The sequence below is a fragment of the Dactylosporangium sp. NPDC049742 genome (genome assembly GCF_040674675.1).
Classification (GTDB): Bacteria; Actinomycetota; Actinomycetes; order Mycobacteriales; family Micromonosporaceae; genus Dactylosporangium; species Dactylosporangium maewongense.
In genome coordinates this window covers 196,978-252,263 of the sequence record NZ_JBFANF010000005.1, presented here as the reverse complement: position 1 = coordinate 252,263, position 55,286 = coordinate 196,978, and the positions used below count along the sequence as shown (strand labels likewise).

Genomic DNA, 55,286 nt, shown 5'->3' with positions numbered 1-55,286 from the left:
AGGGAGAGCGCCGCGCCGTCGACGAAGGCCTGGACGGCGGTGGGGTCGGTCAGGTCGCCGGAGACGATCACGTGGCCGTCGCCGGGCAGCGCCGCCCGGACCTTCTCGGCGAGTTCCGCCGAGTCGCGGTGGTGCACCGCGACCGTGTCGCCCGCCGCGGCGAACGCGTGCGCGACCGCCTCACCGATGCCGCGGGATGCCCCTGTCACCAACACCTTGCGTCCAGCCATGGCAGCACCGTACAAGAGCCGCAGGACACATACGATGCGACTGTGACTGATGACTGCCTGTTCTGCCGCATCGTCGCGGGCGAGATCCCGGCGACCGTGGTCCACGAGACCGACGACACCCTGGCGTTCCGCGACATCGACCCGAAGGCGCCCACGCACGTGCTGGTGATCCCGAGGGCGCATCACGCCGACGTCGCCGCGCTCGCCGCCGCCGACCCGGCGCTCGCCGGGAAGGTGCTCGCCGCCTGCGCGGCGGTGGCGGAGCAGGAGGGGCTGACCGGCGACGGGTACCGGATCATCTTCAACACCGGCCGGTTCAGCGGCCAGGAGGTCTTCCACGTGCACGGGCATGTGCTCGGCGGCCGCCCGCTGGGCCGGATGCTGGCGGCATGACGGCGCTCGAGAAGTACGAGCGGCTCGCCCGCCAGGTCCAGGCCGAGGCCCGCGTCCCGGCGCTGAGCGTCGCGATCCACCGGGCGGACCGGCCGCTGTGGACGTTCACCGTCGGCGCGGACGTCGACGAGCGCAGCCAGCTGCGGATCGGCTCGGTCACCAAGACGTTCACGGCGGTGCTGGTCATGCAGTGCCGCGACGAGGGGCTCCTCGACCTCGACGACCCGATCTCCCGGCACCTTCCGGTGAAGGCGCACGGCGACCTGACCGTCGGCAGGATGCTGTCGCACCTGTCGGGGCTGCAGCGCGAGCCGTTCGGCGACGTCTGGGACACGATGCAGGCGCCCGACGTGGACACGCTGCTCGACCAGCTCGACCGGGCCGAGCGGGTGCTGCCGGCCGGCCGCCGGTTCCACTACTCCAACCTCGCGATCGCGCTGCTCGGGCACCTCGCCGGGCGGCTGCGCGGCGGCACCTGGGAGGAGGTGCTGCGGGAGCGGATCCTCGACCCGCTCGGCCTGGACGACGTCGTCGTCACGCCGGCCCGGCCGGTCGTCGGCTACCAGGTCGACGCCTGGTCCGACTACGCGCACCCGGAGCCCCCGGACGACTTCGGCGCGGTCGGCCCGGCGGCGCAGCTGTGGAGCACCGCCGCGGACCTGGCGAAGTGGGCGGCGTTCCTGGCCGACCCGCGCGCGGTCGACCCTTCCGGGGGCGTCCTGGCGGCGGAGACGGTCGAGGAGATGCGGGCGCCGCGGGCCGTGACCGAGGACGTGCTGTGGGCGCGGGGGATCGGCCTGGGTCTGATCCTGCAGCCGCAGCCCGGCGGCGACCGGGTCGTGCACGTCGGGCACGACGGGGCGATGCCGGGGTTCCTCGCCGGCGCCTACGGCCGGGTCGGCGGCGCCGGCACCCCCGCGGCGTTCGGGGCGGCGGCGCTCGGCTCGTCCGGCACCGCCGGCGAGGTCATCGACCTGACGCACCGGCTGCTCGCCGCGGCGGTCGAGAGCGACCCGGCCGACATCACGCCGTGGCAGCCGGCCGAGCCGCCGCCGCAGCGGTACCGCTCGCTGCTGGGCCGCTGGTGGGGTGAGGGCTTCGAGTACGTCTTCAGCTGGCGCTCCGGCGCCCTGCAGGCACGGCAGGCGGACCAGCCGGCGAACCGGCCGCCGGCGGTCTTCGCGCCGGTCGACGGCCAGCCGGACGTGTTCCGCACGGTGTCCGGGCGGGAGGCGGGCGAGCTGCTGCGGCTGACCCGCGCCGAGGACGGCACGGTCGAGCGGCTGCACTGGGCGACGTACCGCTTCACGCGCGGCCAGGAGACGTTCGACAAGTACCGCTTCTGACCGTCGCGGGTCGCCACGGGCCGCCCTGTGCCCGGCCGTGCCTCGCGGCCGGGCGCGGTCAGCGGGAGATGATCGTGAAGACGGCGCCGTTGGGGTCCACGACGACCGCGATGCGGCCGTGCGGGGAGTCGAACGGCCCGTGCTGCACCTGGCCGCCCGCCGACCGGACCAGGTCGGCGGCGCGGTCGGTGTCGGCGGCGGCGAAGTAGACCATCCAGTGCGGCGGGATGCCCTCCCACGCGTCGGTCATCGTGAGCCGCCCGGCGACGGGGTCGGCGTTGCCGAGGCTCCACGCCGTGTAGTCGAACTGCTCGTCGGCCTCGACCCGGGTCTGCCGGTAGCCGAAGAGGCCCTGGTAGAAGGCGTCGACGGGGTCGGGTTCGCGGGTGTTGACCTCCGCCCAGCACAGCGCGCCGTCCTCGTCGAACAGCTGCGAGCCGGTGTGCTGGCCCGGCTCCCATGCGCCGAACGCGGCGCCGGACGGGTCGAGGGCGAAGAGCATCCGGCCGTTGCCCGGGATGTCCATCGGCGCGACGATGATCTTGCCGCCGCCGGCGTCGACCCGGCGGGCGGTGTCCTCCAGGTCGTGTGACATGAGGTACAGGCTCCAGGCGGCGGGCGTCTGCTCCGCGCCGGGCATCGGCGGGCTCATCCCCGCCACGACCTTGCCTTCCTTGAGGCACATGACGTAGTGCCCGAAGTCGGCGCCGGTGTCCAGGAACGTCCATCCGAACAGCGCCGAGTAGAACCGCTGGGCGGCGGCGAGGTCGGGGGCGACCAGGTCGGCCCAGCAGGGTTCACCGTCGACGTATCCGCTGCGCTCGACCATCAGGCCTCCCTGTCGATGTGGTCCTCTGCCTCAGTACCACCGGGCGAAGGGGCCTGTCCGGACTTTCGGCGCAAAGGACATGATCGAGCGACAACCAACCGGATATAACGTCTATAAGGCATGAACTGGGCATCGGCAAGAAATGGGAACGGCTTCCGGGGCGGTCAGCCGATACCATGAAGAGCCTGGACAACCCCAGCAGGAGCGAGCCCCGGAAGCAGGTGCTTGAGGCCCTACGCGGCCGACGTATGACCGAGACCCCAACCCCCGCACCGGCTGTGTCGTCGGAGCCGCCCGTGCGGGCCATCAGCAAGATCACGGTCCCCGACCCGCACACGATGGTCAGGTTGCTCGGCGCCGGAGACGAGATCCTCAAGCTCGTCGAGCGGGCCGTCAACAGCGACGTGCACGTGCGGGGCAACGAGATCACCATCACCGGCACGGCCGCCGACAACGCCCTGGCCGAGCGCATCTTCAGCGAGCTCATCGAGCTGGTGCGCAAGGGGGAGACGCTCACCCAGGACACCGTCCGGCGCACCGTCGGGATGCTCCAGCAGAACACGACGGAGCGACCCGCCGATGTGCTGACCCTCAACATCCTCTCCCGGCGCGGCCGCACCATCCGGCCGAAGACGCTCGGGCAGAAGCGGTATGTCGACTCGATCGACCAGCACACGATCGTGTTCGGCATCGGCCCGGCCGGCACCGGCAAGACCTACCTCGCCATGGCGAAGGCGGTCCAGGCGTTGCAGGCCAAGCAGGTCAACCGGATCATCCTGACCCGGCCGGCGGTCGAGGCCGGCGAGCGGCTGGGCTTCCTGCCCGGCACGCTCTACGACAAGATCGACCCGTACCTGCGCCCGCTGTACGACGCGCTGCACGACATGCTCGACCCGGAGTCCATCCCGAAGCTGATGGCCGCCGGGACGATCGAGGTCGCGCCGCTGGCGTACATGCGCGGCCGCACGCTGAACGACGCCTTCATCATCCTTGACGAGGCGCAGAACACGACGCCCGAGCAGATGAAGATGTTCCTCACCCGGCTCGGCTTCGGCTCGCGCATCGTGGTCACCGGCGACGTGACGCAGATCGACCTACCCGGGGGCACCCGCAGCGGCCTCAGGGTGGTTCGTGAGATCCTCGGTGCCGTCGAAGACGTGCACTTCGCCCAGCTCGGCAGCGCCGATGTCGTGCGCCACCGGCTGGTCAGTGAGATCGTCGACGCCTACGCCAAGTGGGACGAGGCGCAGGAGGCACAGGAGGCCCAGAAGCCGCCGGTGCGTGCTGTGCCCGACCGCGGGCGCCGCAGGTAACCCCGGCTAACAGGAGCAGTTGTTGTCCATCGAGATCGCCAATGAGTCCGGCGTCGACGTCAACTCCGACACCATTCTCGCGGTGGCGCGGCACGCGCTCGACGAGATGGGGGTCAACCCGCTCGCCGAGCTGTCGATCCTGCTCGTCGACGTCGAGTACATGACGGAGCTCAACCACCGCTGGATGGACGGCGACGGCCCGACCGACGTGCTGGCCTTCCCGATGGACGAGGGCAGCGTCGACCACGGCCCCGGCGAGGGCGGCGGCGAGCCCGCACTGCTCGGCGACATCGTGCTGTGCCCGGAGGTGGCGGCGAAGCAGGCCGCCGCCGCCGGGCACGCCACCATCGACGAGCTGGCGCTGCTCACCGTCCACGGCACCCTGCACCTGCTGGGCTACGACCACGCCGAGCCCGAGGAGGAGGCCGAGATGTTCGGCCTGCAGGCGCGGCTACTGGAGAGCTGGCGCAAGTGAGTGACGTGACCTTGCTGACGACCGCCGCGGGGCTGGTGGTGGTGGCAGGGTTGTTCGCGATGTCCGACGCCGCGCTCAACGTGGTGTCGCCGGCCCGTGCCCACGAGCTGGCCCGGGAGGGCAAGCCCGGCGCCAACGCCCTGCAGGTCATCGCGGCCGACCCGGCCCGCTACATCAACCTGCTGCTGCTGCTGCGGCTGCTGTGCGAGCTGACCGCGACCACGCTCGTCGCGCTCGTCACCGCCGCCGCCGTCGGCGGCGACCGCGACTGGCTCGCCGCGCTCATCACCGCCGGCTCGATGACGGTGGTGAGCTTCGTCGTCGTCGGTGTCGGCCCGCGCACCCTCGGCCGCCAGCACGCCTACGCGGTCGCCCGGATCGCCGCGCCCCCGGTCCGGTGGCTCGGCACCGCCCTGGGCCCCCTGGCCCGGCTGCTGATCCTCATCGGCAACGCCGTGACCCCCGGCAAGGGCTACCGCGAGGGGCCCTTCGCCACCACCATCGAGCTCCGCGAGCTCGTCGACCTCGCCGAGCAGCGCGGCGTCGTCGAGCACGGCGAGCGCGACATGATCCACTCGGTGTTCGCCCTCGGCACGACGATCGCCCGCGAGGTCATGGTCCCGCGCACCGAGATGGTCTGGATCGAGACGCACAAGACCGTCCGCCAGGCGCTCATGCTCGCGATGCGCAGCGGGTTCTCCCGCATCCCCGTCGTCGGGGAGAACGTCGACGACGTCCTCGGCATCGCCTACCTCAAGGACCTCGTCCGCCGCACCTCCGGCGACGCGGCCGCCGGCGACATCCCCGTCGCCCAGATCATGCGCGACGCCACGTTCGTCCCCGAGTCGAAGCCCGTCGACGACCTGCTCCGCGAGATGCAGGCCGCCCGCACCCACATGGCGATCATCATCGACGAGTACGGCGGCACCGCCGGCCTCGTCACGATCGAGGACATCCTCGAGGAGATCGTCGGCGAGATCACCGACGAGTACGACGTCGCCGAGCGCCCCCCGGTCGAGGAGCTCCCCGACGGCGCGTACCGGATCACCAGCCGCCTGCCGGTCGAGGACCTCGGCGAGCTGTTCGGCGTGGAGCTGCCCGCCGACGAGGTCGAGACCGTCGCCGGCCTCCTCGCGCAGGCCCTCGGCCGCGTCCCGATCCCCGGCGCCGCCGCCGTCGTCGGCGGCCTGCACCTGCTCGCCGAGGGCACCGCCGGCCGCCGCAACCGCATCGACACCCTGCTCGTCCGCCGGGCCGACCCCGACGACGAGGAGCAGGCCAGCCACGACAGCGAAAGGCAGCACGCCGATGCCTGAGTCAGCGCCCGCGCAACTCTCCGCGGAGGACGCGAAGCTGGTGACCCTGGCCCGGGCCGCCCGCGCCCGGATCGGCGCCGCGGAGGGCGCCGCCGTCCGCGACGGCGACGGCCGCACCTACAACGCCGCCTCCGTCGCCCTGCCGTCCCTGTCGGTCACCGCGCTGCAGCTGGCGGTGGCGATGGCGGTCGCGTCCGGCGCCGGCAAGATCGAGGCCGCCGCCGTCGTCACCGAGGCGTCGTCGCTGGACACCCTGGGCCGCGCCGCCGTCCGCGACGTGTCGCCGTCCGCCCCCATCCACCTGGCCGCCCCCGACGCAGTCGTCTTCGCCACCATCGCGGACTGACGTCGGGGATCCCGGAGGTGCGCAGAGACCGGGTCGACGACGTCGTCGACGAGTGGCGGGTGCAGCTGCCCGACACGGTCGGGCCCGCGATGGAGCTCGGCAAGCGGATCCACCGGCTCGCCGGCCGGCTGCAGGAGGTCGTCCGCGCCGAGACGGCGGCGGTCGGGCTGACGCCGGCCGAGTTCGACGTGCTGTCCGCGCTGCGGCGGGCGGGTGCGCCGTACGCGCTGAAACCCTCCGACCTGGCCGGCAGCCTGCTGCTCACGTCCGGCGGGATCAGCAACGTGCTGCGCCGGCTGCAGCAGGACGGCGTGATCGAGCGGGCCGCCGACGCCGCCGACGCCCGCGTCGCCTGGGTCAGGCTGACGCCGAAGGGGGTCACGGTCGCCGAGCGGGTCGTGCGGGCCGTGACGAAGGCGCAGGCGCGGCTCTTCGCCCCCGTGCCGGACGAGCTGCTGCTCACCGCGGCCGGCCACCTGCGGGAGCTGCTGGTGGAGCTGGGCGACGAGGCCGTCGAGGCCGTATCCGAAGGAGCTTGAGCACGTGCTGCAGCAGTACGACCCCCGCAACGCCGACATCCGCTACTGGGTCGACGGCGTGCTGCGGCACCGCGACGAGCCGGGGATCTCACCGTTCGACTCGGTGGTGCAGGGCGGCGACGCCGTCTGGGAGGGGCTGCGGGTCTACGACGGCGGCGTCTACAGCCTCCGCGAGCACCTGGCGCGGCTGCGGCGCTCGGCCCTGGCGCTCGGCTTCGCGCGGATCCCCGCCGACGAGGAGATCGTGGCCGCGGTCCGGGCGACGCTGGACGCCAACGCCATGCGCGACGGCGTCCACGTGCGGCTCACCCTGACCCGGGGCGTCAAGGTCACCAGCGGCATGGACCCGCGGCTCAACACGTCCGGCTGCACGCTGATCGTGCTCGCCGAGCACAAGCCGCCGGTGTACGACACGGGCGGCCTCTCCCTGGTGACCTCCAGCGTGCGGCGACCCGGCCCGGACGTGCTCGACCCGAAGATCCACCACAACAACCTGATCAACTCGATCCTCGCGAAGATGGAGGCGAACCTCGCCGGCGCCGACGACGCGATGATGCTCGACGGCCGCGGGTTCGTCGCGGAGACCAACGCCACGCACCTGTTCGCGGTCGTCGACGGCGGCCTCGTCACACCACGGGCGGTCGCCTGCCCGGAGGGCATCACCCGCGACACCGTCATCCGGCTCGCGCCCGGCGAAGGCCTGGACGTGGCCGTCCGCGACGTGTCGCAGGTCGAGATGTACACCGCCGACGAGGTCTTCTGCACCGGCACGATGGGCGAGATCGCCGGCGTCGTGCGGATCGACGGCCGCCCCATCGGCGACGGCACCGTCGGCCCCGTCACGACCCGCCTCGCCGGCACGTACCGCGAGCATGCCCGCAAGCACGCCCAGCGGCTGTAGCGGCTCAGAGGCGGTGTGCGGACAGCTCCGCGTAGAGCGGGGCGGCCGCGTCGACGAGCCACCGCAGGCGCTCCGGGACGTCGGCGGGGCGCGGGTCGTAGGCGGCGAAGCCCGTCGAGGACTCGACCGCCGCGTACCAGTGCGGCGCCCACACCCCGTCGGTGTCGCGCCGCCCGGCCGGCCACGCCAGCATCGCCGGGTCCCACGGGACGCCGAGCGCCGCGCAGAGCCGCGACAGCGTGCCCGCCGGGTCGCGCAGCACGTCCGCGGCGTCGACGACCGGGCCGCCGTACGCGCGGAAGATCTCCACCTGCTGCTCGTAGCCGAGGTCGGCGAGGGTCGGCTCGCCACGGACCTTCGCGTAGGAGGCGACCACGTACGCCGGGTCCCGGACGAGGAACGCGTTGCGGACCGCGCCCAGCCAGTCCCGGCCGATGTCCGGCAGCAGGTGGTGGGTCATGTGCTTCTGGTAGTGCACCGCCGCCGGCACGTCCGCGACCAGCGCCGACACGGCCTCCCGCCAGTCGACGGGCTGGGACGCCAGGATCTCCTCCCGGCCCGGGTGCTCGATGCCGGTCGCGGCCAGATAGTGCGCGTACAGCGGCTCGTCGACCACCACCGTGTCCGCCCGCGCGCCGAAGCTGCGCATCATCGCGGTGGAGATGTTGCGGGGGCCGGACCACATCGCCACTCGTACCGTCATGGCTGACGAGGGTAACCGACGCGGCTTTCCGCCAGTTTTACTGCTGTATGTGACGGAATCCTGGTGCGCGTCGATGCGATCCACTCGGCCTTCCGGCGCTTACTGTCGGATGCGGAGCCCTGCAGTGCGCCCGCCCCGCCACCAGGCCTACTGGACAACGCCGACAGGTAGCCGACGGACGCACTGCGCGGGAAGGAAGGGGCCGGTCCATGGACCTGCTGATCGACGTGCGAGTGGCGCGACGGGACGGCACGACGCCGTCGTCGCTGTCAACCGGACGGGACCGCACGGTCCGCCTCCGGGCCGACCACGGCGGCACCGTCACCGACCTCATCACCGCGCTCCTGAGCGACCTCGACCCCGCCGACCGGCCGCAGCAGGCGACCTGGGCGTGGAACCTGCGCACCGGCCGCCGCCTCGACCCGGCCCGCCCGCTCGGCGCGCAGGGGCTGCGGTGCGGCGACACGATCGTGCTCGGCCCGCCCGAGCAGGCACCCGAGGCACCGGTCGCGCCGGCCGAGCACCGCTTCGAGCTGCTCGTGGTCGCCGGACCCGACGCCGGACGGTGGCTGCCGCTGCCGGCGGGGGAGTTCGTCATCGGCGCCGACCCCTCCGGTGACCTGGTCCTCGCCGACCCGGCCGCCGGCCGCCGCCACCTGCACCTGGGCATCGGCAGCCACGAGGTCGCCGCGACCGACCTGCGCTCGCGGGCCGGCACCACCATCGACGGCGAGCCGCTGACCGGCACCGTCACCCTCGCCCCCGGGCAGCTGCTGCGCCTCGCCGGCACCCTCGTCACCGTCGAGGAGACACCCGCCCTCGACGTGCCCGCCGGCCCGGCGCCGGCCGTGTGGCTGCCGGCGGTGCCGCAGCCGCCGAAGAAGCGGCGCCTGGCGTTCCGGCGCTCGACCCTCGACCCGGTCGCCGAGTTCGCCGCCGCCGTCGAACGCGCCGAGGCCGACGCCGCCGTCAAGCACCGGGCGGTGCTGCGGATGCGCCGCGCCGCGACACCGAGCCTGGCGCATCTCGCCCGCGCCGCCGACCGGTACGCCGGCAGCATCGACAACCCGGAGCCCGCCACGGTGCGGGCCGGTGGCCTCTGGACCCGCCGCCCCGACGACCGCGACTTCCTCACGCTGCGGCTGCGGACCGCCGACCTGCCGGGCCGGCTCCGCTTCGAACAGCCGCCGCCCGGCCCCGACGCCGACCCGGCCCACGTCGAGCGGACCGAGGCGCTGCGGGCCCGGCACGCCGTCGACCGGGACGTGCCCGTCGAGGCCGACCTGCGGGTCCTCGGCGCGCTCGGCGTCGCCGGCCCCACCGACGTCACCGACGGCGTGCTGCGCTCCTGGCTGACCCAGCTGGCGACCCTCGCCAACCCCACCGACCTCGCCGTCGTCGTGCTCAGCGACGCGCCGGAGTGGACCTGGACCGGCTGGCTGCCGCACACCCGGACGCTGACCGCCGCGATCGCCCCCGGCGCCCGCACGATCGCCGCCGGCGAGGAGGACCGGCTGCAGGTCCTGGCGCTCGTCGAGGCGCTGCTGCGCCAGCGGCGCCGCGGCCGGCACGCGATCGCCGAGTCGTTCGTGCCGCACGTCGTCTTCGTGCTGCCGGACCCGTCGCTGGTGCCACCGGCGTCCCTGACCCGCCTCGTCGAGGAAGGCCCGCGCTGCGGGATCAGCCTGCTGGTCGGCGCGCCGACCCGCGACGAGCTACCCCCGGGCGTCTCCGTCCAGGACGGCGAGCCGCTGCCGGCCGACGTCGCGACACGGGTCGCGCACGCGCTCGCCGCCACACCCGACGCCGCCGGCAGCGCCGCGCCGCGGGTCGCGCCCCTCGCCGAGGTGCTGAACCTGACCGACCTGAGCCCGAGCGCGATCGTGAAGCGCTGGGTGCCGTCGACCCGCGACCGTGGGCTGGCCGCGCCGATCGGGCTCGGCGGCATGGCACCCGGCGGGGTCGGACCGGTCAGCGTCGACCTGCGCCGGGACGGGCCGCACGGGCTCGTCGCGGGCGTGGGCGGCTCCGGCCGCTCGTGGCTGCTGCGGTCGTACCTGGCCGCGCTGGCCGCCACCTACCCGGCGAACCGTCTCACGTTCGTCCTCATGGACTTCCCGCCCGCCTCCGGTGTCGCTTCCGCGCCGGATCCGGCCGCCGACGCCGACCCGGGTTCCGCGCCCGCCGGCACCTTCGCCGAATGCGTCTCGCTGCCGCACACCGTCGGCCTCTTCACCGACACCGACCCGCACCAGGCCCGCCGGGTCCTCGTGTCGCTCAACGCGGAGCTGCGCCGCCGCGAGGCCGTCCTGCGCCGGCACTCGGTCAAGGACATCGTCGAGATGGAACGCAAGTTCCCGGCCGCGGCCCCGGCGAACCTGCTCGTCGTCGTCGCCGAGTTCGTCGACGCCCCCGCCGACTTCGTGCCCGCCCTGCGGGAGCTCGCCCGCCGCGGCCGGCACGCCGGCGTCCACCTGCTGCTGGCGACCGCGAAACCGCACGGCGCCGTTGACGACGGCCTGCGCGCCGAGGCCGACCTACGCATCGCGCTGCGCGTCGAGGAGGAGGCCGACAGCCTCGAGGTGCTCGAACGCCCCGACGCGGCGCACCTGTCGCCGCTGCTCGCCGGCCGGGCGTTCGTGCGGACCGCCGAGGGCGGCTTCCAGGCCGTCCAGGTCGCCTACGGCGGGTTCCGGTCCCCGGCCGGCCGCCGCGCCACCCCCACGACGATCACCGAGGTCCGCTTCGAGTCCGGGCTCATCGACCGCGAGGCGCTCGACGCGCCCGTCGGCGGCGACGACAACGCGCCCACGGACCTGCAGCGGCTCGTGGAGGCGATCACCGCCGCGCACCGCGAGGCCCGCGTCCCCGACCAGCCGCGCCCCTGGCAGCCGCCGCTCGCCCAGTCGTACACGCTCGACGAGCTGACCCAGCCGGAGACGGCCACGTTCGCCGCCGCGATCGGCATGGTCGACCTGCCCAACTCGCAGGCCCGCCAGGTCTGGCAGCTCGACCTCGACGAGCTCGGCCACCTGCTCGTCTTCGGACCCACCGGCGGCGGCAAGAGCAGCCTGCTCGACACGGTCGCCGCCTCGTTCTCGGCCCGGTTCGACGGCACCCGGCTGCGCGTCTACCGCGTCGACGGCACCGCCGTCGAGCAGGCCGAGGCGCTGCTCGCCACGATCGACAAGCTGGTCGTGGAGCGGGCCGCGCTCGCCGAACACGCCGGCGCCCGCGTCCTCGTCCTCGTCGACGGCCACGACGTACGGCTCAACGACGCCCTCATCCGGCTCGCCGGCGACGGCAAGGCGGTCGGCGTGCACCTGGTCCTCGCGACCGAGCAGCGCAGCGCCGTGCCGACCGCCCTGTCCCGGCTCATGCCCGGCCGGATCGTGCTCCGATCCGCCGGCCGGGGCCTCGTCGAGGGCACGATCGAGCTGCAGACGGCCCTCGCCACACCACCCGACGCACGCACCGTCACAACACCTGCACAACGCCCCCGCCAGTTGCAGCTCGAGGTCTGAGTACGCTGAACCACCGTGCAGCACAACTACCACGCAGGCTTCGCGTGCTTCGTCGGCCGGCCCAACGCGGGCAAGTCGACGCTCACCAACGCGATCGTCGGCCAGAAGATCGCGATCACGTCGGCGAAGCCGCAGACCACCAGGCACACCGTCCGCGGTGTCGTACACCGGCCGGACTCGCAGCTCGTGCTCGTGGACACCCCCGGGCTGCACCGGCCGCGGACCCTGCTGGGGGAGCGGCTCAACGACCTCGTCCGGGCCACCTGGAGCGAGGTCGACGTGATCGGCCTCTGCCTGCCCGCCGACGAGGAGATCGGCCGCGGTGACCGCTTCATCACCGGCGAGATCGCCGAGCTGAAGGCCACCCTCGTCGCGGTCGTCACCAAGACCGACCTCGTCGACCGCGGCAAGCTCGCCGAGCGGCTCCTCGCCGTGCAGGAGCTCGGCGACTTCGCCGACATCGTGCCGGTCAGCGCCGTCTCCGGCGCGCAGGTCCAGACCCTCGTCGACGTCATGATCAAACACCTGCCGGAGTCGCCGCAGCTGTACCCGGACGGCATGCTCACCGACGAGCCCGAGCACGTCCTCATGGCCGAGCTCATCCGTGAGGCGGCCCTCGAAGGCGTACGCGACGAGCTCCCGCACTCGATCGCCGTCCTGGTCGAGGAGGTGCTCGTCGAGGAGGGCGGCCTGACCAGGGTCTTCGCCGACGTCTACGTGGAGCGGTCCAGCCAGAAGGCGATCGTCATCGGCCACCAGGCGAGCCGCCTCAAGGACGTCGGCACCCGCGCCCGCCGGGCGATCGAGGACCTCGTCGGCGGCCGCGTCTACCTCGACCTGCACGTCCGGGTCGCCAAGGACTGGCAGCGGGACCCGAAGCAGCTGCGCCGCCTGGGCTTCTGAGGTTCGTCGTGTCCGGGGCCGGGTTCAAGGGGAAGCTGTACCGCGACGACGCGGTCATCCTGCGGGTGCAGAAACTGGGCGAGTCCGACCGGATCATCACCCTCTTCACCCGCCGGCACGGCCGCATCCGCGCCGTCGCGAAAGGCGTCCGGAAGACCATGTCGAAGTTCGGCGGCCGGCTCGAACCCTTCGGCCACGTCGACGTGCAGCTCCTCGAAGGCCGCAGCCTCGACGTGATCAGCCAGGTGGAGGGCGTCGACCTGTACGGCCGCCGCATCATGGACGACTACCCCAGGTACACGGTCGCCTCCGCGATCGCCGAGACCGCCGAACGGCTCACCCCCGTCGAGCAGGAGCCGGCGCTGCGCCTGTTCCAGCTGACCCTCGGCGCCATCAAGGCCCTCGCCGCCGGCGAGCACGGCAGCAGCCTCGTCCTGGACGCCTACCTGCTGCGCGCGATGGGCATCGCCGGCTGGGCACCCGCGCTGCGGGAGTGCGCCGTCTGCGGCACCGCCGGCCCGCACCGCGGGTTCTCCGTGCCCGCCGGCGGCGCCGTGTGTCCCGACTGCCGCCCGCCCGGCGCGTCACACCCGGCGCCTGCGACGATCGAACTGATGGCGGCGCTCGCTTCGTCGGACTGGCTGGTCGCCGACGCCAGCGAGCCCAACCATCGGCGCGAGGCCAGCGGGCTGGTCGCGGCGCATCTGCAGTGGCACCTGGAGCGGGCGCTACGCTCGCTCCCGCTGGTAGACCGGGACGACACCACCCGTGGCCGCGCCCGGGATCGAAAGGACAGTTCGTGAGCAGATTTCGTCCGCCGTCGCAGCACCCCACCGGCGCCCGCCCGCCGGCGCTGCCGAAAGAGGCCGTGCCGCAGCACGTGGCGATCATCATGGACGGCAACGGCCGCTGGGCGAAGCAACGCGGCCTGCCCCGCACCGCCGGCCACACCGCCGGCGAGGCCGCCCTCTTCGACGTCATCGAGGGCGCGCTCGAGCTCGGCGTCAAGTACGTCAGCGCCTACGCCTTCTCGACCGAGAACTGGAAGCGGTCCCCCGACGAGGTCCGCTTCCTCATGAACTTCAACCGCGACACCATCCACCGCCGTCGCGACGAGTTCCACGAGATGGGCATCCGCGTCCGCTGGGCGGGCCGCCGCCCCAAGCTGTGGCGCAGCGTCATCAACGAGCTCGAGTACGCCGAAGAACTCACGAAGCGCAACGACAAGCTCACCTTCACCATGTGCGTCAACTACGGCGGCCGGGCCGAGGTCGCCGACGCGGCGGCGCGCATCGCTCTCGACGTCCAGGCCGGCCGCCTGAAGCCCGACCGCATCACGGAGAAGACCTTCGCCCGCTACCTCGACGAGCCCGACCTCCCCGACGTCGACCTGCTGGTGCGCAGCTCCGGCGAGATGCGCACCAGCAACTTCATGATCTGGCAGGCGGCGTACGCGGAGTTCGTCTCCGTCGACACCCTCTGGCCCGACTTCGACCGCCGCCACCTCTGGTACGCCTGCGAGGTCTACGCAAAGCGCGACCGCCGCTTCGGCGGCGCCATCCCCAACCCCGTCATACCAACCTTGACCAGCTGAAACTGCCCTGCGTCGCTGACTCGTCACCGGATTGAAGATCAATTAGGTGAGCTGCGGTACGGTGTGAGAAGCAGCCGGCCGTCACCGGGGCCCGTCTCGTCCCGCTGCCGTGAGTCGCTGGCATCGGCTCGCTGCCACGGATCGCTGCCACGGATCGCTGCCACGGATCGCTGCCACGGATCGCTGCCACGGATCGCTGCGGGGTCGCATCGCTCGCCCGCGCGCGTAGATCGCCCACCGCCGGCGACGCTGCCTGCAGCGGGCACGCGGCGTCCGACGGACATCTGCGGCGGGGACGCGGCGTCCGACGGACATCTGCGGCGGGCATGTGGTGTTCGGCGGACATGCGGCCTCCGGGCATGCGGCGCGTGTGGCCTTTGAGCATGTGTGGGCGGCGGGTGCGGCTTCTGGCGGGCACGGCCACTGGTGGGAGCGGCCTCTGGGCATGCGCCGCATGCGGCCTCAGACATGGCCTCTGGCGGGCGGCCTCTGGCGGGCGTCGCATGCGGGCTCAGGCATGTGGCCGAACTCTGCCACCGGCTGGCGCGGGCGGCGGTCCTGGCAGCCCGCTGGCCGACGAGGTTCAGCGGCCCCTGGCGGCTGGGCGCTGGCGGGCGGTGGTCCTGGAGGTCCTTGGCGGCAGGGGGGCTGGCCGGCGATGGTCCTGATTGGCCCGCCGGACGACGGTGGTCAATGATCCCCGCAGCCCCGCAGCCCCGCAGCCCCGCAGCCCCGCAGCCCCGCAGCCCCGCAGCCCCGCAGCCCCGCAGCCCCGCAGCCCCGCAGCCCCGCAGCCCGGCGGGTGGTCTGTGCCTGGCAGCAGCGGCGCCGGCTGGTGGTGCGCTGGCAGCAGCGGCGCTCGCCGGCGGTGGTCCCCGGTAGGTCCGGAGACGGCACCGCCGGCGGTGCGATCAGTGGTCCTGGCAGCAGGGGTGCTGGGAGGCGGACTCGAACGGGACGAGGACGCCGCCGCGGGCGAACTGGGTCACCAGGGTCAGCACGCCGTCGCGCCAGATGGGGCGGACGAAGTCGCCGGTGTCGATCAGCATCTCCGGGACGGCGGTCATGCCGCCGAGGATGACGACGCGGTCGATGGCGGAGTCCGCCAGCACCGTCGAGACCGGAAGGACGCCGGTGAGCTTCTCCCAGCCGGGGAAGAGGACGGCGCGGGCGCCCTCCGGCGGGGTGCCCGTGCCGACCTGGACCTTGCCGCCCTCGAAGTACGTGAACGCGGGGCGGCCGCCCACCACGATGTGGTGGTCGGCCGCCGTGACGTCGGGAAATCCCATTACCGGGGGTAGACCCAGATCGGGTTCGCGTAGAACCAGAGGTCCTTCCACGGGTCGGCGTCGCCGACGACGTCGATCGCGGGGCCGGCCGGGTCGACCGCCGGGCCGTGGTAGCCGGGGGCGGTGCGGTTGCCGTCGGTGCCGCGCAGCCGGACGTAGAAGGGCTGGTCGACGGGGCCGAGGTCGTACGTGAACGCGACCGTGCCCGTGGACTTGTTGACCTCGAAGGACTTCACGACCTTCGTGTCGGGGGCCTTGAACGTGTCCTTGTCGGAGACAGCACCCGTGACGGCGCCGCGGATCACGTCCACGCGGGCGAGGGTCGGCACGAAGTTCGCCCAGTTCGGCGTGTTCGCCAGCTTGATGCGGATGGTGAGCTCGGCGCGCTGGCCGCGGCGGACCACCAGCGAGTCGCCCAGGGTGACGCCGGAGCCGCCCGCGCGGACCTGGACGTCGAGGGCGCTGATCAGGCCGCCGTGGTCGACCCAGACGCGGCCGGCCCGCAGGGCCTCCATGACGGCGGCGTAGCCGAAGTTGCGCGCGCCGACGTGGGTACGGCTGTAGTAGCCGGGCCAGAAGTCACCGGGGGTGAGGCTGGCCGGCTGACCGTACACCGGGTCGAAGTGGTAGCCGTTGGCGTTGAAGTCGGTGTTGTCGGGGCGCTTCGCGGTCTCCTCGTAGACGACGTGGGAGTCCGAGTTCGCGGTGATCCACCACGCCTTGCCCTCGGCGAGGAGGCTGTCCCAGAGGCCGCCGACGGTGGAGGTCATCCAGTCGAAGCCGCCCCAGGTGCGGTAGCTCTCCAGCGGGTAGCCGGGGAACGAGGCGGCGCCGGGCGCGTTGCCGTAGAAGCCGCGGGCGGAGCCGCCGCCGGTCGGCTTGGCGATGCCGGCGGCCTGGTGGCCGGGGGCGCCCTCGAAGCCGATCGCGATGCGCGGGTTGGCGTCGCGCCAGCCGCGGATCTCGTGCGGCGAGTCGATGCCGTTACGGGCGGGGTGGTTGGCCAGGAACAGCGCGTCCTGCACCCGCCGCTTCGTGACCTGCTCGCCGAGGAACTTCACGCCGGCGATGGCGAGGGCCTCGGTGACCAGGGACGGGTCGACGGCGCCGACGACGGAGCCGTCGAACGTGTTCTCGAACTCCTTCAGGACCGCGACCTCGTTGGCACCGGGGTGCACGAAGACGGTGCCGTGCTCGGCGGCCGGGATGTTCCACTCCAGGCCCTGGAAGACGAGGACGTCCTTGTAGTCGTCGCGGGCCGCCCGGATGTCCGGGTTGACCTTGTCGACGCCGATCTTCACGTGGCCGGTGCTGCCGTGGTCGGTGATGACCATCCAGTCCAGCCCGTACGCGGAGGCGTGCCGCACGTGGTCGGAGACCCGGTACATGCCGTCGCTGGAGAACTGGGTGTGGATGTGGTGGTCGCCGGCGAGCCACTTGTAGCCGTTGCCCAGCGGGCGGCCGTGCCCGTGCCGGTCGTAGCCGTCGAAGCCGGCGTGGTCGTCGTCGTCGCCGTGGGCGTGCGCGGTCCCGGCGCCGGCGAGGGCACCGCCGGCCGCGGCCGCGGCACCGAGCAGGCCGGCGCGGCGCAGGAAGCCGCGGCGGGAGACGTCGCCGGGGGAGAGTTCGCTGTCGGGGATCGAGGCGTCGAGCACCGCGGGGACGTCGCCGGCAGCCTGCGGCATGTCCTCGTGGTGATGGTGGTGGCCGTGGCCCATGTTGGGGGCTCCGTTCAGTGTCGATGGTCCTCACCGGGGAATCTCGACCGCCTGAACGAACATCAGGTAGCGACGTGGCTATGTATGCACGAACTTCAGCAAGATCAATGCCGCCGCGAGGGTCGCGCCGGCGAGCACGACCGACCCGTCGGACCAGCCGAAACGGGTCTCACGGGCGCTGGTGCGGGGCTGCCCCCGGTCGAAACCGCGGGCCTCCATCGCGGTGGCGAGCCGGATACCGCGCCGGATCGCGCCGACGAGCAACCCGAACGTCGCCGACGCCGCGAGCCGCAGGTGCGCGACCGGGTTCCAACCGGCGTCGATGCCGCGGGCCCGCCGGGCGAGGCGGATCAGCCGGTACTCGTCGGTGAGCAGCGGCACGAGCCGGAACGCGGCGAGCGCGCCGATCGCGAACCGGGGCGGCACCTTCACGTGCGCGATGAGCGAGTCGGCGAGGTCGGTGGGGTCGATCGTCGCGAACATCACGAACCCGGGCAGTCCGATCGCGATGAGCCGCAGCGCGTAGCCGAGCGCCGGCTCGTGTACCTCGAAACCGGCGACGGTGCCGACGACCGGTCCCGTACGGGCGCCGAGCAGCACCGTGAAGACGAGCACGACGGTCGCGGACAGCAGCAGCGGCCACCCGCGCCGCCACAGCTGCGCCGCGCTCAGTCCGGTGAGCGGCAGCAGCGCCAGCTCCACGCCGATCGCGACCGCGGTGACGAACGGGTCGACGGTCGACAGCACGGCGGCGGTGAGCAGCGCCGCCGCGAGCAGTTTCGCGGTCGCGTCGCGACGGCGCAGCCAGGCGGTCATGCGCGGTCCAGCCGCAGCCGGCGGTCGCCGAGCGCCCGTACGAGGTCACGGTCGTGGGTGACGATCACCAGGCCGCGGCCCTCGTCCCGCAGGTCCGCGAGGAGGTCGACCAGCTCCCGCCACGTCCGCGGGTCCTGCCCGAACGTCGGTTCGTCGAGGATCAGCAGGTCCGGGGCGGCAGCGAGGGCCGTGGCGACGCTGAGCCTGCGCTGTTCGCCGCCGCTCAGGGTGTACGGGTTGGCGAGGGCGAGCCTGTCGAGACGCAGCCGGCTCAGCAGGTCGTCGACGACCTTCGGGTCGCGGCCGCCGAGGAGCAGCTCGTCGCGGACGGTCGAGGTGACGAACTGGTGCTCCGGGTTCTGGAAGACCGAGCCGATCCGGCCGGCGAGCTTCGAGGCCCGCCAGCGGTGCGGCGGCCGCCGCTCGCCGGGGGCGTGCACCCGGCCGGGCTTCGCCGGCTTCGTCAACCCGCCCAGCAGCAGCGCCAGGGTCGACTTCCCGGCGCCGTTGGGGCCTTCGACGGCAAGGGCCTCGCCGGCGCGGACGACCTCGTCGACGACGTTGCCGGTGTGCCGCAGCGCCAGCCGCTCCGCGGTCAGCAGGACCGGGCCGGGACCGGAGCCGGGCCGGTGCGGCACGACGACCGGCTCCTGCTCCTCGCCCAGCGTGACCACCCGGTCGACCAGGGTCAACGCGTTCTCGAGGCGGTGTTCGACCAGGATCATGGTGGCGTCGACGTCGTGCAGAGCTTTCGCGAGCGCTGCCCGTACCAGCTGCGCACCCGCCGGATCGAGGTTGGCGGTCGGCTCGTCGAGCAGGAGCAGCCGCGGCTGCGACACGAGCACGCCGGCGATCGCGAGCCGCTGCTGCTCACCGCCGGACAGCTGGGCCGTGTCGCGTTCGCGGTCGTACGGGAAGCCGACGGAGGCGAGGGCGGCGTCGACCCGCGGCCAGATCTCGTCGCGGGCCACCCCCCGGTTCTCCAGGCCGAACGCGACGTCGTCGCCGCAGCGGCTCATGACGAGCTGGGTCTGCGGGTCCTGGAAGACGATGCCGGTGCCCGCCCTGCGCTGCCGGGCCGGCGCGCCGTCGACGAGCACCTCGCCCTCCTGCTCGCCGGAGTCCTCGGCGAGCAGGCCGGCGAGCGCGGCGAGCAGGGTGCTCTTGCCGGCGCCGGAGGCACCCGCCAGGAGGACCCGCTCGCCGTGCTCGATCCGCAGGTCGAAGTGGCGGACCGCCCAGGCCTTGCGCCCGGCGTGCCGCCACCCGAATCCCTTGAACTCGACGGTGCTCACTGTTGCTGAGATGTGCCTAGACGGCGGCCCGCTCGCGCCCCGAGGGGAAGCGGTCCAGGACGCCGGTGGTGGCGAGCGAGCGCTGCAGCGCCCACGAGCCGGCGCCGGCGATGACCGCGCCGCTGGCCATGACGATCGCCGCGTACAGGGCCTTGTCGGTGTTGCTGAACGCGCCGTAGTAGATGTTGAGGTCCAGCAGGGCCGCGCCGCCCCCGGCGAGGGCGCCGGCGACGAGCGCGTTGCCGAGCTTGAAGCTGCGGTAGCCGGTGAACGCGAAGCCGAACTCGCCGCCGACGCCCTGCACGAGGCCGGACAGCAGCACGCCGAGGCCCCAGGTCGAGCCGAACAGGGCCGAGACCAGCGCCGCGACGAACTCGGTGTAGAGCCCGGCGCCCGGCTTGCGGATGACCAGCGGGCCGAGCACGCCCGGGATCAGCCACACGCCGTAGATGAACGCGCGCCACGGCAGGGCGACGCTCTCCATGGCGTTCCACAGGTTGTTCCACGCGTAGAACACGGCGGCGAACGCCACCGCGATGACCGACGCGACGATGATGTCGACGGTCCGCCAACGGGTTTCCATTTCGGTGCCTCCTGGTCCGGGGGTGAGCCAGAAGGAGACGCGACGCCACGCCGCGGGTGCGGACGTGGCGCGTGGCCTGAGGTGACCGAGCTTCCTGCGCTGGCATTACCCAGATCAGGTTCGAGGGTCTGCGGCTTGCTCGCCGCACTCTCAGCGCTGTGCGCTCCCCTGTCGGATGTGAAGTTGTTTCCCGACGGTAACAGTGAACGTTTCCCGCTCGTAGGTCCGCGTCATGAAAATCACGGCGCTTGATCCTCGTTGGCGAGGCATGGCCTTCGCTACTGGCGGGTAATAGCCTGGTCGGTACTGGACTGACACCTGGGGGTGCCGCAATGACGCAGGTCGCTTCCTCGCCCACCGCTAGCAGCACGCACACGGAGAAACAGGCGCGCAAGGTCATCGAGGCCAGCCGCGAGCAGGAATGGCGCAAGCCGAGCTTCGGCAAGGAGCTGTTCCTCGGCCGCTTCCGCCTCGACCTGATCGACCCACCGCCGGCCGACAAGCAGGCCGTCGAAGGCCAGGAGTTCCTGGCGAAGCTCCACTCGTACATCAGCAGCGTCGACGGACAGCAGATCGAACGCGACGCGCGCATCCCCGACGAGGTGCTCCGCGACCTGGGCTCGCTCGGCGCCTTCGGGATGAAGATCGACACCAAGTACGGCGGGCTGGGGCTGTCGAACCTCGACTACTGCCGCGCCCTCGCGCTGGTCGGGTCGGTCAACCCGTCGATCGGCGCGCTGCTGTCGGCGCACCAGTCGATCGGCGTGCCGCAGCCGCTGAAGCTGGTCGGCACCGACGAACAGAAGTCCCGCTTCCTGCCCCGCCTCGCGGGCGGTGAGGTGTCGGCGTTCCTGCTGACCGAGCCAGAGGTCGGCTCCTACCCGGCGAACATGCGCACCTCCGCGGTGCCGACCGGGGACGGCGACTACCTGCTCAACGGGGTCAAGCTGTGGGCCACCAACGGCACCCTCGCCACCCTGTTCGTGGTGATGGCGCTGGTACCCCGTTCCGAGGGGCACCGGGGCGGCATCACGGCGTTCGTGGTCGAGGGCGACGCACCCGGGATCACGATCGAGCGGCACAACGCGTTCATGGGCCTGCGCGGCCTGGAGAACAGCGTGACACGCTTCCACGACGTGCGGGTGCCCGCCGCCAACGTCATCGGGGGTGAGGGGCAGGGCCTGCGGATCGCGCTCAGCACCCTGAACACCGGCCGGCTGTCGCTGCCCGCCATGTGCGTCGGCGCCGGCAAGTGGTGCCTCAACGTCGCCCGCGAGTGGGCCGCCGAACGGGTCCAGATGGGCCGCCCGATCGGCTCGTACGAGGCGATCGCGAAGAAGATCGCGTTCATCGCCGGCTCCACGTACGGCATGGAGGCGATGCTGGAGCTGTCCTGCCGCCTCGCGGACGACGACCAGAACGACATCCGCATCGAGGCCGCGCTGGTCAAGCTGTACGCGAGCGAGCTGGCCTGGAAGGTCGCCGACGAGCTGGTCCAGATCCGCGGCGGCCGCGGCTACGAGACCGCCGACTCCCTGGCCGCCCGCGGCGAACGCCCCATCCCCGCCGAGCAGATCCTCCGCGACGTGCGGATCAACCGCATCTTCGAGGGCTCGACGGAGATCATGCACCTGGCGATCGCCCGCGAGGCCGTCGACGCCCACCTCTCCGTCGCCGGCGACATCATCGACCCCGACGCCGGCCTGGGCGCGAAGGCCAAGGCCGCGGGCCGGGCCGGCGGCTTCTACGCCAGGTGGCTGCCGACCCTGGTCGCCGGCAAGGGCCAGCTGCCGTCCGGCTACAGCGAGTTCGGCCCGCTCGCCCAGCACCTGCGCTACGTCGAGCGCTCCTCCCGCCGCCTGGCCCGCGAGACCTTCTACGGCATGGCCCGCTGGCAGGGAAAACTCGAACACAAGCAGGGCTTCCTCGGCCGCGTCGTGGACATCGGCGCCGAGCTCTTCGCGATGTCCGCGGCGTGCGTGAAGGCCCGCAGCGAACGCGCGACCCGGCCCGAAGGGGTCGAGCTCGCCGACCTGTTCTGCCGCCAGGCCACCCTGCGCGCCGAGGCCCTCTTCCGCGAGCTGTGGGACAACGCCGACGCCATCGAGTCCACCGCCGCGAAGCGGGTCATCGCGGGCCGCTACCTGTCCCTGGAGGAGGGGATCATCCCGCCCGCGGCCGCAGGCCCGTGGCTCGCGGACTGGGAGCCGGGCGCGTCGACCGCGGAGGACGTCCGCCGCCGCTTCTGACCTCCTCGCGTAGGGGCCGTCCGCACACCCGGGCGGTCAGCCGGAGACCCGGCTGGCCGCCCGGGCCCGTGCCTGTGCCCGTCCATGCGAGACACGGGCGGCCAGTGTCTCGCGTGCGCGGGCGGGCGGCCAGTGTCTCGCGTGCGCGGGCGGGCTGCCTGCGATCAGGCCGCGCCGGGGCGGGCGGCCACCCACACCCGTGCATCGCGTGCGTGGCCGCCACCCACGCCCGCGTCTCGCGTGTGCGGCCGGGGCTGCTTACCGATCACGCCGCGCACGAGGCGGGCCGCCACACCCGTTGTCCCGCGCGCGGGCGGGCTGCTTGCGAGCAGGCCGTCGTCGCTCCACCTGGGCCGGGCTCAGGACGACCCGAGGCCGGCATCGAGCCGGGCGGCGCGTCGGCGTTCCGCTTCACCAACACGCTACTCCACCGCGCCTAATTGATCTACAAATGGGTAACAGGGCGCTCACTGAGCGATATAACCGCAGGCCGTAGGCCGAGGCTGCGGAGTTCCAGGCTGGCCAGGGCCTCGACCGCCTGCTTGTCGCCCCTGCGCCACAGGGCGGCGATCTCCGGGTCGATCTTCACCAGTTTGCCCAGCGGCTGGGTGGCCAGGGCGCGCAGGGCCAGCAGGTCGCGGCCGGCGGTGGCGTTGCGCAGTCGGGCCGCCGAGCCGGCCCGGCGGATCCAGCGGATCCGCAGCGGCAGCCACACCAGGACCAGCATCGTGACCGGCACCGCGATCAGCAGGACCGACAGGATCCAGGCCAGGTCGTTGACGATCTCCTGCTGCTGGTGGCCGGCGTCGGCGAGGGAGCGGGCGGCGTTCGCGGCGCTCGTGAAGGGGGCGGCGACCGAGTCGGGCACGCCGGGCACGCCGTTGATCTTGTCGCCGGCGCCCTTGAGGTTGTCGGCCAGCCCGGTTCCGGCGCTCTCGAGCTTCTGCCCGGGCACCGCCAGCTTCTGGATGAGGTCGAACAGCGTCATCCCCAGCCTGACCCAGACATAGACCCACACGACCACGAACACGTCGGTGAGGAACTGCCGCAGGGCGGTGGGGGCACGGTCGGCATAGAGCTTCACCGTTCCAGCCTGACGGACAGGCGCTGTGACCGCACTGTGTGGCGGTCAGGGGCCGATCGACGTGCGGCGGTCAGGAACCGGTCGACCTGCGGCGGTGAGGAACAGGTCGACGTGCGGCGGTCAGGAGCCGGTCGACTCCCGGGCGTGGGAGACGGCGTCGGCGACGATGTGGGCGATGTGGTCGTCGGTCAGCGCGTACGCGATCTCGCGCCCCCGGCGGGAGCCCCGCACCACGCCCGCGCCGCGCAGGACGCGCAGGTGCTGCGAGACGAGCGGCTGCGGCGCCCCGAGGGTGTCGACGAGCTCGTGGACGCAGCGGGGGCCGCCGGCGAGCTCGGTCACGATGCGGATGCGCAGCGGGGCGGCGAGGGCACGCAACAGCTCGCCGGCCGCTTCGTAACCCTCAATGCTCGACATGTGCGCAACGGTAACCGTTGTCAGTAACCACGGTCGAGCACCACCTCAGGCGTGGAGCGCTCCTCGGTGGCGTTTCCGGCTGTTGTACGACGGCGCGCCGCCCTCCATGCCGCGGCCCCGACCGTCACGACGAAGAAGCCGGCGATGGCGAGCAGGACGACGGTGGCGCCAGGGCCGGTGTCGGCCTCGGTGGAGATCCAGATGCCGCCGCCGGAGACGGTCAGGCCGAGCAGCACCGCGAGGAGCATCGTCGCCTTGAAGCCGCGGGTGATCTGCTGCGCGGTCGCCACCGGCACGACCATGAGGGCGCTGACCAGCAGGAGCCCGACGGCCCGCATGGCCACGGTGACGGTGACGGCGGTCGTGACGGCGAGGACCAGGTTGAGGGCGCGGACCGGCAGGCCGGACACCCGCGCGTACTCCTCGTCGTGGCAGACGGCGAAGAGCCACGGGCGGAGCAGGACGGCGACGGCGAGCACCGCGCAGCCCAGGACGAGCATCACCGACAGGTCCTGCCGGCTCGTCGTCAGCGGTGAGCCGAAGAGGTACGTGACGAGGCTGCGACTGCCCTGCTCGTCGGACAGGTTGACCAGGACGACGCCGCCGGAGATGCCGCCGTAGAACAGCATGGCGAGGGCGACGTCGCCGGAGGTCTTGCCGCGCTCGCGGACGAGCTCGATGACGACGGCGCCGAGGGCCGCCGCGACGACCGCCATCAGCACCGGCGACTGGTGCAGCAGCAGGCCGAACCCGACGCCGGTGAGCGCCACGTGGCCGAGGCCGTCGCCGATCAGCGACAGCCGCCGCTGGACGAGGTAGATGCCGATGGCGGGCGCCGACGCACCCGTGATCAGCGCGCCGACGAGGGCGCGGATCATGAAGTCGTACGTGAAGAGACTCATGCGCTGCCCAGGAGGCCGGGCGCCTCGACGGCGGCGTGGGGGTGGACGTGGTCGTGGCCGGGTTCGGCGTGGTGGCCGGCGGGCTCCGGAGGTGCCCCGTCGTGGATGATCTCGCCGTGGTGCACGACGACCGCGCGGGTGATCAGCGGCCGCAGCGGGCCGAGCTCGTGCGCCACGAAGACGACGGTGCCGCCCTGGTCGGCGAAGCGGTGCAGGCAGGCGGCGAACGCCTCCTGACTGCCGGCGTCCACGCCGGCCGTCGGCTCGTCGAGGACCAGCAGCTCGGGGGCGCCGGCGAGGGCGCGGGCGATGAGCACCCGCTGCTGCTGCCCGCCGGACAGCACCGACACGGGCTCGCGGGCGCGGTCGGCGAGCCCGACCGCGGTGAGCGCCTCCTCGACCGCGCGCCGGTCGGCGCGGGACGGGAAGCGCAGGAACCCCCGCCGTGCGAGCCGCCCCTCCGCGACGACCTCACCGACCGTGGCCGGGACGCCGCTGCCGGCGCCGACGCGCTGCGGGACGTAGCCGAGACGGTGCCAGGACCGGAACCGCTTCAGGGGAGTGCCGAAGAGGCGGACCTCGCCCTTCGCGAGCGGTACCAGACCCAGTGCCGTCTTCACGAGGGTGGACTTGCCGGAGCCGTTGGCACCGAGGATCGCCACGACCTCGCCGGCGGCGACGCTCAGCGTCACCCCGTCGAGCACTGGTCGGCCGTCGTAGGCGACGACGGCCCGGTCCACCTCAAGTACCACGCCGCCGAGCGTGCCTGATAATGGGAATCGTTGTCAACTTCAGGTGAGCTTCACGACGGCCACGGCCACCACGAGCCCGAGGACCACCAGCCGCATCACCCGTGCGCGGGACGGGTGCAGGTGCCACGTCCGGGCGAGCAGCCATCCGGCGCCGGCGGCCAGGGCGAGCAGCACCACGGCACCGAGCGCGCCCGGCAGGACCAGCCCCAGGAACGTGAGCGCACCGACGCCGAGGAACGCCGCGGTCGGGCCGATCCGGCCCAGCCGGGACAGAACACGCTGGGTCATCTCGGGCAGCTCCTCAGGGTCCGAATGCGCGTCCGTATGCTCGCGTCATGCTGGTGGTGACAAGGTTCGTGCTGGACGGCGACGACGAAGGCTTCGTCGAGCGGGCCCACGCCGCGCTCGGTGCGCTCGCGGCCTGCCCAGGGTATCTCCGCGGACGCCTGGCCCGCGCGTTCGACGACCCGGCGCACTGGAGCATCGTCACGGAGTGGCAGTCGGTCGGCGCGTACCGGCGGGCATTGTCCAACTTCGACGTGAAGATGCACGCGACGCCGCTGCTCGCGCAGTCGCTCGACGAGCCCTCGGCGTTCGAGGAGCTCGCCGAGGTCGCCCCCGGCGGCGCGCTCACGGTCACCGCGAGCGACCGCGCGTAGGCGATGGGGTAGTTGGCTACTGTTGGGGGCATGATGCCCTCGCCGACCGAGGTGCCGGCGCCGCCACCCGGCCCCGGTGTGGTGACGCCGTTCGCGGCGCCGCCCCGTGACCGGGACCTGCGCGGCCTGTGGATCGGCCTCGGCGTGGGCGGGCTCGTGCTCGTCCTGTGCTGCGTCGGCGGCGTCCTCGGCGGCGGGTTCCTGCTCTCCGGCCTGGAGGGCGTCGCCCGCTCGCAGCTGGTCAGCGTCGTCGACGACTACCTGGGCGCCGTGCAGGCGACCGAGTACGAGACCGCCCGCGGGCACCTGTGCCCCGAGCTGCAGCGCAGTCACAGCGTCGCCTGGTACGAGGACCACTACAAGGGCTCCGAGATCATCGCCTACGCCGTGCACGAGGACCGGGTCGACGTGAACCTCGTGCAGGTCCCGGCGACCGTCAAGCGCCGCGGGCTGCCCGAGACCCTGATGACCTTCACCATGGAGCAGCAGACGACCCGGTGGGTGATCTGCGGAGGGGTCGACTGATCCCGGCGCGTGGCCCTGCGGTTAATCTGGTGCGGCTCGCCCGGGCGTAACCGTACCGTCGACGTGGACGTTGACGGTTTACCCGTCTTGACCAACTTTCTGCATGCCTTGCCGACAGCCAGTCGCCGTGAGGCCGAGGAGGAACCATGGCCGCCGATCGCATCGATTCCGTCGTCAGCCTCGCGAAGCGCCGCGGCTTTGTCTTCCCGTCCAGCGAGATCTACGGGGGCACCCGGTCCGCCTGGGACTACGGCCCACTCGGTGTCGAGCTCAAGGACAACGTCCGCCGGCAGTGGTGGCGCACCATGGTCCAGCAGCGCGACGACATCGTCGGCCTGGACTCCGCCGTCATCCTGTCCCGCGACGTGTGGGTCGCCTCCGGCCACGTCGAAGCGTTCGTCGACCCGCTGACCGAGTGCGCGTCGTGCCACAAGCGCTTCCGCGCCGACCACCTCGAAGAGGCGTTCGTCGAGAAGCACGGCGAGGGCAAGCCGTTCGTCCTCAGCGAGATCAACTGCCCGAACTGCGGCAACAAGGGCACCTTCAGCGAGCCGCGCATGTTCAACGGCCTGATGAAGACCTACCTCGGCGCCGTCGAGAACGACGAGGGCCTGCACTACCTGCGCCCCGAGACCGCCCAGGGCATCTTCGTCAACTACAAGAACATCGAGGGCGCCGCGCGCAAGAAGCCGCCGTTCGGCATCGCGCAGGTCGGCAAGAGCTTCCGCAACGAGATCACCCCCGGCAACTTCATCTTCCGCACGCGCGAGTTCGAGCAGATGGAGATGGAGTACTTCGTCGAGCCGGGCAAGGACGAGGAGGCGCACGAGTACTGGCTCCAGGAGCGCTGGAACTGGTACATCGACCTCGGCCTCTCCGCCGACAATCTGCGCTTCTACGAGCACCCGAAGGAGAAGCTGTCGCACTACTCGAAGCGCACCGTCGACATCGAGTACCGCTTCCGCTTCGGTGGCCAGGAGTTCTCCGAGCTCGAAGGCATCGCCAACCGCACCGACTTCGACCTGACCACGCACTCCAAGCACTCCGGCGTCGACCTGTCCTACTTCGACCAGGAGAAGAAGGAGCGCTGGGTCCCCTACGTCATCGAGCCCGCCGCCGGCCTCACCCGGGCCGTCCTCGCGTTCCTGCTCGAGGCGTACGACGAGGACGAGGCGCCCAACACCAGCGGCACCGTCGACAAGCGCACGGTCATGCGCTTCGACCGGCGGCTCGCCCCGGTCAAGGCGGCCGTGCTGCCGCTGTCGCGCAACGCGGACCTGTCGCCGAAGGCGCGCGACCTCGCCGCCCAGCTGCGCAAGCGCTGGACCGTGGACTTCGACGACGCGCAGGGCATCGGTCGCCGGTACCGGCGGCAGGACGAGATCGGCACGCCGTTCTGCCTGACCGTGGACTTCGAGACGCTCAACGACAACGCCGTCACCGTCCGCGACCGCGACACGATGACGCAGGAGCGGGTGTCGTTGGACCAGGTCGAGACCTACCTGATCGAGCGCCTGCCCGGCTGCTAGCGCTTATTGGAAGTCGGTTCCGCCCGGTCGGCCGTTACGGTCGGCGACGAGCCCGGCGAGGGTCGCGAGCGCGATCTCCGGCGGCGTCCTCGAGCCGATGTTCAGGCCGATCGGGCGGTGCACCCTGGCGATCTCGTCGTCGGGGACACCGAGGCCGCGCAGGGCTTCGACGTGCGGTCCGGGGTGCCTCGGGTTGCCCATCACGCCGATCCAGCGGGCCGGCGAGGCGAGGGCGTCGCGCAGTACGGCACCCAGCTCCGGCCGGTCGTGATCGGTGACGACCACGTCGGTGTCGGCGTCGACGACCACGCTCTCGAGGTCCGGGTCGGCCAGGGCGACCCGGAAGCCGAGCGTCGTCGCGAAGTCCAGCAGGTGCGCGGCGACCGGGGTGTCGAACACCGCCACCAGTGCCCGTGTTGTGTTCATGCGGTTCGCCGAAGTGTCATACCTGGACGGTAGCCTCCAGGCGTGACGATGACACAGGAGCCGTCTTCTCCGGCTGCCGCCGCTCGACCGCGGCGGCGGAGGGTCGGTTCGGTCGAGATCCTCGCCGCGCTGCTCGTGCTGGTCGTCCTGTTCCGCGACCCGCTCACCGAGTCGCTGTCGGCGCCGGCGCTGCAGACCTGGCTGACCGTGTTCGTGTCCGTGATGACCCAGGCGATCCCGTTCCTCGTCTTCGGGGTCGTGCTGTCGGGCGTCATCGCCGTCTTCGTGCCGCCGTCGTTCTTCGCGAAGGCGCTGCCGAAGCACCCCGCCCTCGCCGTGCCGACCGCGAGCGTCGCCGGTGTCGTCCTGCCCGGCTGCGAGTGCGCGTCCGTGCCGGTCGCCGGCGCCCTGGTCCGCCGCGGCGTGACCCCGGCGGCCGCGTTCGCGTTCCTGCTCGCCTCGCCCGCGGTCAACCCGATCGTCCTCGTCTCGACCGCCGTCGCGTTCCCGGGCCAGCCGCGGGTCGTCGTCGCCCGCGCCCTCGCCAGCCTCGTCGTGGCGTGCCTGATGGGCTGGCTGTGGCAGGCGTTCGGCAAGGGCAGCTGGCTGCGCATGCCCTCCCGGGCGCACCTCGACGGGATGCGGAAGTGGCCGGCGTTCTGGGCCAGCGTCCGCCACGACGTCCTGCACGCCGGGGGTTTCCTGGTCATCGGCGCCGCCGCGGCCGCCGTCATCGCCGTCGCCGTGCCCAAGTCGTGGCTCGCCGGCCTCGCCGCCGACCCGTTCGTCGCGATCCTGGTGCTCGGCCTGCTCGCCGTCCTGCTGTCGATCTGCTCGGAGGCCGACGCCTTCGTCGCCGCCTCGCTGACCCAGTTCTCGCTGACGGCCCGCCTCGCCTTCATGGTCGTCGGCCCGATGATCGACCTGAAGCTGTTCGCCATGCAGGCCGGCATCTTCGGCCGCGGCTTCGCCATCCGCTTCGCCCCGGCCACGTTCGTCCTCGCGGTCGCCGTGTCCGCCCTGGTCGGGACAGTCCTGCTATGACCACGCCCGCCCGCTCCACCACTCCACCTTCGCCGCCGCCCGCCGCGCCGCCCACGCTGCTGCCCGCGGACGGTGGCCGTGGCGGTCGTGGTTGGGGCGGCGCTGTCGCGACCAGGTCGTCGAGGTCTGCCGTGATGTCCGCGTCGGTGCCCGCTGTGCCGCCCGTGGTGGTGTCTGCGGATGAGGGTCGCGGCGTTCGTGTCCGTCTTGGTCGGGGCGGCGCTGTTGGGACCAGCCCGTCGAGGTCTGCCGTGACGTCCGCGGCGGCGCCCGCTGTACCGCCCGCGGTAAGGGTTGTGGTCGGCGGGTCCGCTCTAGCCGGGGCGGTGCCGCTGTGACCACGTCGTCGAGGTCTGCTGTGACGTCCGCGGCTGGTGCCGCCGTGACGGTCACGGTGGTGCCTGCGGGCGGGGCTTGTGGTGGTCGTGTCCGCCTTGGTCGCGACGGTGCTGGCGTGACTGGCCAGTCGAGGGCTGCCGTGCCGCCCGTGTCGCCGTCCGCGTCGGCGCCTGCTGTGCCGCTCGCGGTGGTGCCCGGAGTGGCGCGCTGGTCCGGAGGTCGCGGTTGCTGGGTCCGCGCTGGTCGGGGCGGTGCTGCTGACGACTCTGCCGCGCTCCGCTGTGACGCCTGCGGTGGCGTTCGCTGTGATGCTCGCGGTGGGGTTGTGGTCGGCGGGTCCGCGCTGGTCGGGGCGGTGCCGCTGTGACCACGTCGTCGAGGTCTGCTGTGACGTCCGCGGCTGGTGCCGCCGTGACGGTCACGGTGGTGGCTGCGGGCGGGGCTTGTGGTGGTCGTGTCGACCTTGGTCGCGGCGGTGCTGCCGACCACGCCGGCGGTGCTCGCTGTGCCGCCCGCGCCGGCGCTCGCTGTGCCGCTCGCAGTGGTGCCCGCTGTGCCGCTCGCAGTGCCGTTCGTGGTGGTGCCCGGCGTGACGCTCGGGTCCTAGGGTGTGGTCGCTGGGGCCACTCCGTTTGGGGCGGTGTTGTCCTGAACACGTCGTCGAGGTCGGCCGTGCCGCCTGCGTCGGGGGTCGCCGTGACGCCCGGTGTGACACTCGCGTTTGGGGTCGCGGCTGAGTCTGCTCTGGTTGGGACGGTGCTGCTGTGACCACATCGTCGAGGTCCGCAGTGGTGTCTGCGTCGGCGCCCGCTGTGCGGCTCGCGGTGGCGCCTGTCGTGACGCTCGTGTCCGGGGTTGAGGTCGCTGGGTCTGCTCTGGTCGGGGCGGTGCCGTTGACCCACGCTGCCGCGATCCGTGGTGGCGTCCGTGCCGGCGCTCGCTGTGCGGCTCGCGGTGGTGCCTGGCGTGTTGCTCGTGTCTGGGGTGGCGGTCGCCGTGTCCGCTTCGGTCGGGGTGGTGCCGCCGACGACTCTGCCGCGCTCCGGTGTGATGCCTGCGGTGGCGTTCGCTGTGATGGTCGCGGTGGGGGTTGTGGCCGACGGGTCCGTGTTGGGCGGGGTGGTGCTGCTGGGAGCGCGCCCTTCAAGGCTGCTGTCGTGGGTGCGGTGGGGCTTGCGGGTGGGACTGGTGTGATGGCTGCGGTGGGAGGGTGGGCGGTCGGCAGTGGGCGGGTCATGGGGCGGCGGTCCGTAAGGACGGTCATGAATGCGGAGAGAATGTCGGCGACGGGCGGGACGGTGCTGGTGTGAACAGGCAGGCGCAGGCGGTCATTCTGCTGCTCGTCGGTGGTGCGGTGCTGCGGGCCAGCCTCACCGACCAGTACCTGAACTATGTGAAGCCGGGGTTGCAGCCGTACCTGATCCTGTCGGGGGCGATCCTGGTGCTCGCCGGGGGCTTCTCGCTCTGGTACGAGCTGCGCCCCGCCAGGGCCGCCGTCGCGGGGAGTGCAGCCGGCGTGTCGGGGGGTTCCGTCGGTGTTCCGGAGGGTGCGGCCGGCGTCTCGGCGCACGACGGGCACGAGCACGACAGCCACGGGCACGAGGGCCACGGGCACGGGCAGGATGACGACGGGCATGGGCATGGCAGCGGTGGGCCGAAGGTCGCGTGGCTGTTGCTGCTTCCGGTGTTCGGGCTGTTGCTGGTCGCGCCGCCTGCGCTCGGGTCGTATGCGGCCGGTCGGTCGGGGGCGGCGTTGGTGGCGAAGTCCGACTTCGCGCCGTTGCCGGCCGGTGACCCGGTCAAGCTGACCATGCTCGACTATGCGTCCAGGGCCGTGTTCGACCGGGGTACGTCGCTGGGGGACCGGCGGGTCGAGCTGACCGGCTTCGCGATGCGTGGGCCCGGTGGCACCTGGCTTCTGGCCCGGATGATGGTCAGCTGCTGCGCCGCCGACGCACGTCCCGTCAAGGTTGCCATGGCGGGCCAGTTGCCCGACGGGCTGCGCGACGAGCAGTGGCTGCGGCTCACCGGCACGTACACCGACCGTCAGCTGAAGGACACCGTCAACGGCGAGACCATCCCGTTCATCGAGGTGTCGGGCTCGACCGTGATCCAGGCCCCCGCCGAGCAGTACGAGTCCTGACCGAGCCGACGTCCAGAGAAGAGGCATCCGGAGATGGAAGCGAAACGGCCGGCGTTGCTGGTGCTCGTGCGGCATGCCGAATCGGCGCGTAACCAGGCGAAGAAGGGCAGCGTCTACTTCGCCGACGACGCGGCGCGGCAGGTGGTGCGGGGTGTGCCGGATCACCTGATCGAGCTGACGGCCGACGGGCGCAAGCAGGCGGAGCAGACGGGGCACGCGATCCGGGAGCGGTTCGGGGTGTTCGACTACGTGTACACCAGCGGGTACGCGCGGACGGTGCAGACCGCTGAGGGACTGCTCGCGGCGTATCCGGCGGCGGAGCGGGAGCGGATGCGGGTCCGGACCAACATCTTCGTGCGGGAGCGGGACCCGGGCTTCGCCTACGACATGACGACGGCGGAGGCGGAAGCGGCGTTCCCGTGGCTGAACGAGTACTGGCAGACGTTCGGCGGGTTCATGGCGCGGCCGCCGGGCGGGGAGAGCCTCGCGGACGTGACGGGGCGGGTGCACACGTTCCTGGACACGCTGTTCCGCGACCGGGCGGGGCAGAAGGTCATGGTGGTCACGCACGGCGGGACGCTGCGGTGCTTCCGGTTCCTGCTGGAGCGGTGGGGCTACCAGGAGGCGCAGCGCTGGCCGGAGGGTCAGACGCCGGCGAACTGCGGTGTCACGACCTACCGGGTGGCGGAGTCCGGCGACCGGCTGGAGCTGGAGGACTACAACCGGGTCTACTGGACGGTCGGCTCCGCCGCCGACGGGATGTGAGGCCCACAGCGCCGATCGTGCCGGTGTACCGTGTGCGCGTCGATGGGGGAGAGATGCGAATCAGCTTCACGGTCGAGCCGGATCCGGGTCGGGCGCGTCGAGCCATCAGGGCCACCATGGGCGGCAAGCTGCTGCGCATGTACGTCCTCGGGGCGGTCCTCGCCGCTGTCGGGATCGTCATGTTCGCCAATGACGTCGCGTCGGGTGCCGCGCCGGCCGCGATCGGCGCGGGGGTGTTCTGCTTCCCGTGGCTCGTCTCGCGTGCTGCGGCGCAGGCGAAGACCGGCCTGCTCGGCGAGACGGTGACGTACGACCTGACCGACGTCGACGTGCAGGCGCACACCAAGAGCCTCAACGTCGGGTACACCTGGGAGTCGGTCCAGGCGGTCAAGGAGACCCCCGAGTTCTGGATCCTGACCGTCGCCAAGATCAACCCGCTGGTCCTGCCTTGGACGGAGCTGCCGCCGGCCGCCGCCGCCGAGGCCAGGGCGTTCCTGGTGGCGCGTGGCCTCCTCGCCGCCAACCACATCTCCACCCCGTGACGCGGCCGTCCGCCCGCCGGCACTGACCGGGCGGCGGGGCAGCGTCAGGAGCCGCCCTCGCCGTCGGACGGCTTGCGTACGCGCAGGGGGAGGCGGTCGGCCAGGGCGAGGAAGTGGTCGGCGGCGTCGTCGTAGGTGGTGAGATGCCAGCCGGACAGGGTGGCCGTCGCGGCCAAGGGGGCTTCGGCGAGAGGGTCGTCGGGGCGGAGGACGCGGCCGTGGCGGGCGGCGAGGGCGGCGCGGCCCGTTGGGTGGAAGAGCACGAGGCGGCCGCCGGGCTTGGTGACCCGGGCGAGTTCGCGCAGGCCGTCGACGGGGTCCGGCAGGTGCATGACGAGACCCGCGGCGAACACGGCGTCGATGCTTCCGTCGGCGAAGGGCAGCCGGCCGGCGTCGGCGAGGACCAGTCCGGTGTTGCCCTTCTCCCAGGCCTTGGCGAGCATCTGCGGCGTGTGGTCCAGGCCGACGACCGTGCCGGACGGGCCGACCGCGGTGCGCAGGGCAGGCAGGGCGCGGCCGGTGCCGCAGCCGGCGTCGACGACGACCCCGCCCGGTGGCAGGCCGGCGGCCTCGACGGCGGCGGCGTACGCGGGCAGGTCGTCGCCGAACTTCGCGTCCCACGTGCCGGCGCGCACGCCGAAGAACGCGCGGGACTCCACGAGGTGCCAGCGGCGCCGGTCGAGCAGTCGCGGGTCGACGTGCCGGATCACGGGCCACGCGGGGTCGTGCAGGTCGACGACGACGTCCGCCGTGTCGCCCCGCGCGCCGTCGGCGGCGTGCTCGCGCCGCGAGGTGCGCAACCAGACCACCACATCCCACCCGCCCGGCGCCCCCGCCCGAGCCTCAGCCCCGTCGGCGACGAACACCTCGCCGCCGGCGCCCACCGAGCCGGTGGTGGCCGCTGAATCGGTGGCGCCCGCCGAGCCGGTGGCGCCCGCCGAGCCGGTGGCGCCCGCCGAGCCGGTGGCGCCCGCCAAGCCGGTGGCGGCCAGCGGACCAGCGGCGGCCAGCGGACCAGCGGCGGCCAGCGGACCAGTGGCGGTCGGTGAACCAGTGGCGGCCGGTAAGCGGGTGGTGGGGCGGCCGGCGGCGCGGAGGGCGGCGGCGAGGCGGTCGGCCACCGGGCCGGTCGTGGCGTCCGTGCCGTCGACGACCACCGTCACGCGGCCGGCGGGGACGGACTCCACGAGGAGGGTCATGACCTCGTCCCAGCGGTCCTGTGTCATCGGTCCATCATGCAGAGGGGCGGGCGGGGCCTGACATCATGGGGCGGTGCGGAAGGTACTGATCATCGGAATCGGCGCGGGCGACCCGGAACACGTGACCGTGCAGGCAATCAATGCCATGAACGCGGTCGATGTGTTCTTCGTGCTGGACAAGGGGGACACGACCGCCGACCTGACCGGGGCGCGGCGGGAGATCTGCGACCGGTTCGCGACGGAGCGGGAGTTCCGGACGGTGGTCATCGCCGATCCGCCCAGGGACAGGACCGCGGCCGACTACGAGGGTGCGGTGCGGGACTGGCGGGACGAGCGGGCCAGGCTGATCGAGGAGGCGCTGCTCGCCGAGCTCGGTGAGGACGGGGTCGGCGGGATCCTCGCCTGGGGTGACCCGGCGCTGTACGACGGCACGATCCGCATCCTGGACACGATCGCCGCACGGGGCAACGTGGCGGTCGGCTACGACGTCATCCCGGGCATCACCAGCGTGCAGGCGCTCACCGCCCGGCACAGGATCATGCTGAACCGGGTCGCCGGGGCGGTGCACATCACCACCGGGCGACGGCTCGGCGCGGGCTGGCCGGAGGGCTGCGACGACGTCGTCGTCATGCTGGACGCGGACCTCGCCTGCCGGGCGTACCGGGACGAGGACGTCGACATCTACTGGGGCGCGTACCTCGGCACGCCGGACGAGCTGCTCGTCGCCGGGCGGCTCGGGAAGGTGATCGACGAGATCGAGACGGTCCGGCGGGAGGCCCGCGCCCGCAAGGGCTGGATCATGGACACGTACCTGCTGCGACGGGTCTAGGCGGCCCGGTCCCCGAAAGCGGCGGGCCGGTCCCCGGAAGCGGCGGGCCGGTCCCAGGAAGGGGCGGCCCGGCCGAGGCGGGAGGCAGGCCCAGGCACGAGGCGCAGCGGCGCCGGCGCGGAAGCGGGCGGCGGCGGGACCTCGTCGAGCGCGGGCGGGCGGCCCCAGCGGCGCGGCGGGCGCCGGCGCTCCGACGGCGGGCCGGCCGGGTCGAGGGCGGGCCGGGACAGGGCGAGCACGATGGCGTAGCCGGCGAGGACGAACCCGTGACTCACCAGCCGCGTCGTCTCGACCGCGCCGGCGAGCAGGTCGTTGGCCGACAGCAGCGCGAGCAGGGCCACGAACGCCGTCAACATCGGCAGCGCGCCCGCCGGGGTGGCCCGCCGGGTCGCGATCCAGGCGAAGCCGGCGCCGATCGCCACGTTCCAGGCCGCCGACTCGTGGAACACGTGGCCGGCCTGGTGCGCGTGCGCGGTCGCGGCGTTCGCGGCCTGGGCGATGCCGAGCAGGAACTGCGCCGCGCCGAAGGCACCGAGCAGCACCCGCAACGCGTACACCAGCCGCGACCGCCTGAAGAAGGACCGTCCGCGAACAGCCGCCGGGACAAGGGACCGCGCCCCGGAAGGATGGTCGGAGAAGCCCGCCAGCAGGCGCTCCGCCGGGATCGGCGCGGCGTGCAGGGGTTGCAGCCGGACCAGCCGCGTCGCCGCGACCGCGTCCCGCTGAAACTGCCGGCACCCGCCGCAGTGCGACAGGTGCGCGTCGACCAGCGCCGGCGCGACCGGCTCTTCCTCACCGTCCATCCGTGCGGACAGCGCTTCCCGGAACCGCATGCACTCCACGGACGGGTAGTCGCCGCCGGCGTCCGGAAAGTTCCCGGTGCCGGCGGCGACCGTGGGCGCCACCAGGATCAGTGCACGATCCACTTCTGGGCGTCGGTGCCGTTGCAGGTGTAGATCTGCAGGCGGGTGCCGTCGGCCGTGGCCGAGCCGGGCACGTCCAGGCACTTGCCGGACTGCGGGTTGATCAGGGAGAAGTTCGGGCCGATCCGCCACTGCTGCGCCGGCCCCTTGTTGCACGAGTACAGCTGCACCAGCGTGTTGTTGGCGGTGCCGCTGCCGGTGACGTCGAGGCACATCGCGGCGATCTGGATCTGCCCGTCGCCCAGCACGGTCCACGCCTGGGAGGTGTACCCGCCGTTGCAGCCCCAGAGCTGGACCGGGTTGCCGTTGGTGAACAGGCCGCGGTTGTTGTCGAGGCACTTGCCGGCGAACGCGGACCGGATCGGGCCGGTGTCGCTCGCGTCCAGCGTCCAGGACTGGTTGGCGGTGCCGTTGCAGTCCCAGATCCGCAGCGCCGAGGCGTTCGCCACGGTGCCGACGTCCAGGCAGCGGCCGGACTGCGGGTTGACCAGCGCGTTGCCGGTCCCCGGCTGCCACTTCTGCGCGCCGGAGCTGTTGCAGGTGTAGAGCTGGACGGCGGTGCCGTTGGCGGTGCCGCTGCTCTTGACGTCGAGGCACATCGTGCCGAGGCGCAGCGCGCCGTCGCTGGTCAGCGTCCACCACTGCGACAGCGGCCCGCCGTTGCAGCTGTACAGCTGGATCGGGTTGCCGGCGGTGGTGGCGCTGCCCTTGTTGTCCACGCAGTAGCCGGCGTATGCCGACTTCAGCAGGCCCTGGTTGCCGAGCTGGTTGGTGACCGCCGCGGCGAGGGCGTTGGCGCCGGTGTTGAGGCGGGCGTCGAGCGCGGTGCCGCGCGAGTCGGCCCAGAGGTCGGGCCTGCCGTCGGTGTTGATGTCGGCGCCGGTGACGGCCGGGACCGTGTTGGCGTCGAACCCGCTGGCGGCGTAGACGACCGGGGTGTCCGTGCCGGCCGGGGTGCCGGTCGCGGCGTCACCGGTGTAGAGCTCCAGCTTGCCGGTCGCGTCGGTGCGGGCGAACAGCGCCGGGTTCGTGCCGTTGACGGTCGCGGCGATGGTGCGGCCGGTCCACCCGGAGGAGATCAGGATCGGCGCCTCGAAGTTGCCCGGCGGGAAGCCCGGCGGGTAGAGGTACAGGTTGTCGCCGACGATCGCGTACAGGTCGGGCAGCGGTGATCCGGTCACGCTGGGCAGCGGCGAGACCACCACCTGGTCGACGGTCTGGTTGCCCTCGCTGCCGTCGACGGTCGGCAGCATCACCCTGATCCGGTCCAGCGCGTCGAAGGGCGCGCCGTCGCCGTTGCCGGGCAGCACCGTCACGTTGCCGTCGGCGTCGCTGACGGGCAGCTTGATCAGCAGGTCCTGCACCCCGTCGCCGGTGAACTCGGTCGCGGTGGCCGTCGCGCCGGTCCAGTCGCGGACGCTCGCGGTGCTGCCGGCGCCGCCGATGCCGTCCGCGCCGACCTGGACCGGGGTGCCGAGGTGGCCGGCCTTGTCGGTGCCCGGGTGCAGCCAGGCGCCCGGCCGGAACACGGTGCCGACCGCGATCTGGTCCGGGATGCCGTCGCCGGTGAAGTCGCCCCAGACGGCGGGCTGGGCCGGGGCGTCGGTGGTGAACCGGTAGGCCGTGACGGCGCTGGGGTTGCCGGCGCCGTTGATGCCGTAGACGTAGAGGATGTTCGGCCCGAAGTACCGCGGCGTGAGCGTGACGCTGGTCGGGCCGGAGGCCGCCGCCTGGACCAGGGTGCCGCCCTTGAACGGGCCGTACTGGCCGGGGATCGTGGCCGGCGGCGCGGCGTTCAGGCTGTACACGTAGCTGATCGGCAGATCGCTGCCGGCCTGGGGGGTGAAAGTGAAGGCCGCGGCCGTGCCGATCGGCGGCCCGGTCGAGTCCTCCGGGTAGGTGGCGGACGCGACCACCGGCGCCGCCGGCTGCTGCTTGTTCACCTTGAACTGGCAGGTGGCCGTGGCCGCGCTGGTGTCCTTGCCGTCGTAGGCCTTCACGTACCACTGGTAGGTGTGCCCGTCGGTGAACTGGCTGGCCGCGATGGACACGTTGGCGGTCGCGACCCGATCAACCGGGCGGATCCGGCCGGCACCGACTACTACGACTCGCAGACCCCGTGCGCGAAGTACGACTGCGGCCCCGGCAACTACGACCGGTCCGAGAACGCTTCCCCGAACGCGACGAACAAGCCCGAGAACGGCTGGCGGCCGCCGCCGCGCAAGCCCGCGGAGCCGGAGTCGCCGGCCCCGAAGCCCAAGAAGAAGAGCCGCTGCGGCTGGCTGTCGGCGGTGTGCCACGCGGCGAAGAAGGGCTTCGACGAGAGCGTCAAGTGGGCCCAGAACCACTCCGACGTGGTCGGCCTGGCCGCCGGCATCGGCGTCGGCGTCGGCTGCGCCGCGCTGACCGGCGGTGGCGGGGCGATCGTCTGCGGCGCGCTGGGCGGCATGGTGCAGGCCGCTGTGGTGGGCGGGCTGGAGATGAGCAAGCCCGGCTCCAACTACGGCTGGGGTGACCTCGCCAAGGACGTCGTCGTCGGCGGGCTCATGGGCGCCGCCACCGGCGCGATCATGCCGGTGGGTGGTGCCCTCGGCAAGGGGCTCGGCGGAGGGGTGCTGGAGCAGGGCTCCAAGGTGTTCACCAAGAGCGTCGTCAGCGGCACCCGTACCGCGCTCGGCGAGGTCGGCAAGGACAGCCTGAAGGCGCTCAAGAACCTGGGCCCCAAGAACGTCGGCAACTTCGTGAAGGGATCGGGCCACGCCATCAAGGCCGAGTTCAACGCCCTGCGGGCGAAGGCCGGCGGTTCGGCGGTGAAGGGGCTCGGCAAGCAGGCCCTGGCGATCGGCAAGGACTACGGCAAGGGCCTGTTCACCGACGGTGCGATCGTCCCCGCGCTGCTGTCCGGCATCATCCCCCAGGCCAGCGGCGACTTCGGCGACGGCAAGTCCTTCCGCTGGCAGAACGCGCTCCCGCAGTGGCTGGGCGGACCGTTCACGTGATCTGAGAAGTACCGTTCACGTGATCTGAGAAAGTCGGGAACCGTCTCTCGGCTGTCGGGCAAGTACCAGGTGTACTGACCGACAGCCGAGAGGCCTGATGTCCGATGACCAGACCAACCGAGACGGCGGTGGCCACCGAACCGGTGGGCGACGCCGTGATCATCGCGCGGTCCAAGGATGAGCCCGAGCTCTTCGCACTGATCTTCCGCCGGCACGCGCCGGTGATCCAGCGGTACGTGACCCGCCGCCTCGGCCCGTCCGTCGCCGAGGACGTCTGCGCCGACGTGTTCCTCGCGGCGTTCCGGCAGCGGCACCGCTACGCCGTGGATCGGCTCGACGCCCGGCCGTGGCTGTTCGGCATCGCCACCAACCTGGTGGGCCGGCACCGGCGCGCCGAGATCCGGGCGCTCAAGGCCCTCGAACGCACCGGCGTCGACCCGGTGACGGAGGCGTTCGAGGCGTCCAGCGACGCGCGGCTGGGGGCGGGGGCCGTCAACCGGCGGCTCGCGGCGGCACTGGCGGCGCTGCGTCCGGTGTACCGCGACGCGCTGCTGCTGGTCGCGTGGGGCGACCTCACGTACGAGGAGATCGCGGTCGCGCTCGGCGTGCCCGTGGGAACGGTGCGGTCCCGGGTGAACCGGGCTCGAAGCAGGATGCGCGCGGCACTCGGCGGGGCGGACCCGACATCCATTCAGGAGGACCTGTGAACGACCTGCAACCACTGCGCGACTTCCGCAGCGAGGTGCCCGAGATGGCCGACGTGACGGGTGCCGAGCGGGCGTTCGTGACGGCGATGCGCACGGCGGCGCCGCGGCCCCGGTCGCACCGGCCGCTCATCTTCGCCGCCGGGCTCGCCACCGCGGCGGCCGCCGTCGCCGTGGCCGTCATGATGACCTCGGCCCCCACGCCCGCGCCGCGGGTGGCCGGCGGGTCGCCGGCGACGCCGGCCACCGGCTCGTCCGCCCCGCAGGCCGTGAAGATCAAGCCCGTCTCGGTCGCGGAGCTGCTCGACCTGGCGGCCGCGGCACCCGGCGCGATCAACCCGGGACCGGGCCAGTTCGTCGTCACCGAGTCGCTGATGTCCGACATGGCGGAGCTCGGCGAGGGCGGGCGCTTCCTGTACGCGATGAAGGTCACGACCTGGGTCGCGTCCGACAACTCGAAGCCGGGCGTGTCCAGGACCGAGCAGCTGGAGCCCCGCCCGTACCCGGGGCAGCCGCTCCCGGCGAACCTTCCCAAGGCCGGCAGCGTCGACGTGCGCGTCCTGTGCCCCGTGAAGGGCGACGTGACCCGGCAGGACTACGCGTACTACGCCACCCTGCCCACCGACGCCCAGGGCATGCTGAAGGTCTTCGCCCGGTTCCCCGGCGGCGGCGCCGACAAGAACCACTACCTGTGGAAGGCCGGCATCGAGCTGGCCGCGGCCCCGATGCCCGCGGCGCAGCATGCGGCGGTGTTCCAGGCGCTGAAGCTCATCCCGGGCGCCGTGCTCGTCGGCGACGCGCAGGACACCGCGGGCCGCACCGGCACCGCCGTCGGCCGCGTCGGCCCCGACGGGTGGCGCCGTGACCTGATCTTCGACCCGGTCACGTTCGCGTTCCTCGGCTCGCGGACCGTCAACGAGACCGGCGCCCAGGTCGGCGGCACCGCGCAGCTGTCCGTGACCGTGGCCGACGCGGCACCGCCCGCGCAGCCGGGGCCGAAGCAGGAGGGCTGCTGACAGTTGAACGGGGGGCGGGCACGGGTGCGGCACGAATCGACTAATCTCGGCGGCATCGACGCTTCGACGTCGCTCACGGTGAGGGGGTCGGTCGTGACCGGACAGGACCGGATCGACACGACGGTGCCGCACCCTGCCCGCCGCTACAACTACTGGCTCGGCGGCAAGGACCACTTCGCCGCCGACCGCGCCTCCGGCGACGAGATCGCCGCCGCGTTCCCGACCGTGCGGACCGCCGTCCTGGCCAACCGGGCGTTCCTGCGCGGCGCCGTGCGGTTCCTGGCGCAGGAGGCCGGTGTCCGGCAGTTCCTCGACATCGGCACCGGCCTGCCCGTCCCGGACAACACGCACGAGATCGCGCAGCGCGCCGACCCCGCGTCCCGCGTCCTCTACGTCGACAACGACCCGATCGTGCTGACCCACGCGAGGGCGCTGCTCACCGGTACACCCGAGGGAAAAACCGCCTATCTGGAGGCGGACCTGCGCGATCCCGCCGCGATCCTGGCCCACCCGGACCTGCGCTCCACCCTCGACCTGGACCAGCCGGTCGGCCTGCTCCTCGTGGCGATCCTGCACTTCATCCACACCGACGCCGAGGCGCTGCCGATCGTGCGGACCCTGCTGTCGGCGCTGCCCTCCGGCAGCTACCTGGTCGCCACGAACGCGACCGTGGACTTCGCCGACGAGGCGGGCGCAGCCGCGTACCGGGCGATGTTCGCCGCGGGCCGCACCGACGGCTACGCCCGCACCGCGGCGGAGTTCGGCGCCTTCTTCGAGGGCCTGGACCTCGTGCCGCCGGGGATCGTCGCGGTCAGCGACTGGCGCGACGCCTACCCCGACGCCGCCCCCGCGGACGTCGCCATGTACGCGGCGGTGGGCCGCAAGCCGTGACCCCCGCCCGGGGCCGGGTCGCCGTGCTGTCCGACGTGCACGCCAACGTGCCGGCCCTGGAAGCGGTGCTCGCCGAGCCCGACGTGGCCACCGCCGACCTCGTCGTCTTCTGCGGCGACCTCACCTGGGGCCCGGAACCGGCCGCCACCCTCGACCTGGTCCGCGCCCTCGGCCCGCGGGCGCTGTGCATCCGCGGCAACGCCGACCGCGCCGTCCTCGAGCTCGCCGCCGGGACCCGCACCCCGTCCACGCCCCGCGAGGCGTGGATGCTCACCCGCCATCCACCCGAAGCGGTCTCGTGGCTCGCCGGCTTCCACTTCACGGCCGTCGTCGACGTCACCGGCCTCGGCCCGGTCCGCTGCTGCCACGGCTCCCCGCGCGCCGACACCGAGCTGGTCACCCCCGCCACCCCCGCGACCCGGATGGCCGCCCTCAGCGCCGGCGTCCCCGAGCGCGTCCTCGTCGGCGGCCACACCCACCTGCAGTTCGACCGCACCGTCGGCGCCCTGCGCAGCGTCAACCCGGGCAGCGTCGGCCTGCCGTACCACGACGGCACCCCCGGCACCGCCTACTGGGCCCTGCTCGGCCCCGACGTCTCGCTGCGCCGCACCCCGTTCGACGTGGACAGGGCGGTCGCCGCCACGTTCGCGTCCGGCGACCCGAAGGCCGAGACGATCGCGGACCTGCTGACCAACCCTCCCGGCGTCGCCGAGTTGACGGCCCACGCCGAGGCCCTGGAGTTCTCCGACTGAGTCTCTGGGGTTTGGGGTTCTCCGCCTGGCCGCGGTCACACCCCGGCGCCGGCAACGGCGACGGCGTCGCGGACGGCGGTGGACGGGCGGCCGAGGATCGCCTCGACGTCGTGGGTCAGCCGGTCGTACCGGCCTTCGCGGTGCAGCTTCGCCATGGTGACCAGGTGGTCGCGCAGATGCTCCGGCACCCCGAGCGGCGTCAGCGTCTCGTCGATCCACTGCCGCATCGGCACGTCGACGTAGGCGACCGGCCGCCCCACCGCGGCCGCGATCTCCGCCGCCATCGCGGTCATGTCCTGCGACCGCGGGCCCGTCAGCTCGTACACCTTCCCCACGTGCGGCCCGGGCCCGCCCAGGATCGCGGCGACGACCTCCGCGACGTCACGCGCCGCGACCGGCGAGGTCCGCGCCTGCCCGAACGGCAGCCGCAGCTCCCCACCGGTGACCCTGAAGAGCGGGTTCTCGAGGAACACGGTCGGCCGCACGTGCACGACCGGCAGCCCCGACCAGTCCAGCACCCGCTCACCCAGCAGGTGCATCCGATGTTGCGCCGATTCCCCGGTACTGGTGAGCGTCATCTCCGACACCGTCATCTGCGACATGTTGACCAGCACCTCGAGCCGCCCCACCTCCCGCGCCGCGGCCGCGACGGTGACGGTCGCCTGCAGGTAACCCGCCGACACGCTCATCCCGAAGTACACCCGCCCACACCCGTCGAGCGCCCGCACGACGTCCCCCGCGTCCGTGAGGTCCCCGGCCACGACCTCGGCCCCGGTCGCCCGCAGCGCCTCGGCCCGCCCGTCCTCCCGGTGCACCATCGCCCTGACCGGCACACCACGCTCCCGCAGCAGCTCCACAACCCCCCGCCCGACGGACCCGACCCCACCCGCCGCCCCGGTGACCAACACCGTCTCCCGCGCCATGCCCCCATGCTCGTCCCCGCCCACACCCCCACCGCCACCCCCGGCGAATGGTCCCTCAGCCGCCGGAGTCGTCGAGTTCGGCGCCTTCGGGGATGGTGTCGTCGTCGGGGGTGGCGAGCCAGTTCTGGGGGAGGATGACCTTGGCGGGGGTGCCGGTGCGGCCTCTGGGTTGGCCGAGGATCTCGCGGGGGAAGGGGATGTCGGGGTCCAGTTGGGACAGGAGGGCGCCGAGTTCGTCCAATGTGGATGAGGTGGCCATGGCGGAGCGGAGTTCGCCGCCTACCGGGAAGCCCTTCAGGTACCAGGCGACGTGCTTGCGGAAGTCCGTCACGCCTTCCTTTTCCTTGCCCCACCACTCGACGAGCAGTGTTGCGTGGCGGTGCATGAGGGCGGCGACCTCGCCCTGGGTGGGGAGCTTCCGGTCGGAGCGGCCGGCGAAGGCGGCGGCGAGGTCGGCGAAGAGCCAGGGGCGGCCGAGGCAGCCGCGGCCGATCACGACGCCGTCGCAGCCGGTCATGGCCATCATGCGCAGGGCGTCCTCGGCTTCCCAGATGTCGCCGTTGCCGAGGACCGGGATGTCCAAAGTGGACTTGAGTGAGGCGATGGCGTCCCAGTCGGCTGTTCCGGAGTAGCGCTGGGCCGCGGTGCGGGCGTGCAAGGCGACCCACGCCACGCCGGCGTCCTGGGCGATGCGCCCTGCGTCGAGCATGGTGACGTGGTCGTCGTCGATGCCGATGCGCATCTTGATGGTCACCGGTAGGCCCTGAGCGCCTTCGACGGCCGACGTCACGATGTCGCGGAACAAGCGCCGCTTCCAAGGAAGCGCCGAGCCGCCGCCGCGGCGGGTCACCTTGGGCACCGAGCAGCCGAAGTTCATGTCGATGTGGTCGGCGAGGTCCTGCTCGACGACCATCTCGACGGCCTTGCGGATGGTGGCGGGGTCCACGCCGTACAGCTGCAGGCTCCGCGGCTTCTCCAGGGCGCCGAACTGGATCATGCTCAGGGTCTTGGGGTTGCGCTCGACCAGGGCGCGGGTGGTGATCATCTCGCAGACGTAGAGGCCGGCGCCCTGCTCGCGGCAGAGTTGCCGGAAGGCGACGTTGGTGATGCCCGCCATGGGGGCGAGCACCACGGGCGGGTCGACGACATAGGGACCGAGCTTCAACGTCACGCCTTTGAGCATGCCATGCCGGGCGCCCCGGATCGCGGGTGGCAGCGCGCACAAACGATGCTCGGACGTGATCGAAAAGCGGGGAGACGGAGCAGGTCCAAGCGTCACGACGTGCGGGAATGCGGAAGCCGTAAAACGGACACGAAACGCAACGATGCGCGAAGGTGCTTGGTGGAGCGCTCCCAACTGCACCCGTAAGAGGCGAATGTGCCGTTCCTTGTGCGACTTGTCTCAAGGCCATGCCAAAGCTCGGAACGCCGCTTTACGGTGTGCCGCACACGGGAACCCTAACGATGGCTCAGTCAACCATGGAGGCTTCAGTGGAGAAGTTCGTCTATGACTTCGAAGAGGGTAACCGGGATCTCAAGGACCTTCTCGGCGGCAAGGGAGCCAACCTCGCCGAGATGACCAACCTCGGCCTGCCGGTGCCGCCGGGATTCACGATCACCACCGACGCGTGCCGGGAGTTCCTGAAGACCGGCCGCCCGCCGGAGGGCATGGACCCGCAGGTGGGCGAGCACCTCGCCGCCCTCGAGGCGAAGATGGGCCGCCGGCTCGGCGACCAGCACGACCCGCTGCTGGTGAGCGTGCGGTCGGGGGCGAAGTTCTCCATGCCCGGCATGATGGAGACGGTGCTCAACGTCGGGCTCACCGACCGCAGCGTCGACGGGCTCGCCGCGCAGGCCGGCGGCGACGAGCGGTTCGCCTGGGACTCCTACCGGCGGCTGATCCAGATGTTCGGCAAGACCGTGTGCGACGTGCCCGGCGAGGAGTTCGAGCACGCGCTCGACGACGCGAAGCGCGCCGCGAAGACGAAGGACGACCTGGGGCTCGACGCCGCCGCGCTGAAGGCGCTGGTGCGGACGTACAAGGAGCTCTTCCGTGAGCACACCGGCCGCGACTTCCCGCAGGACCCGCGCGAGCAGCTCGACCTCGCCGTCAGCGCCGTCTTCCGGTCCTGGAACGCTGACCGCGCCGTGCTGTACCGGCGACAGGAGCGGATCCCGACCGACCTCGGCACCGCCGTCAACGTGGTCGCGATGGTCTTCGGCAACCTGGGCGCCGACTCCGGCACGGGCGTGGCCTTCACCCGGGACCCCGCGACGGGTGAGCCGGGCGTCTACGGCGACTACCTCGCCAACGCCCAGGGTGAGGACGTCGTCGCCGGCATCCGCAACACGATCCCGCTGCAGGAGCTGGCCGGCAAGGACCAGAAGTCGTACGACGAACTCCTGAAGATCATGGCGAAGCTCGAGGAGCACTACCGCGACCTGTGCGACATCGAGTTCACCATCGAGCGCGGCAAGCTGTGGATGCTGCAGACGCGCGTCGGCAAGCGGACCGCGGCGGCCGCGTTCGTCATCGCCACGCAGCTCGTCGACGAGGGCGTCATCGACCTGGACGAGGCGCTGCGCCGGGTCAACGGCGCCCAGCTGGCGCAGCTGATGTTCCCGACGTTCGACCTCTCCCAGGAGCCCGAGCAGCTCACCCGCGGGGTCGGCGCGTCGCCGGGCGCGGCGGTCGGCAAGGCCGTGTTCGACGCCAAGCACGCGGTGGCCATGGCGAAGGAGGGGGAGCAGGTCATCCTGGTGCGCCGGGAGACCAACCCCGACGACCTGCCCGGCATGATCGCCGCGCAGGGGATCCTGACCAGCCGCGGCGGCAAGACCTCGCACGCGGCGGTGGTCGCCCGCGGCATGGGCAAGACGTGCGTGTGCGGCGCCGACGACCTCGACGTGAACCTCCACAAGGGACAGTTCACGGTGGACGGTCACGTGGTGTCGGAGGGGGACGTCATCTCCGTCGACGGCACCACCGGCCGGGTCTACCTCGGTGAGGTGCCCGTCCAGCCGTCGCCGGTCGTGCAGTACTTCGAAGGCACCCTCGACGCCGAGGCCGACCCGCTCGTCAGCGCGGTGCACCGGATCCTCACCCACGCGGACGGCGGCCGAAGGCTGCGGGTGCGCACCAACGCCGACACGGGCGAGGACGCGGCGCGGGCCCGCCGGTTCGGGGCGCAGGGCATCGGCCTGTGCCGCACCGAGCACATGTTCCTCGGCGAGCGCCGGTCCCTCGTCGAGCGGCTCATCCTGGCCCGCACCGCGGAGGACCGGGACGCGGCGCTGGAGGAGCTGCTGCCGCTGCAACGGGCCGACTTCGTCGAGCTCTTCCGCGAGATGCGGGACCTGCCGGTGACGGTGCGGCTCATCGACCCGCCGCTGCACGAGTTCCTGCCGCCGCTGGAGGACCTCGCGGTGAAGGTCGCCGTCGCGGAGGAGCGCGGCCAGGACCCGGGGCACGACAAGGACCTGCTGGACGCGGTGCGCCGCATGCACGAGGAGAACCCGATGCTGGGGCTGCGCGGCGTGCGGCTCGGGCTGGTCATCCCCGGCCTGTTCGCGATGCAGGTGCGGGCGATCGTCGAGGCCGCCGCGCAGGTCGACGGCGCGCACCCGGAGATCATGGTGCCGCTGGTCGGTGCGGTGCAGGAGCTGGAGACGATCCGCGCCGAGGCCGAGAAGATCATCGGCGAGCACGACGTCGACGTGAAGATCGGCACGATGATCGAGGTGCCGAGGGCCGCGCTGACCGCGGGCGACATCGCCCAGGCCGCCGACTTCTTCTCGTTCGGGACCAACGACCTCACCCAGATGGGGTGGGGCTTCTCCCGCGACGACGTCGAGGGGGCGTTCTTCTGGCGGTACCTGGAGCTCGGCATCTTCGGCGTGTCGCCGTTCGAGTCCATCGACCGTGACGGCGTCGGCCGGCTCGTGCGGATCGCGGTCGACGAGGGCCGGGCGGCCCGGCCGGAGCTGCACTTCGGGGTCTGCGGCGAGCACGGCGGCGACCCGGAGTCGGTGCACTTCTTCCACGAGGTGGGCCTGGACTACGTGTCGTGTTCACCGTTCCGCGTGCCCGTGGCGCGGTTGGAGGCCGGCCGCGCGGCTGTCGCCGAGCAGTCGACCTCCGACACCCGTTAGGGCGGAACCGCTGAGCTGAGGGTCAGACGTCGAGCTCCTCCTCGACGCGGGCCAGCTGGTGCCGGGCCAGCGCGAGGTTGGCCCGGGACCGCAGCACCGCCAGGTACAGGAACAGCCCCTTGCCGGAGCGCCCGGTGAGGGGCCTGATCAGGTGGTACTGGTTGTTCAGCGTGATGAGGATGTCCTCGATGCCGTCCTTGAGGTTCAGCATCTCGATGGTGCGCATCTTGGCGCGGACCACGTCGGTGTTGCCGGCCGCCGCCACGGTCAGGTCCAGGTCCTTCGAACCGCCGAGCACGCCGAGCGCCATGCCGCTGTTGTAGTCCACCAGCGCGACGCCGATCGCGCCGTCGATGGTCATGAGTTCCTTGAGCGCCGTCTCCATGTCCGCCATGGCTACCTCCGTGAGCTTGTTCGTGGGGGAACTGTCGATGGTCTTGGGGGTTGGTTCGTTCGTTCGCCTGGGTCGCCGGTGCGCCCCGCCGTTGCGGCCTACCACCGGGCCGGCTCCGGGATCGCCTGCGCGAAGGTGAGCGCGGCGGTGGCCACCACGTGGGACACCACGCTGATCGACCGGCGTGCCTCGTGGTGCAGCCGCCCGACGTTCGCGTCGGCGGCGGCCAGCAGCACCAGCACGGCGCCGTGGCCGGCCATGTACATGGCGACGTGCCCGCCCATGCTGCTGATCAACACCTCCTGGAAGTCGTCCTGGCCGGCGCTGTCGGCGATCCGCTGGCTGACGCCGAGGCACGCCGCCGCGAGCGCGGCGATCCCCTCGGCGACGACCGTCTCGGCCTCGTCGACGATCAGCAGGCCGTCGGTGCTGGCGACCAGGCATCCGGTGAGCTCCGGCACGGCCCGGCGCAGGCGACCGAGCTCCAGCAGGAGCGCGCCGCGCAGTTCCGCATCGGTGGTCATCGTCGCGTTACCTCCATCTCCCGGTCGGCTCATCGCAGGGACTGCAGTGCCGAGCGGATGCGTTTGAGCAGCGTGTCGTCGGGTGCCTTGTCGATCGCGCCCGGCAGCACCGCCAGGGCGGTGACCCCCGCCGGCAGGTGCCTGCGGGTGTCGGTCGCCGGATCCTCGAACGTGAACGTCCCCGGCACCCGCTGCGGCAGGAACTCCTCGCCGCCGCCGTTGACCGGTGCCGAGCCGACCGGCCGGCCCGCCGCGGCCGATTCCGTCGCTGGCGTCGGAGATGCGGCCGGAGGTGATGCCGGGGAAGGTGCCGGGGAAGGCGCCGGCGCCACCGGTACCGACGCCGAATCCACCGACGAGGACGGTGTCGACGACGGCGCTGACGACGACGGGGGCTCGTCCACGGTGGGCGGCGGCGACTCGATCAGGCCCGCCGCCGCGAGCCGCCGCACGTCGAGGGTCACCGCGTACGCGGAGCGCCCCAGCAGGCCGGCCAGGTCCTGCGGGGTGCGCTGCCCATCGGCGTGCAGCACGATCTCCCACTGCAGCCCGGACAGCAGCACACGGTCCAGGCCCGGTCGCAGGACCGGCCTGATCGCGGCTGTGTCAGTGACGTCAGAGGGGTGCACCTCGTCGAGGATGCGCCGTTGCCGGGCGACATGGTCGCACAACTGGTCCGCCGTCACGGTGCTCTCGGCGCCGAGCCAGTGCTCGATGTCCGGGGCGAAGCGCAGCTCGGCCCGCTCGGTGGACAGCACGAACCAGGCCGCGTCGTACAACGCGTTGATCGCGCACAGCTCGACCTCGGCCGCGGTGAGGTGCCCGCCCTCCACGAGCGCCCTGGCGGGCCGGGACGGGATCGTCTCCCACACCCGCTCGTCGACCACCCCGGCGGCGGTGAGGAGCCGGTCGACGCTCGGCGCGGCCGGCGACTCGACGCCGTTGACCAGGCCGTCGCGGAGGAAGATCACGCCGCCGGGCTGGCCGACGACGGTCAGCGCGCCGGTCACGCCGAGGCCGGCGAGCTGCTGGAGCGCCTTCACCGGGGTGACGCCACGGCCGAGCTTCGGCTGCTGCCGCCCGTCCTTCACGGTCGCCCTGCCCCGACTGGTCACGCCGCCACCTCCGACATACTTGTCATCATGCAAGTTCCTCGGCGAGGGTTCGGATCCGGCGCCTTGCGATGGCCAGGTTGCCTTCTGCCCGGTCGAGCCACACGTAGAGCACCAGCCGCGAGTCGAAGCCGGTCCGGACGGGCCTGATCAGGTGATATGCCGCCGAGGTGCTGATGATGACGTCCTCGACCGTGTCGCCGGGCACCGCCGGGGCGTACGCGGCGGTCTGCATCGCGGCGTGGATGACGCTCGCGGTGCCCAGCGCCGCCGCGGCCGGGTCGGCGTGCGGCGCGACCTGGTCCTGTCCGCCCTGCATGCCCAGTGACTGCCCGGTCGTGTAGTCGATGAGGCTGGCCCCGATCGCACCCCGGATCGTCATGGCGCGTCGCAGGCAGTCATCGATTGCAGGCACGGAGTCTCCCGTTCGCGGGCGGTGCCGGTACAAGGCCGGCGGGCAGGAGGAAGTGGCGCACACCGGCAGAAGTGAGGGAGAGGCCGTAACGATGCGCTTCCGGCAAATTACCCCAAGCCACTTGATCATCTACTCCGTGCATTCGGGCGATAACCGCCAGCCGATCGGATACTGCTTTTTGCAATTTGCACGTTTACGGGACATGGGGGTCGGGAAGCGACTAAAGTGCCGTCCCCCACGCGTTCCTGCACGGCTGCGACGCCCGACGGCGCGGCGTATGGTGGGTCCCCACGCCGTCCACGGAGGTGCGCATGGGGAGCCGGTGGGATGCCTTGATCGTCGATGCGCTCGACCCCGAGCGGCTCGGCCGATGGTGGGCCGAGGTCCTCGACCAGCGGGTCGAGAGTGTGTCCGCGCGGGAGGTCGTGGTCGGCCCCGGCGCCGACGGCCACCCACGGCTGATCTTCCTGCGCCACCAGGACCCCAAGCACGCCAAGAACCGGCTCCACCTCGACCTGCGCCCCGACGACCTCGACGCCGAGATCGAGCGCCTGGTCAACATGGGCGCCCGCCACGTGGACGTCGGTCAGCACGAGGACGGCGAATGGCTCGTCCTCGCCGACCCGGAAGGCAACGAGTTCTGCATCCTGCGCCACCCCCGGTAACGGACTTCGGCCGGGCGTACCGCCGGGCCGTCGCCACCGGGCTCGGCCTGCTGACCGTCGCGGCCGGCGCGTTCGCGCTGTACAACGTCCGGCAGATCCTCGTGCAGGTCGCGATCGCCGTCTTCGTCGCCGTCAGCCTCGACCCGGCGGTGCGGCTGCTGGTCCGCCGCGGGGTGCGCCGCCCGGCCGCGGTCGCCGTGATCGTGGTGCTCGCCGTGGCGCTGCTGGCCGGGTTCGTCTGGTCGCTGGCCCCGCCGCTGGTCGGGCAGGGCGGCGACCTGTTGCGCAACGTCCCGCAGTACCTGCGGGAGCTGCCCGAACGGTCGAAGGCCTATCGCGAGGTGGCCGACCGCTACGGGCTGACGGCGAAGCTCACCGAGCTGGCCAGGACCCTGCCGGGCAGGATCGGCGGCGGCGCGCTCGGCGTGCTCACCGGCATCTTCAGCGCCGTCCTCAACGTCCTGCTGGTCACCGTGCTCACGATCTACTTCATGGCCGACCTGCCCCGGCTCCGGCGCGGCGTCGTGCGGCTCGTGCCCCGGCGGGGCCGCCCCCACGCGGCGCAGGCGATCGACGTCGTGGTCGACAAGGTCGGCGGCTACATGATCGGCAACCTGATCATCTCGCTGTTCGCCGGGGTGTCGTCGTTCGCCTGCCTGTTCCTGATGGACGTGCCGTTCGCGCTGCCGCTCGCCTTCTTCGTCGCGGTCACCGACCTGATCCCGCTCATCGGCGCCACCGTCGGCGCGGTCGGCTGCACGGTCGTCGCGCTGGTGACCGGCGGGCTCTGGCCGGCCGCCGTCGTCGTGGCCGCGTTCTTCCTGCTGTACCAGCAGCTGGAGAACTACCTGATCTCCCCGCGGGTCCTGCGCGACACCGTCGACCTGTCGCCGATCGCCGTGCTGCTGGCGGCGCTCGCCGGCGGCGCGGTCCTCGGCGTCGTCGGCGCGCTCATGGCGATCCCGGTCGTCGCGGCGGTCAAGGTGCTGATGACGCCGATGGTCGACGCCCTCGACGAGCCACCCGCCGGCCGTGGCCCGCCCGCCGACGGCGAGGCGTCCGCCGGCGGCGAGCCGTCCGCCGGGCGTGAGGCGTCCGCTCCGGTTCCTGTGGCGCGGGACGAAGAACCCGGGAAGACCTCTAAGCTCGACACGTGAACCCGGACGCGGAACGCTACGTGCACGAGCCGCAGAAGGACCGCACCACGACCAGCGCGGACAACGGGCGCAGCCCGTTCCAGCGGGACCGGGCCCGCGTGCTGCACTCCGCCGGGTTCCGCCGCCTCGCCGCGAAGACCCAGGTGCACACGGCGGGTGCCGACGCGTTCCTGCGCACCAGGCTCACCCACTCCCTGGAGGTCGCGCAGATCGCCCGGGAGATGGGCGCCCGGCTCGGCTGCGACCCCGACGTGGTCGACACCGCCGGGCTCGCCCACGACCTCGGCCACCCGCCCTTCGGGCACAACGGCGAGGACGCCCTCGACGAGGTCGCCCAGGCGTGCGGCGGCTTCGAGGGCAACGCGCAGACCCTGCGGGTCCTCACCCGGCTGGAGGCCAAGGTCCTCGCGCCGGACGGCGCCCCGGCCGGGCTGAACCTCACCCGGGCCTCGCTCGACGCGGTGTCGAAGTATCCGTGGCCGCGGCGCGACGGCTACCGCAAGTTCGGCGTGTACGCCGATGACGCGGCCGTCTTCGAATGGCTGCGCGCGGGCCGCACCGACCCCGGACGATGCCTCGAGGCGCAGGTCATGGACTGGGCCGACGACGTCGCCTACTCGGTGCACGACGTCGAGGACGGGGTCCACGGCGGCTACGTCGACCTCGCCACGCTGCGCGCCGACGGCGGCGAGCGGGCCGCGCTGTGCGAGGACGTCGCCGCCGCGTACTCCGCCGAGCGCGCCGCGGACCTGGAGACCGTCCTGCTCGACCTGCTCGCCGACCCGGTCCTCGTGCCGCTGGGCCACTACGACGGCAGCCACGCCGCGCAGGTCGCCCTCAAGCGGGTGACGAGCGTGCTCACCGGCCGCTTCGCCGCGGCCGCCGTGTCCGCCACCCGGGCCGCGCACGGCGACGCGCCGGTCCGCCGCTACGACGCCGACCTGGTCGTCCCGCCCGTCGTGCGGGCGCAGTGCGCGCTGCTGAAGGGGATGGCGCTGCGGTACGTGATGCGCCGCCCCGGCTCGAAGCAGCGCTACGCGCAGGAGGTCACGGTCCTCCAGGAGCTCGTGGCCGCCCTGGCGGACCGTGCGCCGGACGGCCTCGACGCCGTCTTCGCCCCGATGTGGCGGGCGGCCCCCGACGACGCGGCCCGGCTGCGGGTCGTCATCGACCAGGTGGCCAGCCTCACCGACCTGTCCGCCACGGCCTGGCACCAGCGGCTGCTGGATCCGGCGGGTTCCGCGGGCGTGTGAACCCTTGGCGGATCGCGGACCGGTAGGGAAGGCTGGGACGTATGGCTGACGAGCGGACATTTGTGATCGTGGGCGCGAGCCTCGCGGGGGCGAAGGCGGCGGAGACGCTGCGCGCCGAGGGTTTCACCGGCCGGATCGTGCTGATCGGCGAGGAGACCGAGCGCCCCTACGAGCGGCCCCCGCTGTCCAAGGGGTACCTGCAGGGCGACAAGGACGCCCGTGAGAAGGCCTTCGTCCACCCCGAGTCGTGGTATGCCGAGAACGGCGTCGACCTGCGCCTCGCCACCCGGGTCACCCGCGTCGACCCGTCCGCGCACACCGTCACCCTCGACGGCGTCGACGAGCTGCACTACGACAAGCTGCTGCTCACCACCGGCTCCCGGGTCCGCACCCTCGACGTGCCGGGCGCCGACCTGACCGGCGTGCGCTACCTGCGCACCGTCGACGAGTCCGACGCGCTGCTGGCGCACCTGGGCAGCGCCGAGCGGGTGGTGGTGGTCGGCGCCGGCTGGATCGGCCTGGAGACCGCCGCCGCGGCCCGCAAGCACGGCGCGGCCGTCACCGTCGTCGAGGTCGCCGACCTGCCCCTGCAGCGGGTCCTCGGCGACGAGGTCGCCACCGTCTTCGCCGACCTGCACCGCGCCAACGGCGTCGAGTTCCGCTTCGGCGCCTCCGTGGCGGAGTTCCGCGGCGCCGACGGCAAGCTGCGGTCGGTCGTGCTCGCCGACGGCACGGAGCTGCCCGCGGACGTCGCCGTCGTCGGGGTCGGCATCCAGCCCAACACCGAGCTCGCCGTCGACGCCGGCCTCGAGGTCGACAACGGCATCCTCGTCGACGCCGCCCTGCGCACCTCCGACCCCGACATCTACGCCGCCGGCGACGTCGTCAACCTCGACCACCCCGGCCTGCGCCGGCGCGTCCGCGTCGAGCACTGGGCCAACGCCCTCAACGGCGGCAAGGTCGCGGCGAAGTCCCTGCTCGGCGACGCCACCTACGACCGGGTGCCGTACTTCTACTCCGACCAGTTCGACCTCGGCATGGAGTACTCCGGCTTCGTCGCCCCCGGCGGCTACGACCGGGTCGTCTTCCGCGGCGGCACCTCGGTCGCGGACGGGTTCATCGCCTTCTGGGTCCAGGACGGCCGCGTCCTCGCCGGCATGAACGTCAACGTCTGGGACGTCACCGACGACATCCAGGCCCTCGTCCGCGCCGGCTGGGCCGGCACCGCCGTCGACCTGGTCCGCCTCGAGGATCCGAAGGTGCCGCTGGGCGAGCTGCTCGGCTGAGCCCGCGCTGGCTATCCTGCACGTATGTCTGAGCAGGTCAGGCTGGTCATCGCCGATGATCAGGCGATGATCCGGGCCGGCCTGCGGCTGGTCGTGGAGACCGCGGCCGCCGGATCGATCACCGTCGTCGGCGAGGCGTCCGACGGTGTGGAGGCGGTCGCGGCCGTCCAGCGGCTGCGGCCCGACGTGCTCGTGATGGACATCGCCATGCCGCGGCTGGACGGGTTGACCGCGGCCCGGGAGGTACTCGCCGGGCCGCGGCCGCCGAAGGTCGTGCTGCTCACCATGTTCGACACCGACGAGCACCTGCACGCGGCGCTGCGGCTCGGGGTCAGCGGGTTCCTGCTGAAGGTGTCACCGCCGGAGCAGCTCGTCGACGCGGTCAGGATCGCGGCGGCCGGCGACGCGCTCATCGACCCGGCAGTGACCACCCGGGTGATCGCGTCGTTCGCCGCCCGTCCCGAGCCCGTCGCGCCGCCCGCGCTGGACACGCTGACCGGGCGGGAGCGGGAGGTCCTCGAGCAGCTCGTCCGCGGGCTGTCCAACGCCGAGATCGGCGCCCGGCTGCTGATGGGGGAGGCGACGGTCCGCACCCACGTCGGC

General features: G+C 72.6%; 57 protein-coding genes and 1 riboswitch (2 of these 58 only partly in view). Of the genes, 34 read left to right on the top strand and 23 right to left on the bottom strand.

Annotated elements, in window-relative coordinates:
- Positions 1-230, bottom strand: the 5' end (the start) of a protein-coding gene (locus AB0J72_RS09775; RefSeq protein ID WP_363396891.1) for an SDR family oxidoreductase. 508 nt of this gene lie to the left of the window's left edge; 230 of the gene's 738 nt are visible here — the first part of the coding sequence; the start codon lies at positions 228-230; the stop codon falls past the left edge of the window.
- Positions 231-272: 42 nt separating this feature from the next.
- Between AB0J72_RS09775 and AB0J72_RS09770 the strand changes: the two genes are divergently transcribed.
- Together AB0J72_RS09770 and AB0J72_RS09765 are read left to right on the top strand one after the other, a co-directional pair.
- On the top strand, positions 273-623 hold the full coding sequence (locus AB0J72_RS09770) for a histidine triad nucleotide-binding protein (protein ID WP_360566029.1): 351 nt from the start codon (positions 273-275) through the stop codon (positions 621-623).
- Positions 620-1,969, top strand: a complete 1,350-nt coding sequence (locus tag AB0J72_RS09765) for a serine hydrolase domain-containing protein (RefSeq protein ID WP_363396888.1) — start codon at positions 620-622, stop codon at positions 1,967-1,969. The genes AB0J72_RS09770 and AB0J72_RS09765 overlap by 4 nt, the downstream gene beginning before the upstream one ends.
- A 58-nt stretch (positions 1,970-2,027) precedes the next feature.
- Here the strand turns inward: AB0J72_RS09765 and AB0J72_RS09760 are convergent, their stop codons facing one another.
- The gene (locus AB0J72_RS09760) at positions 2,028-2,798 is read right to left on the bottom strand and encodes a VOC family protein (protein ID WP_363396885.1); all 771 of its coding nucleotides are present in this window, start codon (positions 2,796-2,798) and stop codon (positions 2,028-2,030) included.
- A 248-nt stretch (positions 2,799-3,046) separates the two neighbouring features.
- Here AB0J72_RS09760 and AB0J72_RS09755 point away from each other — a divergent pair, with 248 nt between their 5' ends.
- Genes AB0J72_RS09755 through AB0J72_RS09730 form a run of 6 tightly spaced genes read left to right on the top strand, consistent with a single transcriptional unit; the run spans position 3,047 to position 7,688 of the window.
- Entirely contained in the window at positions 3,047-4,111 is a 1,065-nt protein-coding gene (locus tag AB0J72_RS09755) for a PhoH family protein (RefSeq protein WP_363396882.1), read from the top strand.
- 22 nt (positions 4,112-4,133) lie between these two features.
- The gene (gene ybeY, locus AB0J72_RS09750; protein ID WP_344511961.1) at positions 4,134-4,586 is read left to right on the top strand and encodes an rRNA maturation RNase YbeY; all 453 of its coding nucleotides are present in this window, start codon (positions 4,134-4,136) and stop codon (positions 4,584-4,586) included.
- Positions 4,574-5,902: a hemolysin family protein gene (locus tag AB0J72_RS09745; protein ID WP_363397122.1), complete on the top strand. Its 1,329-nt coding sequence runs from the start codon at positions 4,574-4,576 to the stop codon at positions 5,900-5,902. The genes ybeY and AB0J72_RS09745 overlap by 13 nt, the downstream gene beginning before the upstream one ends.
- Positions 5,895-6,248, top strand: coding sequence for a cytidine deaminase (locus AB0J72_RS09740; RefSeq protein ID WP_363396879.1), 354 nt, complete (start codon positions 5,895-5,897; stop codon positions 6,246-6,248). Before AB0J72_RS09745 ends, AB0J72_RS09740 begins: the two co-directional genes overlap by 8 nt.
- A gap of 17 nt (positions 6,249-6,265) precedes the next feature.
- Positions 6,266-6,787, top strand: a complete 522-nt coding sequence (locus tag AB0J72_RS09735) for a MarR family transcriptional regulator (RefSeq protein ID WP_363396876.1) — start codon at positions 6,266-6,268, stop codon at positions 6,785-6,787.
- Between the two features lie 4 nt (positions 6,788-6,791).
- Positions 6,792-7,688 carry an aminotransferase class IV gene (locus AB0J72_RS09730; protein ID WP_363396873.1) on the top strand — a complete coding sequence of 299 codons (897 nt, stop codon included), beginning with the start codon at positions 6,792-6,794 and terminating at the stop codon, positions 7,686-7,688.
- 4 nt (positions 7,689-7,692) lie between these two features.
- Here AB0J72_RS09730 and AB0J72_RS09725 read toward each other — a convergent pair whose 3' ends face one another.
- A complete protein-coding gene (locus tag AB0J72_RS09725; protein WP_363396870.1) occupies positions 7,693-8,391 on the bottom strand; it encodes an HAD family hydrolase in 699 nt (232 codons plus the stop codon).
- Positions 8,392-8,600: 209 nt separating this feature from the next.
- Here AB0J72_RS09725 and AB0J72_RS09720 point away from each other — a divergent pair, with 209 nt between their 5' ends.
- From AB0J72_RS09720 to AB0J72_RS09705, 4 genes are read left to right on the top strand one after another with little or no spacing between them, the layout of a single operon-like run.
- Positions 8,601-11,915 carry an FtsK/SpoIIIE domain-containing protein gene (locus AB0J72_RS09720; RefSeq protein ID WP_363396867.1) on the top strand — a complete coding sequence of 1,105 codons (3,315 nt, stop codon included), beginning with the start codon at positions 8,601-8,603 and terminating at the stop codon, positions 11,913-11,915.
- A gap of 15 nt (positions 11,916-11,930) precedes the next feature.
- Positions 11,931-12,818 carry a GTPase Era gene (era, locus tag AB0J72_RS09715; protein ID WP_344511949.1) on the top strand — a complete coding sequence of 296 codons (888 nt, stop codon included), beginning with the start codon at positions 11,931-11,933 and terminating at the stop codon, positions 12,816-12,818.
- Between the two features lie 8 nt (positions 12,819-12,826).
- Positions 12,827-13,621, top strand: a complete 795-nt coding sequence (gene recO / locus AB0J72_RS09710) for a DNA repair protein RecO (RefSeq protein ID WP_363396863.1) — start codon at positions 12,827-12,829, stop codon at positions 13,619-13,621.
- Entirely contained in the window at positions 13,618-14,412 is a 795-nt protein-coding gene (locus tag AB0J72_RS09705; RefSeq protein WP_363396860.1) for an isoprenyl transferase, read from the top strand. Before recO ends, AB0J72_RS09705 begins: the two co-directional genes overlap by 4 nt.
- Positions 14,413-15,323: 911 nt before the next feature.
- On the opposite strand, the gene AB0J72_RS09700 is transcribed toward AB0J72_RS09705, so the two are convergent.
- The 5 genes from AB0J72_RS09700 to AB0J72_RS09680 all read right to left on the bottom strand — a co-directional run bounded on the left by AB0J72_RS09700 (position 15,324) and on the right by AB0J72_RS09680 (position 20,113).
- Positions 15,324-15,701 carry a hypothetical protein gene (locus AB0J72_RS09700; RefSeq protein WP_363396857.1) on the bottom strand — a complete coding sequence of 126 codons (378 nt, stop codon included), beginning with the start codon at positions 15,699-15,701 and terminating at the stop codon, positions 15,324-15,326.
- Positions 15,701-17,386, bottom strand: a complete 1,686-nt coding sequence (locus tag AB0J72_RS09695; protein WP_344511941.1) for a PHP domain-containing protein — start codon at positions 17,384-17,386, stop codon at positions 15,701-15,703. Before AB0J72_RS09695 ends, AB0J72_RS09700 begins: the two co-directional genes overlap by 1 nt.
- 111 nt (positions 17,387-17,497) lie before the next feature.
- A complete protein-coding gene (locus AB0J72_RS09690; protein WP_360566049.1) occupies positions 17,498-18,235 on the bottom strand; it encodes an energy-coupling factor transporter transmembrane component T in 738 nt (245 codons plus the stop codon).
- Complete coding sequence (locus tag AB0J72_RS09685; RefSeq protein WP_363396853.1) at positions 18,232-19,530, bottom strand: ATP-binding cassette domain-containing protein; 1,299 nt, start codon at positions 19,528-19,530, stop codon at positions 18,232-18,234. Before AB0J72_RS09685 ends, AB0J72_RS09690 begins: the two co-directional genes overlap by 4 nt.
- Positions 19,531-19,546: 16 nt before the next feature.
- Complete coding sequence (locus AB0J72_RS09680) at positions 19,547-20,113, bottom strand: ECF transporter S component (RefSeq protein WP_344511935.1); 567 nt, start codon at positions 20,111-20,113, stop codon at positions 19,547-19,549.
- Positions 20,114-20,186: 73 nt separating this feature from the next.
- A riboswitch (TPP riboswitch) is annotated at positions 20,187-20,293 on the bottom strand.
- Positions 20,294-20,445: 152 nt separating this feature from the next.
- Between AB0J72_RS09680 and AB0J72_RS09675 the strand changes: the two genes are divergently transcribed.
- On the top strand, positions 20,446-22,362 hold the full coding sequence (locus tag AB0J72_RS09675) for an acyl-CoA dehydrogenase family protein (protein WP_363396850.1): 1,917 nt from the start codon (positions 20,446-20,448) through the stop codon (positions 22,360-22,362).
- Positions 22,363-22,807: 445 nt separating this feature from the next.
- On the opposite strand, the gene AB0J72_RS09670 is transcribed toward AB0J72_RS09675, so the two are convergent.
- The 5 genes from AB0J72_RS09670 to AB0J72_RS09650 all read right to left on the bottom strand — a co-directional run bounded on the left by AB0J72_RS09670 (position 22,808) and on the right by AB0J72_RS09650 (position 25,805).
- On the bottom strand, positions 22,808-23,446 hold the full coding sequence (locus AB0J72_RS09670; protein WP_363396847.1) for a hypothetical protein: 639 nt from the start codon (positions 23,444-23,446) through the stop codon (positions 22,808-22,810).
- Between the two features lie 120 nt (positions 23,447-23,566).
- Positions 23,567-23,863 carry a metalloregulator ArsR/SmtB family transcription factor gene (locus tag AB0J72_RS09665; protein ID WP_344511929.1) on the bottom strand — a complete coding sequence of 99 codons (297 nt, stop codon included), beginning with the start codon at positions 23,861-23,863 and terminating at the stop codon, positions 23,567-23,569.
- 20 nt (positions 23,864-23,883) lie between these two features.
- Entirely contained in the window at positions 23,884-24,765 is an 882-nt protein-coding gene (locus AB0J72_RS09660) for a metal ABC transporter permease (RefSeq protein WP_363396844.1), read from the bottom strand.
- Positions 24,762-25,517, bottom strand: coding sequence for a metal ABC transporter ATP-binding protein (locus tag AB0J72_RS09655; RefSeq protein WP_363396841.1), 756 nt, complete (start codon positions 25,515-25,517; stop codon positions 24,762-24,764). The genes AB0J72_RS09660 and AB0J72_RS09655 overlap by 4 nt, the downstream gene beginning before the upstream one ends.
- Before the next feature lie 39 nt (positions 25,518-25,556).
- A complete protein-coding gene (locus AB0J72_RS09650) occupies positions 25,557-25,805 on the bottom strand; it encodes a DUF6703 family protein (protein WP_363396838.1) in 249 nt (82 codons plus the stop codon).
- Positions 25,806-25,852: 47 nt separating this feature from the next.
- On the opposite strand from AB0J72_RS09650, the gene AB0J72_RS09645 reads away from it, so the two are divergent.
- The 3 genes from AB0J72_RS09645 to AB0J72_RS09635 all read left to right on the top strand — a co-directional run bounded on the left by AB0J72_RS09645 (position 25,853) and on the right by AB0J72_RS09635 (position 28,230).
- Complete coding sequence (locus AB0J72_RS09645; protein ID WP_344511921.1) at positions 25,853-26,176, top strand: antibiotic biosynthesis monooxygenase; 324 nt, start codon at positions 25,853-25,855, stop codon at positions 26,174-26,176.
- Between the two features lie 30 nt (positions 26,177-26,206).
- Complete coding sequence (locus AB0J72_RS09640) at positions 26,207-26,701, top strand: hypothetical protein (RefSeq protein WP_363396835.1); 495 nt, start codon at positions 26,207-26,209, stop codon at positions 26,699-26,701.
- 146 nt (positions 26,702-26,847) lie between these two features.
- Complete coding sequence (locus tag AB0J72_RS09635; RefSeq protein WP_363396832.1) at positions 26,848-28,230, top strand: glycine--tRNA ligase; 1,383 nt, start codon at positions 26,848-26,850, stop codon at positions 28,228-28,230.
- Positions 28,231-28,233: 3 nt separating this feature from the next.
- Here the strand turns inward: AB0J72_RS09635 and AB0J72_RS09630 are convergent, their stop codons facing one another.
- The gene (locus AB0J72_RS09630) at positions 28,234-28,656 is read right to left on the bottom strand and encodes an XdhC family protein (protein ID WP_363396829.1); all 423 of its coding nucleotides are present in this window, start codon (positions 28,654-28,656) and stop codon (positions 28,234-28,236) included.
- Between the two features lie 48 nt (positions 28,657-28,704).
- On the opposite strand from AB0J72_RS09630, the gene AB0J72_RS09625 reads away from it, so the two are divergent.
- The 6 genes from AB0J72_RS09625 (at position 28,705) to AB0J72_RS09600 (ending at position 33,489) form a co-directional block, all read left to right on the top strand.
- Positions 28,705-29,700 carry a permease gene (locus AB0J72_RS09625; RefSeq protein ID WP_363397119.1) on the top strand — a complete coding sequence of 332 codons (996 nt, stop codon included), beginning with the start codon at positions 28,705-28,707 and terminating at the stop codon, positions 29,698-29,700.
- Between the two features lie 793 nt (positions 29,701-30,493).
- The gene (locus AB0J72_RS09620; RefSeq protein ID WP_363396826.1) at positions 30,494-30,646 is read left to right on the top strand and encodes a hypothetical protein; all 153 of its coding nucleotides are present in this window, start codon (positions 30,494-30,496) and stop codon (positions 30,644-30,646) included.
- Positions 30,647-30,966: 320 nt separating this feature from the next.
- Positions 30,967-31,233, top strand: a complete 267-nt coding sequence (locus tag AB0J72_RS09615) for a hypothetical protein (RefSeq protein WP_363396824.1) — start codon at positions 30,967-30,969, stop codon at positions 31,231-31,233.
- A gap of 112 nt (positions 31,234-31,345) precedes the next feature.
- Positions 31,346-32,182 (top strand): TIGR03943 family protein, encoded by an 837-nt coding sequence (locus tag AB0J72_RS09610; RefSeq protein WP_363396821.1) that lies wholly within the window; start codon positions 31,346-31,348, stop codon positions 32,180-32,182.
- A gap of 33 nt (positions 32,183-32,215) precedes the next feature.
- Positions 32,216-32,947 (top strand): histidine phosphatase family protein, encoded by a 732-nt coding sequence (locus AB0J72_RS09605; protein WP_363396818.1) that lies wholly within the window; start codon positions 32,216-32,218, stop codon positions 32,945-32,947.
- Positions 32,948-33,000: 53 nt separating this feature from the next.
- On the top strand, positions 33,001-33,489 hold the full coding sequence (locus AB0J72_RS09600; protein ID WP_363396815.1) for a hypothetical protein: 489 nt from the start codon (positions 33,001-33,003) through the stop codon (positions 33,487-33,489).
- Positions 33,490-33,533: 44 nt separating this feature from the next.
- Here AB0J72_RS09600 and AB0J72_RS09595 read toward each other — a convergent pair whose 3' ends face one another.
- Positions 33,534-34,715 carry a methyltransferase domain-containing protein gene (locus tag AB0J72_RS09595; protein WP_363396812.1) on the bottom strand — a complete coding sequence of 394 codons (1,182 nt, stop codon included), beginning with the start codon at positions 34,713-34,715 and terminating at the stop codon, positions 33,534-33,536.
- A gap of 46 nt (positions 34,716-34,761) precedes the next feature.
- On the opposite strand from AB0J72_RS09595, the gene cobF reads away from it, so the two are divergent.
- Positions 34,762-35,517 carry a precorrin-6A synthase (deacetylating) gene (cobF, locus tag AB0J72_RS09590; RefSeq protein ID WP_360566076.1) on the top strand — a complete coding sequence of 252 codons (756 nt, stop codon included), beginning with the start codon at positions 34,762-34,764 and terminating at the stop codon, positions 35,515-35,517.
- On the opposite strand, the gene AB0J72_RS09585 is transcribed toward cobF, so the two are convergent.
- Complete coding sequence (locus AB0J72_RS09585; protein WP_363396809.1) at positions 35,514-36,443, bottom strand: zf-HC2 domain-containing protein; 930 nt, start codon at positions 36,441-36,443, stop codon at positions 35,514-35,516. The two genes, cobF and AB0J72_RS09585, sit on opposite strands and share 4 nt — an antisense overlap.
- Entirely contained in the window at positions 36,428-38,491 is a 2,064-nt protein-coding gene (locus tag AB0J72_RS09580; protein ID WP_363396807.1) for a ricin-type beta-trefoil lectin domain protein, read from the bottom strand. Before AB0J72_RS09580 ends, AB0J72_RS09585 begins: the two co-directional genes overlap by 16 nt.
- Here AB0J72_RS09580 and AB0J72_RS09575 point away from each other — a divergent pair.
- From AB0J72_RS09575 to AB0J72_RS09555, 5 genes are all read left to right on the top strand, one after another.
- Complete coding sequence (locus AB0J72_RS09575; protein ID WP_363396804.1) at positions 38,456-39,439, top strand: hypothetical protein; 984 nt, start codon at positions 38,456-38,458, stop codon at positions 39,437-39,439. The two genes, AB0J72_RS09580 and AB0J72_RS09575, sit on opposite strands and share 36 nt — an antisense overlap.
- 104 nt (positions 39,440-39,543) lie before the next feature.
- The gene (locus AB0J72_RS09570) at positions 39,544-40,146 is read left to right on the top strand and encodes an RNA polymerase sigma factor (RefSeq protein ID WP_363396801.1); all 603 of its coding nucleotides are present in this window, start codon (positions 39,544-39,546) and stop codon (positions 40,144-40,146) included.
- Positions 40,143-41,159 (top strand): CU044_5270 family protein, encoded by a 1,017-nt coding sequence (locus AB0J72_RS09565; RefSeq protein ID WP_363396798.1) that lies wholly within the window; start codon positions 40,143-40,145, stop codon positions 41,157-41,159. The genes AB0J72_RS09570 and AB0J72_RS09565 overlap by 4 nt, the downstream gene beginning before the upstream one ends.
- A gap of 93 nt (positions 41,160-41,252) precedes the next feature.
- Positions 41,253-42,050, top strand: coding sequence for an SAM-dependent methyltransferase (locus tag AB0J72_RS09560; RefSeq protein ID WP_363396795.1), 798 nt, complete (start codon positions 41,253-41,255; stop codon positions 42,048-42,050).
- Positions 42,047-42,802, top strand: coding sequence for a metallophosphoesterase family protein (locus tag AB0J72_RS09555; RefSeq protein ID WP_363396792.1), 756 nt, complete (start codon positions 42,047-42,049; stop codon positions 42,800-42,802). The genes AB0J72_RS09560 and AB0J72_RS09555 overlap by 4 nt, the downstream gene beginning before the upstream one ends.
- A 35-nt stretch (positions 42,803-42,837) precedes the next feature.
- Here AB0J72_RS09555 and AB0J72_RS09550 read toward each other — a convergent pair whose 3' ends face one another.
- On the bottom strand, positions 42,838-43,725 hold the full coding sequence (locus AB0J72_RS09550; RefSeq protein WP_363396789.1) for an NAD(P)H-binding protein: 888 nt from the start codon (positions 43,723-43,725) through the stop codon (positions 42,838-42,840).
- Positions 43,726-43,780: 55 nt separating this feature from the next.
- A complete protein-coding gene (gene dusB / locus AB0J72_RS09545) occupies positions 43,781-44,908 on the bottom strand; it encodes a tRNA dihydrouridine synthase DusB (protein WP_363397116.1) in 1,128 nt (375 codons plus the stop codon).
- Between the two features lie 281 nt (positions 44,909-45,189).
- On the opposite strand from dusB, the gene ppdK reads away from it, so the two are divergent.
- The gene (gene ppdK / locus AB0J72_RS09540; RefSeq protein WP_363396786.1) at positions 45,190-47,877 is read left to right on the top strand and encodes a pyruvate, phosphate dikinase; all 2,688 of its coding nucleotides are present in this window, start codon (positions 45,190-45,192) and stop codon (positions 47,875-47,877) included.
- A 22-nt stretch (positions 47,878-47,899) separates the two neighbouring features.
- Here ppdK and AB0J72_RS09535 read toward each other — a convergent pair whose 3' ends face one another.
- The 4 genes from AB0J72_RS09535 to AB0J72_RS09520 all read right to left on the bottom strand — a co-directional run bounded on the left by AB0J72_RS09535 (position 47,900) and on the right by AB0J72_RS09520 (position 50,322).
- Complete coding sequence (locus tag AB0J72_RS09535) at positions 47,900-48,271, bottom strand: hypothetical protein (protein WP_363396783.1); 372 nt, start codon at positions 48,269-48,271, stop codon at positions 47,900-47,902.
- A 98-nt stretch (positions 48,272-48,369) separates the two neighbouring features.
- Positions 48,370-48,795, bottom strand: a complete 426-nt coding sequence (locus AB0J72_RS09530; RefSeq protein ID WP_344511888.1) for a roadblock/LC7 domain-containing protein — start codon at positions 48,793-48,795, stop codon at positions 48,370-48,372.
- A 29-nt stretch (positions 48,796-48,824) separates the two neighbouring features.
- Entirely contained in the window at positions 48,825-49,910 is a 1,086-nt protein-coding gene (locus AB0J72_RS09525; protein ID WP_363396780.1) for an ADAM 12 protein, read from the bottom strand.
- Between the two features lie 25 nt (positions 49,911-49,935).
- Positions 49,936-50,322 carry a hypothetical protein gene (locus AB0J72_RS09520; protein WP_363396777.1) on the bottom strand — a complete coding sequence of 129 codons (387 nt, stop codon included), beginning with the start codon at positions 50,320-50,322 and terminating at the stop codon, positions 49,936-49,938.
- Between the two features lie 311 nt (positions 50,323-50,633).
- Between AB0J72_RS09520 and AB0J72_RS09515 the strand changes: the two genes are divergently transcribed.
- The 5 genes in view from AB0J72_RS09515 to AB0J72_RS09495 are tightly spaced (at most 41 nt apart) and all read left to right on the top strand, a layout consistent with a single transcriptional unit that may run on beyond the window.
- A complete protein-coding gene (locus AB0J72_RS09515; protein ID WP_363396774.1) occupies positions 50,634-50,987 on the top strand; it encodes a VOC family protein in 354 nt (117 codons plus the stop codon).
- On the top strand, positions 50,927-52,144 hold the full coding sequence (locus AB0J72_RS09510; RefSeq protein ID WP_363396771.1) for an AI-2E family transporter: 1,218 nt from the start codon (positions 50,927-50,929) through the stop codon (positions 52,142-52,144). Before AB0J72_RS09515 ends, AB0J72_RS09510 begins: the two co-directional genes overlap by 61 nt.
- Positions 52,141-53,397: a deoxyguanosinetriphosphate triphosphohydrolase gene (locus AB0J72_RS09505; protein WP_363396768.1), complete on the top strand. Its 1,257-nt coding sequence runs from the start codon at positions 52,141-52,143 to the stop codon at positions 53,395-53,397. The genes AB0J72_RS09510 and AB0J72_RS09505 overlap by 4 nt, the downstream gene beginning before the upstream one ends.
- 41 nt (positions 53,398-53,438) lie before the next feature.
- Positions 53,439-54,683: an FAD-dependent oxidoreductase gene (locus tag AB0J72_RS09500; protein ID WP_363396765.1), complete on the top strand. Its 1,245-nt coding sequence runs from the start codon at positions 53,439-53,441 to the stop codon at positions 54,681-54,683.
- Positions 54,684-54,707: 24 nt separating this feature from the next.
- Positions 54,708-55,286, top strand: partial view of a response regulator transcription factor gene (locus tag AB0J72_RS09495; protein ID WP_363396762.1) — the 5' portion only. 87 nt of this gene lie beyond the right edge of the window; only the first 579 of its 666 coding nucleotides appear in the window; its start codon is at positions 54,708-54,710; the stop codon falls past the right edge of the window.

Coding starts and splice junctions, on each gene's coding strand:
- AB0J72_RS09765 (WP_363396888.1), top strand. CDS start 620: ATGACGGCGCTCGAGAAGTACGAGCGGCTCGCCCGCCAGGTCCAGGCC.
- AB0J72_RS09760 (WP_363396885.1), bottom strand. CDS start 2,798: ATGGTCGAGCGCAGCGGATACGTCGACGGTGAACCCTGCTGGGCCGAC.
- AB0J72_RS09755 (WP_363396882.1), top strand. CDS start 3,047: ATGACCGAGACCCCAACCCCCGCACCGGCTGTGTCGTCGGAGCCGCCC.
- AB0J72_RS09740 (WP_363396879.1), top strand. CDS start 5,895: ATGCCTGAGTCAGCGCCCGCGCAACTCTCCGCGGAGGACGCGAAGCTG.
- AB0J72_RS09725 (WP_363396870.1), bottom strand. CDS start 8,391: ATGACGGTACGAGTGGCGATGTGGTCCGGCCCCCGCAACATCTCCACC.
- AB0J72_RS09720 (WP_363396867.1), top strand. CDS start 8,601: ATGGACCTGCTGATCGACGTGCGAGTGGCGCGACGGGACGGCACGACG.
- AB0J72_RS09700 (WP_363396857.1), bottom strand. CDS start 15,701: ATGGGATTTCCCGACGTCACGGCGGCCGACCACCACATCGTGGTGGGC.
- AB0J72_RS09695 (WP_344511941.1), bottom strand. CDS start 17,386: ATGCCGCAGGCTGCCGGCGACGTCCCCGCGGTGCTCGACGCCTCGATC.
- AB0J72_RS09690 (WP_360566049.1), bottom strand. CDS start 18,235: ATGACCGCCTGGCTGCGCCGTCGCGACGCGACCGCGAAACTGCTCGCG.
- AB0J72_RS09680 (WP_344511935.1), bottom strand. CDS start 20,113: ATGGAAACCCGTTGGCGGACCGTCGACATCATCGTCGCGTCGGTCATC.
- AB0J72_RS09675 (WP_363396850.1), top strand. CDS start 20,446: ATGACGCAGGTCGCTTCCTCGCCCACCGCTAGCAGCACGCACACGGAG.
- AB0J72_RS09665 (WP_344511929.1), bottom strand. CDS start 23,863: ATGTCGAGCATTGAGGGTTACGAAGCGGCCGGCGAGCTGTTGCGTGCC.
- AB0J72_RS09660 (WP_363396844.1), bottom strand. CDS start 24,765: ATGAGTCTCTTCACGTACGACTTCATGATCCGCGCCCTCGTCGGCGCG.
- AB0J72_RS09650 (WP_363396838.1), bottom strand. CDS start 25,805: ATGACCCAGCGTGTTCTGTCCCGGCTGGGCCGGATCGGCCCGACCGCG.
- AB0J72_RS09645 (WP_344511921.1), top strand. CDS start 25,853: ATGCTGGTGGTGACAAGGTTCGTGCTGGACGGCGACGACGAAGGCTTC.
- AB0J72_RS09640 (WP_363396835.1), top strand. CDS start 26,207: ATGATGCCCTCGCCGACCGAGGTGCCGGCGCCGCCACCCGGCCCCGGT.
- AB0J72_RS09635 (WP_363396832.1), top strand. CDS start 26,848: ATGGCCGCCGATCGCATCGATTCCGTCGTCAGCCTCGCGAAGCGCCGC.
- AB0J72_RS09630 (WP_363396829.1), bottom strand. CDS start 28,656: ATGAACACAACACGGGCACTGGTGGCGGTGTTCGACACCCCGGTCGCC.
- AB0J72_RS09625 (WP_363397119.1), top strand. CDS start 28,705: ATGACACAGGAGCCGTCTTCTCCGGCTGCCGCCGCTCGACCGCGGCGG.
- AB0J72_RS09605 (WP_363396818.1), top strand. CDS start 32,216: ATGGAAGCGAAACGGCCGGCGTTGCTGGTGCTCGTGCGGCATGCCGAA.
- AB0J72_RS09600 (WP_363396815.1), top strand. CDS start 33,001: ATGCGAATCAGCTTCACGGTCGAGCCGGATCCGGGTCGGGCGCGTCGA.
- AB0J72_RS09595 (WP_363396812.1), bottom strand. CDS start 34,715: ATGACACAGGACCGCTGGGACGAGGTCATGACCCTCCTCGTGGAGTCC.
- AB0J72_RS09570 (WP_363396801.1), top strand. CDS start 39,544: ATGACCAGACCAACCGAGACGGCGGTGGCCACCGAACCGGTGGGCGAC.
- AB0J72_RS09550 (WP_363396789.1), bottom strand. CDS start 43,725: ATGGCGCGGGAGACGGTGTTGGTCACCGGGGCGGCGGGTGGGGTCGGG.
- dusB (WP_363397116.1), bottom strand. CDS start 44,908: ATGCTCAAAGGCGTGACGTTGAAGCTCGGTCCCTATGTCGTCGACCCG.
- ppdK (WP_363396786.1), top strand. CDS start 45,190: ATGGCTCAGTCAACCATGGAGGCTTCAGTGGAGAAGTTCGTCTATGAC.
- AB0J72_RS09535 (WP_363396783.1), bottom strand. CDS start 48,271: ATGGCGGACATGGAGACGGCGCTCAAGGAACTCATGACCATCGACGGC.
- AB0J72_RS09530 (WP_344511888.1), bottom strand. CDS start 48,795: ATGACCACCGATGCGGAACTGCGCGGCGCGCTCCTGCTGGAGCTCGGT.
- AB0J72_RS09515 (WP_363396774.1), top strand. CDS start 50,634: ATGGGGAGCCGGTGGGATGCCTTGATCGTCGATGCGCTCGACCCCGAG.
- AB0J72_RS09510 (WP_363396771.1), top strand. CDS start 50,927: ATGGCTCGTCCTCGCCGACCCGGAAGGCAACGAGTTCTGCATCCTGCG.
- AB0J72_RS09500 (WP_363396765.1), top strand. CDS start 53,439: ATGGCTGACGAGCGGACATTTGTGATCGTGGGCGCGAGCCTCGCGGGG.